General features: G+C 43.1%; 63 protein-coding genes (2 of these 63 cut by a window edge). 45 read left to right on the forward strand and 18 right to left on the reverse strand.

Annotated features, from left to right (window positions below; all coding sequences use genetic code 11):
- The 3 genes from IGI66_RS14985 to IGI66_RS14995 form a co-directional block, all read right to left on the reverse strand.
- Positions 1-317, reverse strand: the 5' portion of a protein-coding gene (locus tag IGI66_RS14985) for an ATP-binding cassette domain-containing protein (RefSeq protein ID WP_438849433.1). 631 nt of this gene lie to the left of the window's left edge; only the first 317 of its 948 coding nucleotides appear in the window; it begins with the start codon at positions 315-317; its stop codon lies beyond the left edge, outside the window.
- A 74-nt stretch (positions 318-391) separates the two neighbouring features.
- The gene (locus IGI66_RS14990; RefSeq protein WP_438849434.1) at positions 392-1,036 is read right to left on the reverse strand and encodes a TetR/AcrR family transcriptional regulator; all 645 of its coding nucleotides are present in this window, start codon (positions 1,034-1,036) and stop codon (positions 392-394) included.
- A gap of 76 nt (positions 1,037-1,112) precedes the next feature.
- Entirely contained in the window at positions 1,113-1,988 is an 876-nt protein-coding gene (locus IGI66_RS14995) for a MurR/RpiR family transcriptional regulator (protein WP_438849435.1), read from the reverse strand.
- A gap of 365 nt (positions 1,989-2,353) precedes the next feature.
- On the opposite strand from IGI66_RS14995, the gene IGI66_RS15000 reads away from it, so the two are divergent.
- Both IGI66_RS15000 and IGI66_RS15005 read left to right on the forward strand, forming a co-directional pair.
- Positions 2,354-3,373, forward strand: coding sequence for a Gfo/Idh/MocA family oxidoreductase (locus tag IGI66_RS15000; RefSeq protein WP_438849436.1), 1,020 nt, complete (start codon positions 2,354-2,356; stop codon positions 3,371-3,373).
- Between the two features lie 18 nt (positions 3,374-3,391).
- A complete protein-coding gene (locus IGI66_RS15005; RefSeq protein ID WP_438849437.1) occupies positions 3,392-4,372 on the forward strand; it encodes a Gfo/Idh/MocA family protein in 981 nt (326 codons plus the stop codon).
- A 42-nt stretch (positions 4,373-4,414) separates the two neighbouring features.
- Here the strand turns inward: IGI66_RS15005 and IGI66_RS15010 are convergent, their stop codons facing one another.
- Positions 4,415-4,558, reverse strand: coding sequence for a hypothetical protein (locus tag IGI66_RS15010; RefSeq protein WP_010779132.1), 144 nt, complete (start codon positions 4,556-4,558; stop codon positions 4,415-4,417).
- A gap of 291 nt (positions 4,559-4,849) precedes the next feature.
- Between IGI66_RS15010 and IGI66_RS15015 the strand changes: the two genes are divergently transcribed.
- From IGI66_RS15015 to IGI66_RS15085, 15 genes are all read left to right on the forward strand, one after another.
- Positions 4,850-5,830, forward strand: a complete 981-nt coding sequence (locus IGI66_RS15015; protein WP_367378735.1) for an aldo/keto reductase — start codon at positions 4,850-4,852, stop codon at positions 5,828-5,830.
- 177 nt (positions 5,831-6,007) lie between these two features.
- Positions 6,008-6,421 carry a MerR family transcriptional regulator gene (locus IGI66_RS15020; protein ID WP_438849438.1) on the forward strand — a complete coding sequence of 138 codons (414 nt, stop codon included), beginning with the start codon at positions 6,008-6,010 and terminating at the stop codon, positions 6,419-6,421.
- A gap of 46 nt (positions 6,422-6,467) precedes the next feature.
- Entirely contained in the window at positions 6,468-7,313 is an 846-nt protein-coding gene (locus tag IGI66_RS15025) for an HAD family hydrolase (protein WP_438849439.1), read from the forward strand.
- Positions 7,314-7,372: 59 nt separating this feature from the next.
- A complete protein-coding gene (locus IGI66_RS15030) occupies positions 7,373-8,254 on the forward strand; it encodes a LysR family transcriptional regulator (protein ID WP_438849440.1) in 882 nt (293 codons plus the stop codon).
- A 98-nt stretch (positions 8,255-8,352) separates the two neighbouring features.
- Positions 8,353-9,336: an aldo/keto reductase gene (locus tag IGI66_RS15035; RefSeq protein WP_438849441.1), complete on the forward strand. Its 984-nt coding sequence runs from the start codon at positions 8,353-8,355 to the stop codon at positions 9,334-9,336.
- A gap of 52 nt (positions 9,337-9,388) precedes the next feature.
- Positions 9,389-9,913 carry a flavodoxin gene (locus IGI66_RS15040; protein ID WP_438849442.1) on the forward strand — a complete coding sequence of 175 codons (525 nt, stop codon included), beginning with the start codon at positions 9,389-9,391 and terminating at the stop codon, positions 9,911-9,913.
- A 17-nt stretch (positions 9,914-9,930) separates the two neighbouring features.
- Positions 9,931-10,341 (forward strand): cupin domain-containing protein, encoded by a 411-nt coding sequence (locus tag IGI66_RS15045; RefSeq protein ID WP_086305050.1) that lies wholly within the window; start codon positions 9,931-9,933, stop codon positions 10,339-10,341.
- A 66-nt stretch (positions 10,342-10,407) separates the two neighbouring features.
- On the forward strand, positions 10,408-10,725 hold the full coding sequence (locus IGI66_RS15050) for a carboxymuconolactone decarboxylase family protein (protein WP_301516443.1): 318 nt from the start codon (positions 10,408-10,410) through the stop codon (positions 10,723-10,725).
- A gap of 8 nt (positions 10,726-10,733) precedes the next feature.
- The gene (locus tag IGI66_RS15055; protein WP_438849443.1) at positions 10,734-11,471 is read left to right on the forward strand and encodes an SDR family oxidoreductase; all 738 of its coding nucleotides are present in this window, start codon (positions 10,734-10,736) and stop codon (positions 11,469-11,471) included.
- A gap of 385 nt (positions 11,472-11,856) precedes the next feature.
- Positions 11,857-13,926 carry a BglG family transcription antiterminator gene (locus IGI66_RS15060; RefSeq protein WP_438849444.1) on the forward strand — a complete coding sequence of 690 codons (2,070 nt, stop codon included), beginning with the start codon at positions 11,857-11,859 and terminating at the stop codon, positions 13,924-13,926.
- Positions 13,927-13,975: 49 nt separating this feature from the next.
- Positions 13,976-14,284, forward strand: a complete 309-nt coding sequence (locus tag IGI66_RS15065) for a PTS sugar transporter subunit IIB (RefSeq protein ID WP_010779142.1) — start codon at positions 13,976-13,978, stop codon at positions 14,282-14,284.
- A gap of 244 nt (positions 14,285-14,528) precedes the next feature.
- On the forward strand, positions 14,529-15,812 hold the full coding sequence (locus IGI66_RS15070; RefSeq protein ID WP_010779143.1) for a PTS sugar transporter subunit IIC: 1,284 nt from the start codon (positions 14,529-14,531) through the stop codon (positions 15,810-15,812).
- A 15-nt stretch (positions 15,813-15,827) separates the two neighbouring features.
- Positions 15,828-16,235: a tetratricopeptide repeat protein gene (locus IGI66_RS15075; protein ID WP_438849445.1), complete on the forward strand. Its 408-nt coding sequence runs from the start codon at positions 15,828-15,830 to the stop codon at positions 16,233-16,235.
- 30 nt (positions 16,236-16,265) lie between these two features.
- On the forward strand, positions 16,266-17,132 hold the full coding sequence (locus IGI66_RS15080) for a class II fructose-bisphosphate aldolase (RefSeq protein ID WP_438849446.1): 867 nt from the start codon (positions 16,266-16,268) through the stop codon (positions 17,130-17,132).
- Positions 17,133-17,762: an AAA family ATPase gene (locus IGI66_RS15085; RefSeq protein WP_438849447.1), complete on the forward strand. Its 630-nt coding sequence runs from the start codon at positions 17,133-17,135 to the stop codon at positions 17,760-17,762.
- A 64-nt stretch (positions 17,763-17,826) separates the two neighbouring features.
- Here IGI66_RS15085 and IGI66_RS15090 read toward each other — a convergent pair whose 3' ends face one another.
- Positions 17,827-17,976 carry a hypothetical protein gene (locus tag IGI66_RS15090; protein WP_167540792.1) on the reverse strand — a complete coding sequence of 50 codons (150 nt, stop codon included), beginning with the start codon at positions 17,974-17,976 and terminating at the stop codon, positions 17,827-17,829.
- 202 nt (positions 17,977-18,178) lie between these two features.
- On the opposite strand from IGI66_RS15090, the gene IGI66_RS15095 reads away from it, so the two are divergent.
- Genes IGI66_RS15095 through IGI66_RS15110 form a run of 4 tightly spaced genes read left to right on the forward strand, consistent with a single transcriptional unit; the run spans position 18,179 to position 24,277 of the window.
- Positions 18,179-19,177 carry a LacI family DNA-binding transcriptional regulator gene (locus IGI66_RS15095; RefSeq protein ID WP_314575240.1) on the forward strand — a complete coding sequence of 333 codons (999 nt, stop codon included), beginning with the start codon at positions 18,179-18,181 and terminating at the stop codon, positions 19,175-19,177.
- Between the two features lie 55 nt (positions 19,178-19,232).
- Positions 19,233-20,948, forward strand: a complete 1,716-nt coding sequence (locus IGI66_RS15100) for an alpha-glucosidase (protein WP_438849448.1) — start codon at positions 19,233-19,235, stop codon at positions 20,946-20,948.
- On the forward strand, positions 20,941-22,806 hold the full coding sequence (locus IGI66_RS15105; protein ID WP_438849449.1) for a glucose PTS transporter subunit IIA: 1,866 nt from the start codon (positions 20,941-20,943) through the stop codon (positions 22,804-22,806). Before IGI66_RS15100 ends, IGI66_RS15105 begins: the two co-directional genes overlap by 8 nt.
- Before the next feature lie 10 nt (positions 22,807-22,816).
- Positions 22,817-24,277 (forward strand): sucrose-6-phosphate hydrolase, encoded by a 1,461-nt coding sequence (locus IGI66_RS15110; protein WP_438849450.1) that lies wholly within the window; start codon positions 22,817-22,819, stop codon positions 24,275-24,277.
- Positions 24,278-24,327: 50 nt separating this feature from the next.
- Here IGI66_RS15110 and IGI66_RS15115 read toward each other — a convergent pair whose 3' ends face one another.
- The 3 genes from IGI66_RS15115 to IGI66_RS15125 all read right to left on the reverse strand — a co-directional run bounded on the left by IGI66_RS15115 (position 24,328) and on the right by IGI66_RS15125 (position 28,074).
- Positions 24,328-26,586 carry an ATP-binding cassette domain-containing protein gene (locus tag IGI66_RS15115; RefSeq protein ID WP_438849451.1) on the reverse strand — a complete coding sequence of 753 codons (2,259 nt, stop codon included), beginning with the start codon at positions 26,584-26,586 and terminating at the stop codon, positions 24,328-24,330.
- Entirely contained in the window at positions 26,583-27,011 is a 429-nt protein-coding gene (locus IGI66_RS15120; protein WP_438849452.1) for a MarR family winged helix-turn-helix transcriptional regulator, read from the reverse strand. Before IGI66_RS15120 ends, IGI66_RS15115 begins: the two co-directional genes overlap by 4 nt.
- A gap of 286 nt (positions 27,012-27,297) precedes the next feature.
- Entirely contained in the window at positions 27,298-28,074 is a 777-nt protein-coding gene (locus IGI66_RS15125; RefSeq protein WP_438849453.1) for a glycyl-radical enzyme activating protein, read from the reverse strand.
- A gap of 156 nt (positions 28,075-28,230) precedes the next feature.
- On the opposite strand from IGI66_RS15125, the gene IGI66_RS15130 reads away from it, so the two are divergent.
- From IGI66_RS15130 to IGI66_RS15145, 4 genes are all read left to right on the forward strand, one after another.
- Positions 28,231-28,974 carry a DeoR/GlpR family DNA-binding transcription regulator gene (locus tag IGI66_RS15130; RefSeq protein WP_438849454.1) on the forward strand — a complete coding sequence of 248 codons (744 nt, stop codon included), beginning with the start codon at positions 28,231-28,233 and terminating at the stop codon, positions 28,972-28,974.
- A gap of 80 nt (positions 28,975-29,054) precedes the next feature.
- Positions 29,055-29,480 (forward strand): GNAT family N-acetyltransferase, encoded by a 426-nt coding sequence (locus IGI66_RS15135; protein ID WP_438849455.1) that lies wholly within the window; start codon positions 29,055-29,057, stop codon positions 29,478-29,480.
- A 167-nt stretch (positions 29,481-29,647) separates the two neighbouring features.
- Entirely contained in the window at positions 29,648-30,007 is a 360-nt protein-coding gene (locus tag IGI66_RS15140) for a VOC family protein (RefSeq protein ID WP_438849456.1), read from the forward strand.
- Positions 30,008-30,265: 258 nt separating this feature from the next.
- A complete protein-coding gene (locus IGI66_RS15145) occupies positions 30,266-32,695 on the forward strand; it encodes a glycyl radical protein (protein WP_438849457.1) in 2,430 nt (809 codons plus the stop codon).
- A 51-nt stretch (positions 32,696-32,746) separates the two neighbouring features.
- Here the strand turns inward: IGI66_RS15145 and IGI66_RS15150 are convergent, their stop codons facing one another.
- Genes IGI66_RS15150 through IGI66_RS15160 form a run of 3 tightly spaced genes read right to left on the reverse strand, consistent with a single transcriptional unit; the run spans position 32,747 to position 34,527 of the window.
- A complete protein-coding gene (locus IGI66_RS15150; protein WP_438849458.1) occupies positions 32,747-33,331 on the reverse strand; it encodes a hypothetical protein in 585 nt (194 codons plus the stop codon).
- Positions 33,312-33,896 carry an RNA polymerase sigma factor gene (locus tag IGI66_RS15155; protein WP_431388998.1) on the reverse strand — a complete coding sequence of 195 codons (585 nt, stop codon included), beginning with the start codon at positions 33,894-33,896 and terminating at the stop codon, positions 33,312-33,314. The genes IGI66_RS15150 and IGI66_RS15155 overlap by 20 nt, the downstream gene beginning before the upstream one ends.
- Positions 33,897-33,906: 10 nt before the next feature.
- Positions 33,907-34,527 (reverse strand): hypothetical protein, encoded by a 621-nt coding sequence (locus IGI66_RS15160; RefSeq protein WP_438849459.1) that lies wholly within the window; start codon positions 34,525-34,527, stop codon positions 33,907-33,909.
- A 312-nt stretch (positions 34,528-34,839) separates the two neighbouring features.
- On the opposite strand from IGI66_RS15160, the gene aguA reads away from it, so the two are divergent.
- On the forward strand, positions 34,840-35,934 hold the full coding sequence (gene aguA, locus IGI66_RS15165) for an agmatine deiminase (protein WP_438849460.1): 1,095 nt from the start codon (positions 34,840-34,842) through the stop codon (positions 35,932-35,934).
- A 54-nt stretch (positions 35,935-35,988) separates the two neighbouring features.
- Here the strand turns inward: aguA and IGI66_RS15170 are convergent, their stop codons facing one another.
- A complete protein-coding gene (locus IGI66_RS15170) occupies positions 35,989-36,768 on the reverse strand; it encodes a MurR/RpiR family transcriptional regulator (RefSeq protein WP_314575185.1) in 780 nt (259 codons plus the stop codon).
- Positions 36,769-36,856: 88 nt separating this feature from the next.
- Between IGI66_RS15170 and argF the strand changes: the two genes are divergently transcribed.
- Both argF and IGI66_RS15180 read left to right on the forward strand, forming a co-directional pair.
- Positions 36,857-37,909, forward strand: coding sequence for an ornithine carbamoyltransferase (argF, locus tag IGI66_RS15175; RefSeq protein ID WP_314575183.1), 1,053 nt, complete (start codon positions 36,857-36,859; stop codon positions 37,907-37,909).
- Positions 37,910-37,927: 18 nt separating this feature from the next.
- The gene (locus tag IGI66_RS15180; RefSeq protein WP_114525576.1) at positions 37,928-39,304 is read left to right on the forward strand and encodes an APC family permease; all 1,377 of its coding nucleotides are present in this window, start codon (positions 37,928-37,930) and stop codon (positions 39,302-39,304) included.
- 45 nt (positions 39,305-39,349) lie between these two features.
- Here the strand turns inward: IGI66_RS15180 and IGI66_RS15185 are convergent, their stop codons facing one another.
- A complete protein-coding gene (locus IGI66_RS15185) occupies positions 39,350-40,198 on the reverse strand; it encodes a hypothetical protein (RefSeq protein ID WP_438849461.1) in 849 nt (282 codons plus the stop codon).
- 147 nt (positions 40,199-40,345) lie between these two features.
- On the opposite strand from IGI66_RS15185, the gene IGI66_RS15190 reads away from it, so the two are divergent.
- On the forward strand, positions 40,346-40,714 hold the full coding sequence (locus tag IGI66_RS15190; protein ID WP_438849462.1) for a MoaF-related domain-containing protein: 369 nt from the start codon (positions 40,346-40,348) through the stop codon (positions 40,712-40,714).
- A 118-nt stretch (positions 40,715-40,832) separates the two neighbouring features.
- Here the strand turns inward: IGI66_RS15190 and IGI66_RS15195 are convergent, their stop codons facing one another.
- Positions 40,833-41,807, reverse strand: a complete 975-nt coding sequence (locus tag IGI66_RS15195; protein WP_431379102.1) for a 1-phosphofructokinase family hexose kinase — start codon at positions 41,805-41,807, stop codon at positions 40,833-40,835.
- Entirely contained in the window at positions 41,804-42,565 is a 762-nt protein-coding gene (locus IGI66_RS15200; RefSeq protein ID WP_438849463.1) for a DeoR/GlpR family DNA-binding transcription regulator, read from the reverse strand. The genes IGI66_RS15195 and IGI66_RS15200 overlap by 4 nt, the downstream gene beginning before the upstream one ends.
- A gap of 291 nt (positions 42,566-42,856) precedes the next feature.
- Between IGI66_RS15200 and IGI66_RS15205 the strand changes: the two genes are divergently transcribed.
- From IGI66_RS15205 to IGI66_RS15235, 7 genes are all read left to right on the forward strand, one after another.
- Positions 42,857-43,315: a PTS sugar transporter subunit IIA gene (locus tag IGI66_RS15205; RefSeq protein WP_114525573.1), complete on the forward strand. Its 459-nt coding sequence runs from the start codon at positions 42,857-42,859 to the stop codon at positions 43,313-43,315.
- A 36-nt stretch (positions 43,316-43,351) separates the two neighbouring features.
- Positions 43,352-43,651, forward strand: coding sequence for a PTS sugar transporter subunit IIB (locus IGI66_RS15210; protein WP_010779177.1), 300 nt, complete (start codon positions 43,352-43,354; stop codon positions 43,649-43,651).
- Positions 43,652-43,687: 36 nt separating this feature from the next.
- Positions 43,688-45,079, forward strand: coding sequence for a PTS galactitol transporter subunit IIC (locus IGI66_RS15215; protein WP_438849464.1), 1,392 nt, complete (start codon positions 43,688-43,690; stop codon positions 45,077-45,079).
- 29 nt (positions 45,080-45,108) lie between these two features.
- Positions 45,109-45,375 carry a hypothetical protein gene (locus tag IGI66_RS15220; protein WP_010779179.1) on the forward strand — a complete coding sequence of 89 codons (267 nt, stop codon included), beginning with the start codon at positions 45,109-45,111 and terminating at the stop codon, positions 45,373-45,375.
- Positions 45,376-45,392: 17 nt separating this feature from the next.
- Positions 45,393-46,145 (forward strand): class II aldolase/adducin family protein, encoded by a 753-nt coding sequence (locus tag IGI66_RS15225; protein ID WP_438849465.1) that lies wholly within the window; start codon positions 45,393-45,395, stop codon positions 46,143-46,145.
- A gap of 436 nt (positions 46,146-46,581) precedes the next feature.
- Positions 46,582-47,334, forward strand: coding sequence for a DeoR/GlpR family DNA-binding transcription regulator (locus IGI66_RS15230; protein WP_010779181.1), 753 nt, complete (start codon positions 46,582-46,584; stop codon positions 47,332-47,334).
- Positions 47,335-47,544: 210 nt separating this feature from the next.
- On the forward strand, positions 47,545-48,552 hold the full coding sequence (locus tag IGI66_RS15235; RefSeq protein WP_438849466.1) for a glycosyltransferase family 1 protein: 1,008 nt from the start codon (positions 47,545-47,547) through the stop codon (positions 48,550-48,552).
- Positions 48,553-48,691: 139 nt separating this feature from the next.
- Here IGI66_RS15235 and IGI66_RS15240 read toward each other — a convergent pair whose 3' ends face one another.
- The 3 genes from IGI66_RS15240 to IGI66_RS15250 form a co-directional block, all read right to left on the reverse strand.
- Positions 48,692-50,152 (reverse strand): PTS galactitol transporter subunit IIC, encoded by a 1,461-nt coding sequence (locus IGI66_RS15240; RefSeq protein ID WP_086304992.1) that lies wholly within the window; start codon positions 50,150-50,152, stop codon positions 48,692-48,694.
- Between the two features lie 118 nt (positions 50,153-50,270).
- Positions 50,271-50,573 (reverse strand): PTS sugar transporter subunit IIB, encoded by a 303-nt coding sequence (locus tag IGI66_RS15245; protein WP_010779184.1) that lies wholly within the window; start codon positions 50,571-50,573, stop codon positions 50,271-50,273.
- Between the two features lie 39 nt (positions 50,574-50,612).
- Positions 50,613-51,104 carry a PTS sugar transporter subunit IIA gene (locus IGI66_RS15250; protein WP_438849467.1) on the reverse strand — a complete coding sequence of 164 codons (492 nt, stop codon included), beginning with the start codon at positions 51,102-51,104 and terminating at the stop codon, positions 50,613-50,615.
- Between the two features lie 156 nt (positions 51,105-51,260).
- On the opposite strand from IGI66_RS15250, the gene IGI66_RS15255 reads away from it, so the two are divergent.
- The 9 genes from IGI66_RS15255 to IGI66_RS15295 form a co-directional block, all read left to right on the forward strand.
- Entirely contained in the window at positions 51,261-52,040 is a 780-nt protein-coding gene (locus tag IGI66_RS15255) for a DeoR/GlpR family DNA-binding transcription regulator (protein ID WP_431378475.1), read from the forward strand.
- 35 nt (positions 52,041-52,075) lie between these two features.
- Positions 52,076-52,504, forward strand: coding sequence for a galactose-6-phosphate isomerase subunit LacA (gene lacA / locus IGI66_RS15260; RefSeq protein WP_086304986.1), 429 nt, complete (start codon positions 52,076-52,078; stop codon positions 52,502-52,504).
- 26 nt (positions 52,505-52,530) lie between these two features.
- Positions 52,531-53,046 carry a galactose-6-phosphate isomerase subunit LacB gene (lacB, locus tag IGI66_RS15265; RefSeq protein ID WP_086304984.1) on the forward strand — a complete coding sequence of 172 codons (516 nt, stop codon included), beginning with the start codon at positions 52,531-52,533 and terminating at the stop codon, positions 53,044-53,046.
- Positions 53,047-53,058: 12 nt separating this feature from the next.
- Positions 53,059-54,033, forward strand: coding sequence for a tagatose-6-phosphate kinase (gene lacC, locus IGI66_RS15270; RefSeq protein ID WP_438849468.1), 975 nt, complete (start codon positions 53,059-53,061; stop codon positions 54,031-54,033).
- The gene (lacD, locus tag IGI66_RS15275) at positions 53,996-54,979 is read left to right on the forward strand and encodes a tagatose-bisphosphate aldolase (RefSeq protein ID WP_438849469.1); all 984 of its coding nucleotides are present in this window, start codon (positions 53,996-53,998) and stop codon (positions 54,977-54,979) included. Before lacC ends, lacD begins: the two co-directional genes overlap by 38 nt.
- A 115-nt stretch (positions 54,980-55,094) precedes the next feature.
- The gene (locus IGI66_RS15280) at positions 55,095-55,766 is read left to right on the forward strand and encodes an SDR family oxidoreductase (RefSeq protein ID WP_438849470.1); all 672 of its coding nucleotides are present in this window, start codon (positions 55,095-55,097) and stop codon (positions 55,764-55,766) included.
- 8 nt (positions 55,767-55,774) lie between these two features.
- Positions 55,775-55,945, forward strand: coding sequence for a hypothetical protein (locus tag IGI66_RS15285; protein ID WP_438849471.1), 171 nt, complete (start codon positions 55,775-55,777; stop codon positions 55,943-55,945).
- Positions 55,946-56,274: 329 nt separating this feature from the next.
- Positions 56,275-56,943, forward strand: a complete 669-nt coding sequence (locus tag IGI66_RS15290) for a response regulator transcription factor (protein WP_314575137.1) — start codon at positions 56,275-56,277, stop codon at positions 56,941-56,943.
- Positions 56,934-57,084 carry the beginning of a sensor histidine kinase gene (locus IGI66_RS15295; protein ID WP_438849472.1) on the forward strand. Its footprint extends 947 nt past the window's final position, so 151 of the gene's 1,098 nt are visible here — the first part of the coding sequence; it begins with the start codon at positions 56,934-56,936; its stop codon lies off the right edge, out of view. The genes IGI66_RS15290 and IGI66_RS15295 overlap by 10 nt, the downstream gene beginning before the upstream one ends.

Here is a 57,084-nt window from a genome sequence, read left to right on the forward strand (position 1 = left end):
TGACCGATCATGACTAGGTTTTCGAAGCCGCTCAAAAATTCATCCACCGAGGCAAACTGACCAGTCAAACTAATAACTTCGTGAACTTTGCTAGGTTCCGATAAGGGATCATAACCATAGATCGAGATTTTTCCGCTGTCCGGCTGGGTGAGGGTGGTCAAAATTCTAATCGTGGTTGTTTTACCGGCACCGTTTGAACCCAACAAAGAGAAGATCGAGCCTTTCTCAATGGTAAAGCTGACATTGGTTAAGACGGGCACACCCTGATAGCTTTTTTTGAGATTTTGAACAGAGAGTGCTGTAGTTTCAGTAATCATTTTAATTCCTCCTTTTATCATACATTGTGTATGTATGCATTTAAATAAAAAATAAAATTGCTAGGCAATTTTATTTATTTTCCGATACGGTCAATCAATTCTATGGTACTTTCCAGCATTTCGTCGTCAATGATAGGGACACCCATTTTTTCAAAGGTATCTTTTGCAAAATAAAGCTTTTCAAGCAGCTCTTCATGGGAACCCGGAGCAATCGAAGGGACTAACCAGATGTCAGTAATTAAAACAAAAAAGCTGGCAAAGGCTTTCGGATATTTTACCCCTGTGATTGATCCATCAGCGATACCTTCACGGATCAATTCTTCAAACAGCGGGGCGATCACTTTTTGATTACTTTCAAAAAATTCAGTGAAGATTTTCGGATTCTCTACTAAAGACAGAGACATCATGTTGATCTCTTGCTTGTCTTGATTTTGATGTTGGAACCTGACGACCTGCCTAATCTTTTCTAAACCATTCAAGCCTTTTTCTTTTTTTACTTTTTCAAACGGATTGTTGTCATAAAACATACGATCGCCAAGAGCATCCAGCACTTCTTCCTTCGATTTGAAGTGGTGGTAGAAGGCCCCGCGCGTCAGTCCGCCTAGGTTATTCACGATATCCAAGACCGTCGTTTCTTCAAAACCCTTTTCCATAAACAACTTCATGGAAACATCTAAAATTTTCTGCACGGTCTCTTCAGGATACTTATTTCTAGCCATGTTCACTCATCCTTTTAACATACATACATCATGTATCTATAATATAATCTTATTTCTCTAATTTGTCAATGCGCTTTCACTCGATTCTAGGATTATCCGATAAAATCCCGTTTTCGATCCATTTGTTTTTCTTCTTAAAATCAGTAAGATTCTCTTGGAAATTCTTCGCATATAATAGCGAAAAGAGTGTGTCTAAAATATATTCAAAAGCAATTTGCGATGAGAAGGTACTGACTTTGAGGAAATCCAACTCTTCCTGCGTGAACACGATGGATTGAGTAGCGAGCGGAATCAAGTTTGATTGATTATTGCCAGTAATTAAGATCGAAGGCACATTTTCATTCAAAAAGTGCTTCAGCATTCGTTCATATTGCGATACACGTGCGCGATAGGTAATAAAGATGGCACAATCTCTGCTGGTGAGACTGGCGGCATTCCAATCCTCGTCCGCATATTCATCGGCAATGATCAAGAATTTATTGATCTTCACCAGCTTATTTTGAAAGCTGCGAGCCCGAATCTGCGAATCCCCTTGCGCAAATAGAAAGATTCGTTCAGCATTTGACAACAAATCTGCCGCTTCATCAAGAATTTGCTCATCCAGTTGAGCGTAGGTGCGCTGTACCGTATTGATCGTCAAATCCGCGATTTTCTTCGCAATCTCTTTGGTGGAATCCTGCGGCAGAAAAGGGAAATTAGCATCAACTGGATTCGAACGATACATATCACTGTGGGCGATCTCAGAAACAGCTACACGAAAATCACGAAAACCCTCGTAGCCCATCTTTTGCGACAAACGAATGACCGAAGAGTGGGAAGTATAGGTATTCTTGGCGAGCTCCGCCACATTAATAGCCGGAATCATCGTTAAATTCTCTAAAATATAGTCTGCGATCCGCTTTTCAGTATTAGTTAAATCTTGCTGCAAGCGCAGTTTGTCGATTAAAAGCATGTAATCAGCTCCTTGTCTGTATTAATGGTTATTCTTAAAGCACCTGTTAAATAAAGTGAAGTAAATACTTTACGAACGGAAAGTTTTTCGTGAAATTTCTTTACATTTTGAAAGTATTAAACGAATCGACTTAACACTCTGTCAAAGTTGAAAGTAATTTCGACATCCTATCTATCATAACTTAATTTCACTATTTTCAGAAGAGATGTTCTTATCTGAGCTCAAGTTCTGGTAGAAATGTTCAGAAATCGAAGCAGTTTTCGCGAATGCGTGAATAAAATGACCTGTTTTGCTGAAAAGGCTTCTCAATAAACGGGTTTCTTCTATAATAAAGGTAACAACAAAAAATTTGGAGGGATCTACACATGCTGACGATTGCCTATATTGGAAACGGAAAAAGTACAAATCGGTATCACTTACCATTTTCTACGAAACTACCAGAAAAAATCACCGTCAAAACAATCTACTCGCCAAGTGGGCGAATCACTTGGGAGAAAAATCCCGGCACGACGTATACATCGGACATCAATGACATCTACAATGACCCAGAGATTCAATTGGTCGTGGTGACAACGCCCAGTCCGCTGCATTTTAAATTAGGCAAAGAAGCGTTGGAGCACGGAAAAAATGTCCTGATTGAAAAACCTTTTACAGAAACCTCTGACGAAGCCAAGGAATTGTACAGATTGGCGGAGGAAAAAGGATTATTTGTCCAATGTTATCAAAATCGCCGGTATGATTCCGACTTTTTAACCGTTCAAAAAGTAATCGAAAGTGGTGTGCTAGGGGATCTTTTAGAAGTCGAGATGCACTACGATTACTTCCGTCCAGAAGTACCAGAGAGTGTTGAAACCTTCTCTATTGGAACGAGCTACCTGTATGGGCATGCGTGCCACACGCTGGATCAAGTGATCTCGTATTTTGGTCGCCCGGATGACGTCCACTATGAGGTTCGCCAGCTTTTAGGCGACGATCGGATGAATGATTACTTTGATTTGGATTTGTTTTATGGTCGTATGAAGGTTTCTGTGAAGTCGAGCTATTTCCGTCTAAAGGAACGTCCTAGTTTTGTTGTCTATGGCAAGAAAGGTGTCTTTGTGAAGGAGACCAAAGACCGCCAAGAGGAGCACTTGAAAATGTTCTATATGCCAGAAAACAAAGATTTTGGGATTGATTTACCGGAGCATTACGGGACATTGACGTACATAGACGAGGAAGGGACCTACCATGAAGAAAAGGTCGTTTCTGAAATTGGCGACTATAGCCGCGTCTACGAGGATATTTATGACACGCTGATCAACGGGAAACCTAAAGTTGTCAAAGATGAGGAGACACTGCTGCAAATCGAGATGCTGGAAAAGGGTATCCAACCACTCACACGATAAAGAAAGCGAGGAAAAAACATGAAATTAGCCATTTTTGGTTCTGGGAAAATCGTGCAAGAATTTTTATCGATCACGAAAGATTTATCGGAGATTCAATTAAAGGCGATTTTAGGAACAAAAAGAAGCCAAGAAAAAACGGAAAAATTAGCTGAGGAATTCGGAATCGATGCCGCCTACACGGACATTGAAGAGTGCTTAAAAAGCGACGCCTTCGACACGGTGTATGTAGCAGTGCCAAACCACCTTCATTACAGTTTTGCAAAAAAGGCCTTGGAGGCAGGAAAGCACGTGATCTGCGAGAAGCCCTTTACTTTGAAGTATGGAGAATTAGTGGAATTGGAAACCCTCGCATCAGAAAAAGAGGTAGTATTAGTAGAGGCGATCACCAACCAATATTTGAAAAACTACCAAGGAATCAAAGAAGCAAGCCAGAAAATCGGCGCATTGAAAATCATCGAATGCAACTACTCGCAATATTCCTCGCGCTATGATGCCTTTAAAGAAGGAACGATTTTGCCAGCCTTCGATCCGAAAAAGGGCGGCGGCGCCTTGATGGATATCAATATCTACAACATTCATTTAGTGGTGGGACTGCTTGGCAAACCAAAAGACGTTCGCTACTTAGCCAACATCGAACGAGACATTGATACGTCTGGCATGCTGCTGCTGGATTATGGCGATGTGAAAGTTGTTTGTATTGGTGCGAAGGATTCACAAGCGACCATTCGCTCAACCATTCAAGGGACAGAGGGATCGGTCGTGGTGAATGGACCGACGAACACGTTAGACAGCTATACGACAGAAAAACTTTCAGGAGAAAAAGAGACCTTTGATTACAAAGATCATCCACACCGCATGTTTGATGAGTTTAAACTCTTTAGCCACGTGATCGATAGAAATGATCAGGCATTTGTAAAAAAACAATTAGAGCATAGCAAAACCGTAATGGCCATCGTTGAAGCCGCGATCAACGATGCTGGAATCGTCTTGGGAGAATAACAAATAAACCGCACAGGATTTTACTCTGTGCGGCTTTATTTATTATTGTCCCCAATAAAATAACCCATAATAGAATAAATAGCCCCATCCAAACATCCCGTGGAAGAAGGCCCAAAAAAGACTGTGCCATTTTCTATAAGAGACGATAAATGCAAGGATATTTCCTAATCCGATCGCTGAATTCATTGGTCACCTCAAATCTTTCTTATTTAAATAACGTATAATGAATAGAGAATAGTACTATATGAAGAATCGTGTCGTATAGTACATGTGTCGTTTGGATAACAAAAAAAGAAGAATCTGGCGCTTAGATTTCACCGTAAAAAGAGCGTTCTAGGAAAAGCAATTTTTTCAAGAATGTTCTCTATGCTAAAAAGGATAAAGACAAATTGAAAAAAAGGCAATCTTTTTAATAAAACGCTTGCCTTAAAGTGGACTTCAACGTGTATGGTATAGAAAAGAAAGGTGTGGAGACGAATGGATTATGTGAAGTTGGGAAATACAGGATTGGATATTTCAAGAATTTGTTTAGGTTCTATGAGTTTTGGCGATCCGAAGAATTGGATTCATAAGTGGGTATTGGAAGAAGAAGAGAGTCGTCCCTTGATCAAGAGAGCGCTGGAGTTAGGGATCAACTTTTTCGACACTGCCAATGTCTATTCATTAGGAAGAAGCGAAGAGATTCTCGGGAAAGCATTGAAGGATTTTGCGACGCGTGAGGAAATTGTTCTGGCGACAAAGGTTCATCAAAAAATGTTTGATGGGCCAAATGGGCAAGGGCTGTCACGAAAACACATCATGGCGCAAATTGATCAAAGTTTGCAACGGCTTCAGACGGACTATGTTGATCTTTATATCATTCATCGTTGGGACGAAAATACGCCGATCGAAGAAACGATGGAGGCGCTGCATGATGTCGTGAAATCGGGCAAGGCTCGTTATATTGGCGCATCCGCGATGTTTGCGTATCAATTTCAACAGGCAAATCATGTGGCTGAAAAAAATGGCTGGACAAAGTTCGTATCGATGCAGAATCATCTGAATTTGATCTATCGGGAAGAAGAGCGGGAGATGATCCCTTATTGCCGTTCAGAAAAAATCGCGTTGACGCCCTACAGTCCGATGGCCTCTGGACGGTTGCTCCGTGACCGCGCTCAAGTGACGAAGCGCAGCACAACAGATACCGCACAAAAAGCAAAATATGACGAAACAGCGGAAAAGGATCAGGTGATCATTGATCGTGTCGCTGAATTAGCAGAAAAATATGAAACGAACCGGGTCAATATCGCACTCGGCTGGGTGCTGCAAAAAAATCCCGTCGCAGCACCAATAATCGGAGCGACTAAAATGAAGCACATCGAGACTGCTGTTGGTGCAGTGGATTTCAAGCTCTCAGAAGAAGATGTCCGTTATTTGGAAGAACCGTATGTTCCTCATCGAGTTGTAGGACATAGCTAAAATCGAAGAAAAGTACTAATTGTTTTACAAATAATCAATAAAAAAGAGCGTATATCAGAAATGCGGATGCGATTATGCAAAGCTCCCTTTATTCCGAGCCGCAAGACTGATAGAATTGAACGAATAGGATGGTTCTTTTAGAGTGAAACGGCAAAACTTAAAAAAGGAGCGGTGACTATGAATATTTCAGAAGTGGCTGCGAAGTTTCATATGACGCCAGCGACGATCCGTTACTATGAGAAGCAAGGGCTGCTTCCGCCGATCACCCGAAACGAGTTGGGTATTCGAGACTTTCAGGAAGAGGATATTAAGTGGGTCGAATTTATTAAGTACATGCGCGATTCTGGCCTATCCATCGAGTCATTGGCGAGGTATTCAACCCTCTATCAACAGGGCGATGCGACGTTATTGGAACGGAAGGAAATCTTGATTCAGGAGCACGAAAAATTGGTTGAGAAGCAGAAGCTGATCCATGCGACGCTTGCTCGCTTAGAACAGAAATTGGATAATTACGATCACATGATTCAAGTCTGTGAACCGCAGTTTTCACGAAATCATAAGATTTTTGGGATAGACCGTGTAACCAGATAGAATCTGAAATTGTACAAAATGTTATTTTAAAATGATGGGGGATAAAATGGGAAAAGTAGTGTTTTTGGATATTGATGGTACCTTGTGCAATGAAAGCGGACGTGTTCCAGAAAGTGCAAAAGAGGCGATCCAGCAAGCCCATGAACAGGGGCATCAATTTTATTTATGTACGGGAAGGTCAAAAGCTGAGATTCCTGACGATGTGCTTGCACTGCCGATCAGCGGCATTATCGGTGCTGGCGGAGGCTATTGCGAAGTGGAAGAAGAAGTTATTTTACACCGTGTATTTGATGCGGCTGAGCTGAACAAACTGATCCAGTTCTTAGAGGCGCACCAGGTAGAATATTACCTTGAATCGAATCAAGGATTATTTGCGAGTGCCAACTTGAGAAAGCTGCTCATTCAGCTTACGTTGGGAGAAACGGCGGAGGATTCACCAGAAGGGCAAGCAAAAATCCAATCGGTCAAATGGTTTTTAGACTTGCTGATTGAAGATCCCAGCAAAATCGACTATGAAGACGTGAACAAAGTGTCCTTTGTGAATCAATCGATTCCTTATGAAGTCATTCATGAGGAATACGACGGTGATTTCCAAATGCTGAGAAGTACCGTTTCGGCATTTGGTCCTGACAGCGGGGAGATCGGGCTGAAAAACATCAATAAACGAACAGCTATCGAAACGCTCCTGCAGCATATTCAACGGGAAAAGGCTGAATGTATCGCCTTTGGAGATGGTGTAAATGATATCGACATGTTTGAAGCCGTGGCCCTGGGAATCGCTATGGGCAATGCCAAAGAGGAACTAAAAGCTGTCGCGGATGAGGTCACGCTGTCTCATGATGAGGGCGGTATCGCCTTTATGCTTGAGAAGCTGGACCTTATCAACGCGTAAGCTTTTTAATCCTCTAGGCTAATCTGCTATAGTGAAAGAAAAGTAAAAAGGCGGAAGTTATGGAAATCAGACTTTTACGATATTTTTGGGCTGTTGCACAGGAAGGAAACATCTCTCGTGCTGCTCGGATCTTAAATATCACCCAACCTACATTGAGTCGTCAAATCAAGGAGCTGGAAGAAACGGTCGGTGCACCGCTTTTTCATCGTGAAAAGAATCGGTTGAGTTTGACAAAAGATGGGTATTTTTTGAAGGAACGAGCCGAGGAAATCTTGGCGTTGGATGAGAAGTTGGAACAAGCCTTTTCTGCTCAACGAAAGGAGCAACTAAGCGGAACGATCGCCATTGGTTGTGTAGAAGCGGACAATTCAGACACCGTGGCTATGCTTTTGGAGGAGCTGGTCAGCGACTATCCTCAGATTCAGTTCAATCTAGTGACTGGAACGAGTGATGATATTTCTGATCGCCTAGAAAAAGGAATTCTAGATCTAGCAGTTTTGCTGGAGCCGATTGATTTGAGGGATGTGGAGACCCTTCTGCTCCCTCGGGAAGAGCGATGGGGAATCCTCGTTTCTAGAGAATTATTTATCGCGAAAAAGGACGTACTGACTCCTGAAGATATCAAAGGGCTGCCGCTGCTATGCTCAAGTCGTCCAGAGGTCCAAAGGCTACTTGCAAAATGGTCGGGGAGTCCGTTTGAGCAACTGAATGTTGTTGGAAATTTCAATTTGATATTCAATGTTTTGCCTTTGGTGGATCATAAAGTCGGGGCAGCGCTAACCGTTGAGGGGGCGATTTCTGATCGGAAATTAGAAGAATCCGTCTTTATCCCGTTGTATCCCACAGTCAAAACAAACTGTGTATTGGTTTGGAAAAAGCGTCTGCAAACGCCGGCTGTACAAGAATTGATCAACCGCTTCAAGTATGCTTTTCAGCTATAGTAGTATGCTGATATAAGCATTAGATAGTAGGAACAATGAGCTGTATTCTGAATGTATTCAGAATATCGCTCATTTTTTTTTATGAAGGAGGCAATTAGATGAAAAAGAGAACACTTGGTCAACAGAAGTTGGAGGTATCAGAATTAGGGTATGGCTGTATGGGGCTGAATCACCATCGTGGACCTGCCAAAGAGCCAAAGGAAATGGCGCGCGTCGTGCAAGAAGCCTTTCACCAAGGCGTCACAATGTTCGATACCGCAGAAGTGTATGGTCCCTACACAAATGAAATTCTCGTGGGAGAAGCTGTCAAAGATTTTCGAAAAGACATCGTCCTCGCTACGAAAGGGGGATTCAAGATCGACGGGCAATCCAATTTTCCCGACAGCAGTAAAAAAACGTTAAGAGCCTCTTTGGAAGGGTCACTTAAGCGGCTGCAGACCGACTATATCGATTTGTACTATATTCACCGAGTGGACCCCCATACTCCTATTGAAGAGGTGGCGGAAACCATCCAGCAATTTAGAAAAGAAGGAAAAATTCGCCATTGGGGGTTGTCTGAGGCAAGCGGAGATACGATTAGAAAAGCCCATGCCATCGAGCCTCTAACAGCAATTCAAAGTGAGTACTCGATCTGGTGGCGCGCGTTAGAAGCGGATATTTTTTTGATTCTGGAAGAATTAGGGATAGGTTTAGTGGCCTATAGCCCATTAGGAAGAGGCTTTTTGACCGGAACAATGACGAAAGAATCTATTGCTAATGAAAACGACAACCGTGCAGAGCTGCCGCGCTTTACTCAAGAGGTAATGGCGGCCAACCAAGGGGTTCTTGACTTGATCTATGAAATCGCCAAAAAGAAAGAAGCCACTTCTGCTCAAATCGCGATTGCTTGGATCTTAGCACAAAGAGAGTGGATCGTTCCGATTCCGGGCACCACCAATAGCAACCGATTAACTGAAAATAACCAGGCGAGTACGATAGCCTTTACGAAAGAAGAATTAAGCCAGATGAATCAAGCCGTGGCTGCGTTGACGATCGTTGGCGATCGCTATCCGCAATCAGAGAAGGAACGGACTGGAAAATAGAAGGTCTATGACTTTAATCAATAGTGAAGGACTATTTGAAGGAGGCTGTGCGATGACTTCAATAATAATTTTTTTCTCTCGAGCAGGAGAAAACTATATCGATGGTAAGAAAAAAATGATTTCGGTCGGAAACACCGAACGATTGGCCAGAATAATCAGTGAGCAAACACAACTAGCCGCGTATTCGATCCGTCCTATTGTTCCTTATCCAGTTAATTATGAGGAAGCCGTGGAGCAGGCAAGACTAGAAAAGTTCCATGCTCAACGAGTGGACTATCAGAAGGACCCGATCGATTTAGAAAAAATTAAGACCGTTTTTCTTGGTTTTCCTAATTGGTGGGGAACCTATCCGCGGATCATTCAGACTTTTTTAGCAGATCATGAGTGGAGGGACAAGGTGATTTATCCCTTTTGTACGCATGAAGGCAGTGCTTTTGGTTCAAGTCTGGAGGAGCTGTCTCTTGTCTGCAGCGGCGCGGAGATCAAAACCGGGTTAGCGATTCGCGGATCAAAGAGTGAACGCGCAGATACTGCGATAAAAAATTGGTTGCTTTCTTATTCGAAACAACAATCATGAAACAGGAGGAAAAAAGAATGGTAAAACATAAAGAAGTTGAAAATGGCGTGATTTTTCCCGTTGGCGAAAAGAACGAAGCGTATGCGGAATTTTTTGTCGGTCAAAGCTATCTCCATCCACTGATCGCTGATCCGACGATTGACGTAGGTGTTGCAAACGTGACCTTTGAACCAGGCTGCCGCAATAACTGGCATATTCATCACGAGGGCTATCAATTATTGTTAGTTACTGGAGGAGAAGGCTGGTACCAAGAAGAAGGCAAAGAAGCACGTCGTCTAAGTGCAGGAGATGTGGTCATCACCCATGATGGGGTCAAGCATTGGCATGGCGCCGCAAAAGACAGTTGGTTTGAGCATATCGCTGTCACCGCGGGCACACCCGAATGGTTAGAGCCTGTATCGGATGACTGGTATGACCAACTAAAATAAGAACTTGAATAAATAAAGTAAACCTAAATTACAAAAAAGTTTACCTTAAAGATAGGAGCTTAGCAAATGGAAAAACAAACAGCAGGAAGAGAAAGATTAGGTGAATTTGCCCCACAGTTTGCAGCGTTGAATGACGATGTATTATTTGGAGAAGTATGGGCTAAGGAAGACGAGCTTTCCGCCCATGACCGCAGTATGATCACCTGTTCAGCCTTGTTGGCGATGGGTGCGCCTCAATTAGAAGCACATCTAAAAATAGCAAAGAAAAATGGCGTGACAAAAAAAGAAATCGTCGCATTGATCACACATCTCGCATTTTATGCGGGGTGGCCAAAGGCGTGGAGTGCGTTCGCGTTAGCAGAAGATATTTTTGAACAGAATTGAGGGATAAAATGAATAAAACTATAGAAGGAAAAGTCGTGGTGATCACAGGGGCCTCCTCTGGAATTGGGGAAGCTACTGCAAGAATGCTGGTTAATGAAGGGGCGAAGGTGGTATTGGGCGCCCGGCGAGAAGAAAAGTTGCAGCAATTAGTAAAAGAATTCGGAGAAACGAGTGTTTACGCCACTACAGATGTGCGTAAATCTGAAGAAGTCGAAGCTCTAGTTGACTTAGCGGTAAAAACGTTTGGAAAAGTGGATGTATTATTTGCGAATGCTGGAATCATGCCGGCTAGCAATATGAGCGAGCTAAAAACAGAAGAATGGAACGACATGATCGATTGCAATATCAAAGGAGTTTTAAATGGTTTAGCCGCGGTGCTTCCTCATTTTACCAAGCAAAAATCTGGGAATGTATTAGCCACAAGCTCAATTGCAGGATTAAAAGTCTTTCCAGGAAACAGTGTTTATACCGGGACTAAATTTGCGGTACGAGCGATCATGGAAGGCTTCCGAATGGAGTCTGCGTTGGAAAAAACGAATATTCGCACTACAACGCTTTATCCAGGAGCCATCTCAACGGAATTATTGTCTACGATTTCTACACAAGAAGTCAAACAAGGGATGGAAGAGTTTTATCAAATCGCCATCACTCCTGAAGCAGTAGCGAAAACCGTTCTGTTTGCTATTCAGCAGCCAGCCGAGGTGGCTATCACAGAAATGACCATTTTGCCAAGTGTGCAGGCGTAGAAAAAAGAAAATGCAGTACCTGAATGTTTAAGCCATTCGGGTACTGTATTTTTTTGTGGGCTCCTCATTTATTGACTTGATACAATCTGTTATTTTATGATTAACGTTCGATTATTTATTGTTGAGATAGCAGAAGAAAAGGCAACGGAAACGGCTCTTTTTTCATGAGCAATCAGGTATCTTAAAGTAGAAAAGAGTAGTTGAATAAAAAATAGACGATGCTGAATGACGCATAAAATAACGGATTTAACTAAGACTCTTTATAAGAAGAAAAACATCTTTTTTAGGTTGCGCTTACATTGTTGCCAAAAAACATTGCAAAAATCTCTACTTATCAAGAAAAATAAAGGGTTATATACTCACCTTAGACGAGAGGAAGATATAAATGAAGGATCGAACAGTTAATATATTACGTATTTTTATAACTTCTGATTATCCTGTCACTTTGGCAAAGCTGGAGGAAGAATTTCATACAAGCACTCGAACCATCCGAAATGAGTTGCGAGAAATCAATCATTTTTTGGTGGAAAAACACTTTCCAGAAATCAAAAATCTGCGAAAAAGAGGGTATCGACTGGTTTTATCTTCAGAGGAAAAGAAGTCCTTATTGTCTCACTTAGGTGCGACAGAGGAGACGCAATACTTGGATCGCGAAAATCGGATGTTTGATTTGATTCTTTCTTTTTCATTGAGCAGGAAGCCCGTCTTCTTGTATCAAAAAGAAGAGGATTATCAAATTTCGAAAAGCACGCTGGATGAAGACATGCGTCGGGTCAGGAACATGCTTGCGGAATATGGGATCGAGGTACTAAGTGTCGCGAAGCAAGGCATCGTATTGAAGGGGGCAGAGCGGTCGATTCGAACGATGATCTATGAGGTCATCAATCGTTCTGTAGGTGTTATTTCTCCGCAGTCTGAGCAAGAATTTTCGGTTAATCGAAGGATTTTGTCCAGTTATCTTTCGGAAGAATTGTTTGAAAAGCTGGATCACTTGTATGCGTCGTCTGTGAATTTGGAAGAAGACGCGATTTATCGGAATCAAATGCTGGTCTTTACCGCCGTTTGGCTGAATCGTTATTTACGAGAAGACCTTATCGCAAGTTCTGCGTGGGAGGCACCGGATACTCCTCAAAGTGAGATTCGGGATTTTGTAACAGCAATCTGCGAGACTTTTCAGCTCTCCCCTCCAGAAGTGGAGATCAAATACATTGTTTTTATGCTAAATACCTTCAATTCGCGGGACATGAACAATTCGATCGAATGGGTTCAAGCGCAATTGTTGTCGATCCAGTTGATGCAGTTTGTTGAGGAAAAAACCAAAATTCCTTTTTCCAGAAAAGAAGAATCTTTACAGGAAGACCTCTACAAGCATTTGGTCGGCATGATCAATCGAGTGAAGAGCAATATCCAGATCGTCAATCCGCTGAAAGAAACGGTCAAAAAAAATTACGGCAATATATATGCAGCGATCCAACAATTTACTCCGGCTATCGAACAAGTAACGAAGAAAACGTTGAGTGAGGACGAGCTTGCCTTTCTCACCATTCATTTTTCGACTTCGGTCAGTTCGATCAACCAAGACCTCCACTACATCTATAAAGCAGTAGTGATCTGCAACCACGGGGTAGCGACTGGCAAGCTGTTGTCTGAAAATTTGAAAGAGTTATTTAATATCGAAGTGTTGGCCGTATTGAGCTCTAGAGAAGTAGCGTTGATTGAAAAATTGGATGTGGATTTGATCTTTAGTACGGTGGCGATTCGTTATTCAGAAAAGCCGGTTTTAGAGTTAGAACCCATTATTAAAGAAGAAAGCAAACGCCAAATTACGGCATTCTTAACAGAAAATCAAAAACTTAAACGTTTGGTCAATCATCAAGATTCGACACATCTATTTTCAGCACTGATCGAGACCGTTGAGAAGAGCGGGGGGAAAGTGACTGAAGGTATTTACAAAGAATTGGAAACGCTTTTTGATCAAAACCATTTAACGATAAACAAGAAGGAGATTCAGCCGATGTTAGAAGATGTTTTAATAGACAGCAACATTTTATTGAATGAGCAGGTGAAGACTTGGGAGGAATCTATCCAGCGAGTGTCTGAACCGTTGATTAATGAGCGGGTGATCGAGCCAAGGTATGTCACGGCGATGATCGACTCAGTAAAGGAGTATGGTCCGTATATCGTAATCGGGAAGTACATCGCATTGGCCCACGCGCGGCCGGAAGACGGGGTCAACCGCTTAGGCGTGACCGTTGCAACGATCAATGAACCGATCGCATTCGGAAATGAAGAGAACGATCCCGTGAAAATCATCTTTTGTCTGGCTGCGGTGGACTCCTACTCTCACTTAAATATCATGAAGAGTCTGATCGCTCTGATCAATGATGAAGAGAAGATAGATCGTTTAAGCAAAGAAACGGATGTCGATCGTTTCAAGGAAATTTTATTTAGTTAACGGAATTATGCATAGTTCAATAGATAAAAAAAGAATGGAGAGAAAGAAAATGGGAAAACAAGTGTCAATTTTATTCGTATGCGGAGCAGGATTAGGAAGCAGCTTTGCGGCTCAAATGGCGGCTGAGGATGTGTTGAATGCACATGGGGTCGATGCAAAACTGGATCACGTGGATATTTCCACAGCAGCTTCTTCACGTTCGGACATCATCATCACTGCACAAAATTTCAAGTCACAATTTGAAAAATTCTCGATCAACGAAGAGCAAACAGCCATTGTCTATTTAAAAAATATTGTGTCCAAACCAGAAATCGAAGAGAAACTACTACCGATCTTAGAAGCAAAAGGCGCGTTATAAAGCCATTCTAAAAGACCATAGGATTTCTTTCGTAGGACAAGTGAGTATCGAATTTTAAACTCATTTTTCGAGTTTTGAAAAATGAATACTATAAAACGAATAAGGATGCCAGTTCCACTGATCAAAGGTTTAAACGGCCAATTATCATTTGAAGACTAGTGGAATGGTATACGGCATGAGGATCAAACTCATTTTTCGATTTTAAGAAAAATGAATACTATAAAACGAATAAGGAGCGAAACAAATGGGAGTTGTTAATTTTATTATTGAAAATATTTTGACACAAGCATCCATCACCATTGCACTGATTGCGATGCTAGGGCTGGTTTTGCAGAAAAAATCTGCGGGGCAAGTCCTATCGGGAACCTTAAAGACACTGCTTGGCTTCCAAGTACTAAGTGCGGGTTCGAGTATTATCGTTGGAAGCCTTACGTATTTTGGTGAAATCTTTACGGCTGGATTTCATATGCAAGGGATCATCCCTTCAATCGAGGCGATCAACGGGCAAGCGATGAACGAATTGGGGTTAGGGCGCGACATAGCATTGACTTTTCTAGGTATTTTTATTGTGAATATTCTGATCGCGCGCTTTACTAAATGGAAATACATCTTCTTAACGGGTCAAGCGATTCTATGGATGGCAACGATGACGACTGTTTTTGGCTACTTTTCTGGCTTGAGAGGGCTAGTTCTGATCGTTGTTGGAAGTATCGTCGGTGCGATTTTTGCAGTCGCGATGCCAGCGATTGCGCAGCCGATCATTCGTAAAATCACAGGATCAAATGATATCGCTCTAGGTCATTTTTGTACGATTGGTTATATGTTTGAGGCTGGAGTCGCTTATATTTTCGGTGAACGAGGCGAGAACAAAAAATCCATCGAAGACATCAATCTACCAAAATCTTTCGAGTTCTTACAGGATACGTATTTGTCTGTAATGGTCGTGATGGTGCCGCTATATATCGTCACTGCCGCTTTCGCCGGACCAGGAGTTGGCGACCACGGCGCGCAGCATTACTTGATGTTTGCCTTCTTGCAAGCGATCCAATTTGTAGTTGGTGTTTATGTCTTGCTATCAGGAGTCCGTTTATTATTGGGTGAGATCGTACCGGCTTTCCGAGGAATTGCGATGAAGCTAGTACCCAACGCGATTCCAGCATTGGACTGCCCAGTATTTTTCCCTTACTCACCAAATGCGGTGATCTTAGGATTTATTACGACGACGATTGGTACGATCATCGCCATGTTTATCTTGCCGACCTTTGGTTTAGCAATGATTCTACCGGGAATGCTGACGAACTTCTTCGCAGGAGGAACAGCGGGGATCTTCGGAAATGCAGTCGGGGGTCGTCGAGGTGCGATCATCGGGGGGATTGCTCATGGCTTTTTCATCACCCTTTTACCAGCACTTTTAGTAACGATCTTTAATCAGATGGGCTTCGTCAATGCCACTGCGACGGATGTAGATACCGTTGCGGCCGCACTGCTGTATGCATGGATTCTTAGCCCGATCTTAAAAATGTTTTAATTAGGAGGTTTCGCGATGTTTGGCTTTTTTAAGAAAAAAGAAAAACCAGCAAAAATAGAAGAAAAGAAGGAACTTTCCTTAGAAGAAAGAGCGCGACTAGAAACAGAAGCGCAGCAATTCATCGGAAAAATCGCCGTATTGGAGCAAGATGCGGCTGTAGAAAAAACGGAAATAGCTGGAGCCTATGAGAAACTCGGCTTGACTTATGCCGCGTTGGACCAAATCGATGCAGCGATCGAAACGTTAGAAAAAAGTTTGGATCATAAGCTGTCGATCGGCGATGGGTACAAGAAATTAATGAGTCTTTACAACGGAAAACGGGCGGAAGCTGCACGTAACGGAGACGATGCAGGCATTGATAAATACATGGGGAAAATGGATGAGATGCGACAAATCGCCAAAAAAGTAACGATCAGTGGCTGATCGATCAAATGAAAAGAAGGTATCGGATAAATGTACAAAACACTAAAAGAAGTAACGCAAACAGCAGAAGAATTAAACATGACGATTGGGGCGTTCAACACGCATAATTTGGAGATGCTGCCGGAAATGATCCGCGCATCAAAAGAGATGGGTTCGCCGATCATTATCCAAACCAGTATCGATACGGCAAAATATATTGGCTATGATGTGATGGTGGCCGTGGTGAAAGAGATCGCCAACACTGAATTGGTGGACGTTGCCTTGCACTTGGACCATGCAAGAGACTTCAATGAGATCAAAGCGGCGATCGATGCCGGCTATTCTAGCGTGATGTATGACGGGTCTCATTTGCCCTTTAAAGAAAATATCGCTAAAACGAAAGCAGTCGTTGAGTATGCGCATGCAAAAGGGGTCTCGGTGGAAGGCGAACTAGGTACGATCGGCGGAACAGAAGAAGGGATCTCTGTGGCTGAGAATGACAAGGTCTACACGAAGCCAGAAGATGCCGTTGCCTTCGTCGCGCAAACGAACATCGATGCGCTGGCAATCGCCATTGGGACGAACCATGGGCAATTTAAATCAAAAACAGAGGTCAATATTCCATTGTTGAAGGAAATTCATCAAGTCGTTGACGTGCCTTTAGTGATTCACGGAGGAACAGGTGTGAAGGAAGAGGATTATCCAGAACTGATCAATAACGGGATTCGCAAATTCAATGTTGGGACAGAGCTGTTAGTCAACTGGACGAAGGTGGCGAAGGAATCCTTTGGGGAAACGGAAGTGAACAAATCTCTTCGTCATAACGTGATCCCAGCGAACTTAGCGGTGAAAGAAATCGTCAAACATAAGATCGGTTTGTTCATGAATGTGAATAGTCCATTGGCGATGCAAAAATAAATGGAAAAGTATCTGATCTTGATCGCCGGCAGTCCAGCAACTGGGAAATCCTATTTGATCAACGAAATGCGCCGGGTACTAGGAGATTTTTTCCTAGTCACACCGGATGAAGGCAAGGAAATCTTCGCTGATACTATCGGTTTTGAAAATTTGGTTGAGAAAAAAGCACTGGAAAAAAAGGTGTGGGCATTCTATTACAGTGCTTTGGATCTGTATATGAAGGCAGGAAAACGCCTCGTAGTCTCTGAATACCCCTTCAGTGATAAGCAAAAAGGGAATTTAGAGGATTTAGCGCAGCGTTACGGCTATGAGGTGGTGACGATTCGCTTAGTCGCCGACTTTGATGAACTTTGGTCCCGAAGAAAAATTCGGGATATTGAGCCAAGTCGTCACTTGAGCCACATCATGACACACTATCATTTTGGCGATGTGTTAGCAGATCGGACACAAGCGGATGACTTGATTACGCGAGAAGCCTTTCAAGAAATCATTGAAGCACGAGGATACAACCATTTCCAATTGGGTACGCTGGTTGAATTTGATGTGACTGATTTTTCAACGGTTGATTATGAGCCGTTTTTACAACAATTCGCGGAGAAACTTGCCAAAAATCGTGAGCAGGAAAATTAAAAACAACAAAAAAGAGTGCACTCTGAAAGCAGCGATTTTCAGAGTGCACTTCTTTTTATAGCGCTTATTTTTTTCTTTTCTTCGAGACAAAGACCCCCGATGCGCCAAAAGCAACACCTAGTCCTAGTCCCAAAGCTAAATTATCGAATAAAAGTCCATACAGCAACCCCAAAGATAAACCGATCGCCAACGAACTACCTTCTTCCTTTTTCAAAGTTACAACCCACTTTCTGCAGCTTTTTTTGGAACGCTATTTCAGTTGCTTCTATTATAAAGGAAAGTAAACGGTTTAGATACATTTTAGGAGTGAAGGAAAAAAGGAAGGATAGGGTGAATTTTTTTCGAGTTTCTAGTTGACAAACGGTTTCAAACATCGTATGATAATTGTGAAATCGATACCACAAGGCGGTGAGACATTGGCAACCATCAAAGATGTAGCGAAGAAAGCAGGCTTATCTGTTTCAACTGTTTCAAGATATTTAAACAATCATCCGTATATTTCTGAAGACAAACGGAAACGGATTCAATCCGCGATGGCGGAGCTGGATTATACACCGAGTTCTGTAGCGACGCAATTGCGCTCAAAGAAGGGGACGATGATCGGGATTTTAGTTTCTCGTATCGTTAATCCATTTTTTTCCCACTTGGTCGATTCGATTGAAAAGAGCGCACGTTCCCATGGCTACAATGTGCTGGTGATGCAGACGTATGACGATAAAAAAGCGGAGACGAACATGCTTGAGATGCTGAAGCAGCAGGTGATCGCTGGTCTGATCATGTGTTCCATCGAAGGCGATCCCAAAATCATTGAAGCGTATCGCGAGTATGGCCCTATCGTTCTCTGCAATGAACAAATCCCGGGATCGGATCTTCCGCAGGTTTACACCGATCAGGAGGCTGCGAGCTTTGAAGCAACGGATTATTTAATAAAAAAAGGGTATCAAAAAATCGCCTACTGTACAGGCGGGACATTGACGCGAGGCGGACACGGAAATTCGCGGACCGAAGGATTTGAACGCGCGTTAAGTACCCATCAGCTTTCAATGAAAATCGACTGGATCTTTAAGCAAGTCCATACGATCGAGGACGGAAAGCAAGTGGCGGACAAGCTATTGTCCTTACCAGAAGATCACCGCCCCGACGCCGTATTTACCAGTAGTGATGAGGTGGCGAGCGGTATTTTGGAACGTTATCTCGAAAAGGGCAAACGAGTGCCGGAAGATTTAGCAATCATGGGCTTTGATAATCAACCCTTCACAGGAATGCTGGCTGTACCGTTGACAACGATCGCGCAGCCTGTAGAAGCATTAGGGAAAGAATCCACGAATTGGCTGATCGCCAAAATGGAAGAAAAAGACTATCAGCTTGATGAAACAGAATTGGCATTAAAATTGATTATACGAAAATCTGCCTAAGCAGATTTTTTTGAAAGAATTGTGGTATCGATACCACAAAAAAGGAGAGAAATTCATGGAAATGATAGTGAAGGATACACCGTTGAAGAAGGAAGCTCAGAATTTCTGGAAGGAAGAAGTCGTTTACCAAATTTATCCGAAAAGCTTTTATGACAGTGATGGAGATGGGATCGGTGACATCAAAGGGATCACACAAAAATTGGACTATTTAGACGCGCTTGGCGTGACCATGTTGTGGATTTGTCCGATTTTTACTTCGCCAATGGTTGATAATGGCTACGATATAGCTGATTATAAAGGTATCCAAAAAGAATTTGGCACGATGGCGGACTTAACGGAACTGATCGAAGCAGCAAAAGCGAGAGGGATCAAGTTGATTCTGGATCTTGTTGTGAACCATTCCTCAGATGAGCACGAATGGTTCCAGCAGGCGTTGGCAGATGCGGAGAGTCCATACCGTGACTACTATATTTTTAAAAAGGGTAAAGACGGCAATCCGCCGAATAATTGGCGGTCGATTTTCGGCGGCAGTGTTTGGGAGCCTGTTCCAAATGAAGAAAATACCTATTACTTCCATACCTTTGATAAAAGACAGCCGGATTTAAATTGGGAAAATCCTGTGTTGAGGCAGGAAATTTATGACATGATCAATTGGTGGCTGTCTAAAGGGATCGCAGGTTTTCGGATTGATTCCATCACCTTTGTAAAAAAAGATCAAGATTACGGCGATGTCCCGGTTGATGGCAGCGATGGGTTAGGCAGCGTGAAGAATAAAACGAGAAATCGTCTGGGAATCGAGAAATTTTTAGCGGAGCTCAATCGTGAAACCTTTCAAAATTATGAATGCGTGAGTGTCGGTGAGGCACCAGGTGTTCCCTATGAGCAGTACGATCAGTACATTGGCAAAGACGGCTATTTCAATATGATTTTTGACTTTCATTATGCCGATATCGATGTAGAAAATGGCAGTGAATGGTTCCGCCGAACGAATTGGCAGCCGCAAGATCTAAAAGAGCTGCTATTCAAAAGTCAGTCGGCGATCCAATCAAGCGGTTGGGGCGCAAACTTTTTAGAAAATCATGATCAGCCGCGTTCCTTATCGAAATACATTACGGATGAAACGTATCAAAACGAGATTGGCGCTAAAGCTTTAGGGACACTGTTCTTCTTTTTACGAGGCACGCCCTTTATCTATCAAGGACAGGAAATCGGTATGAAAAACTTTCAGCGAACAACGATCGATGATTTCAATGATGTCTCAAGCATCGATAATTACTATCGCTCATTATTAGAAGGGTTCTCTGAAAAAGAGGCCTTGACCTTTGTCAATCAGCGTTCAAGAGACAACAACCGGACGCCGTTCCAATGGGATGCTTCGACAAATGCCGGCTTCAATAAATCAGGCAATGCTTGGTTGAAATTGACGGGGGATCAGACGACGGTCAATGCGGCGGATCAAATGAATCATTCAGACTCGATTTTTTCCTATTATCAACAGATGATTCAGTTGAGAAATCACTCAGCTTATCGTAAAACACTGATCTATGGCGCGTTCTCGCCAGTGGAAACGGCGGATGCGGTCATAGGCTATGAACGCATGGGCGAAGAAACGATTCAAGTGTTTGTCAATCTCAGCAATCAGGAGCAGACAATCGTCGCTTCAGGTGATGTGTTGTTGAACAATTACCCCGAGCTACGGAAGTCGGAGGGCGCATATATGCTGCAACCGTATCAGGCGGTTGTCATCAGAAAGGGTGGAAACCATGACTAATACAAACTATCAAGAGATCGCTAAAAAACTTGTCGCAGTCGTAGGAGAAGACAACATTGTCTCTGCTACGCACTGTGCGACCCGTCTGCGTTTGCAGGTGAAGGACCGCAAAGCTATTGATGACAGCCAAGTTGAGCAAGTCGAAGAAGTCAAAGGGGTCTTTTATAATGCTGGGCAATACCAGATCATTTTAGGAACAGGGATCGTCAATAAAGTGTATGATGCGTTGCAATCGATCTACGCATTTGATGAAGTATCCAAAGATCAAATGGCAAAAGACGATTCGTCTCCGTTGCAACGGGCCGTACGAAATATTGCGGATATCTTTGTTCCAATCATCCCGATTCTTGGCGCGACGGGCCTTTTTCTTGGATTAAAGGGTGTTCTATTTAATGAAACCGTTCTTCATGCGATGGGGCTGGCGCCAAACAGTATCCCAGAGTGGTTGAGTGCGTCAGTGACTGTTTTGACAGATACGGCTTTTGGTTTCTTGACGGCGTTTATTTGTTGGTCGGCATTTAAGAAGTTTGGCGGGTTGCCGATCATTGGTTTCTTGATTGGATTGATGCTGGTGTCCCCAGCCTTGCCGAATGCCTATGCGGTCGCAGGTGGAACAGCAGAACCGATCATGGCTTTCGGGGTGATCCCATTAGTCGGGTATCAAGGGTCGATCTTGACCGCCTTGATCACCGGGATGATCGGTGCAACGCTTGAGAAAAAACTCCGGAAGGTCATGCCGAATGCGATGGATCTGATCTTTACGCCGTTTGTCGTGATTTTGGTTTCTGTATTTGTTGCGTTATTCGTCTTAGGTCCGATCGTTCACGCCTTTGAAGGGCAGGCGGTCAAGGTCATTGAACTCTTCTTGCATTTGCCATTTGGCATCGGCGGTTTGATCATCGGTTTCTTGTACCCGATCGCTGTAATGACAGGGATGCATCATATGTTCATCATGATCGAAACGTCTCTGATCGCGACGACAGGCTTCAATCCATTGATCACAGTTTGCGCGATGTATGGTTTTGCGAATGCGGCAGTGTGTTTGGCGATCGCTTTACGAACGAAAAATGCTTCTGTTAAAACAGCAGGGGTCTCAGCGACGATCACGCAAATGCTTGGGGTCAGTGAACCGGCCTTATTCGGTGTCGTGATGCGTACAGGAATGAAAGCGATCTTAGTGATGTTGGGAAGTTCAGCGATCGGCGGAATGGTTCTTTCCTTATTAGGGATTCAAGCCAATAGTTATGGCTTAGCCGTATTACTGTCACCCTTGATGTATATCTACGATCCGTATCAGGTGATCACGTATGTCGTCGTCGGGATCGCGACCTTTGTATTAGCGTTTATCTTGACGAATGTGATTGTGATCAAAAAGAGTGAACCGACTGAAAAAGTCGCAAAAACACAAGGAAACGTGAAAAATGTCAAAGTCTATTCTCCCATTGAAGGAGAAATCATCCCTATTACAGAGGTGAACGATCAAGTATTCGCCAGCAAAATGATGGGGGAAGGCTTCGCGGTTTTACCAAGCAAAGAAACAATCAAGGCGCCTATTTCTGGAACCGTAAAAATGATTGCGCCTACGAAGCACGCCATCGGCTTCGTAACAGAAGACGGCATGGAATTACTGCTTCATTTAGGAATCGATACCGTTGAATTGAAGGGAGCTCCCTTTACACTTACGATCAAAGAAGGCGAACGGGTGGAACAAGGACAAGCGATCGGGTCTATTAATTTGAAGATGATCGCTGAACATGGCAAAGATGCAACTGTCATGGTGATCATCACCGATTCAAAAGAAAAAATCTCCGGATTGGAATACAACCAAGATTATGTATTGCCAATTTTAGGATCGTAGGAGCAGCCAGATGGAATGGACACAAGAAATGCGTTACCGCCCGTACCGAGAGTGGGACGACGATTATATAAAAAAAGTAGAAACCTGCGTCAAGCAATCCACATGGCGCCTGAATTACCATGTTCAACCGGAAACAGGTCTTTTAAATGATCCAAACGGGTTCAGCTTTTTCAATGGGAAATGGCACTTGTTTTATCAGTCCTTTCCCTTTGGCCCTGTGCATGGCTTGAAGTCTTGGCATCATGTCGCTTCGAAGGATCTGATCCATTGGGAATCGGAAGAAGGCACCATTGAGCCATCGAGCTCGTATGATTCTCATGGGGCCTATTCTGGCAGCGGGATACCCGTGGGGGAAGAACTATTTTTGGCCTATACAGGAAATGTACGTGATGAGGCATGGGAGCGCCAGAGCTACCAATTAGGTGCCTGGATGGCTGCGGATGGGAATATCGAGAAAGAATCGAACCCCTTGATCGATCAGTCGCCTGCAGGAATCACCGCTCATTTTCGAGATCCCCAGATCATCCGTTACAAAGAAGGCTATCTCATGATTATCGGTGGTCAGACGACCGCTGAAAAAGGGGAAGTGCTGGTATTCAGCAGTAAGGCGTTGACGGAGTGGGAGTATCAAGGACCAATGAAAATTGACGAAGATCTAGGTTTTATGGTGGAATGTCCTAATCTGCTGTTCCTAGAGGGGAAAACGCTCTTACTGCTGTGTCCGCAGGGACTGGACAAAAAGAGCTTGAATTATCAAAATATTTATCCAAACACGTATATTTTGGCGGAAGACTACTTAGAATCCACCAATGAACTGAAAAATCCGCAAAAGCAGCGGGTGTTAGATGAGGGATTTGACCTCTACGCGACACAAGCGTTTACTGCTCCAGACGGCCGTTGTTTGAGTGTCGGTTGGATCGGTTTGCCGGAAATGCACTACCCGACCTTTGAAGAAGGCTGGGCACATAGCTTGAGTCTGATACAAGAGCTGACGATCCGAGAAGGAAAACTCTATCAATATCCGGTGATCGAAACCACCTATTTGCGGCAATCAGAAGAGGTACTTGATTTGGCGGCAATGGTAAAAAATGTCACAGAAACCACCAATAGCTATGAGCTGCAAGTAGCTATTCCGGCAGACTGTCAAGGAATCATTCGCATCTTTTCGGATTCGATTGGTGAGCAGGCGCTCGTTTTGAGCTACGATACGGCAAAAGGAACACTCCAACTCGATCGCAGCAAAATACAATATCCCCTCAATCCAGAATTTGGAGAGACACGAGAAAGCAGAATCCCTGTGAATGAATCGCTGAAATTGGCTCTTTTCGTTGACCGCTCCACCTGCGAAATCTTTGTGAATGACGGAAAAACGGTGCTCACCGCCAATTATTACCCAACAGAAACACAAACAAATCTTGTTTTACAGAGTACAAAACAAAACAACGCAACGTATTATGTATTAGAAAAATAAACGAAACGAGGGCTGAGATCACTTTAAGTGACGATTCAACCCTCGCTTTTTTATTGGTTCAAATAGTTTTTTAAATGTTTGGCAGTGTAGGAACGATCGCAATTCAACAGGTCAGAAGGGTATCCTTGAAAAAGAACCTGCCCGCCATTCGTCCCGCCCCGTGGACCGAGATCAATGATCCAATCGGCCTGACTGATGATGGAGAGCGTATGTTCTAAAACGATCACAGTATTTCCATTGTGTTTTAGTTTGTTTAAAAGCGTCAGTAAATGAGTGATGTCCTCTTCATGAAGCCCTGTGCTGGGCTCATCAAAAATAAAAATCGAGGAATCCGCTGCCTTCTGCTTCAACAACATCGCAGCGATCTTCAAACGTTGGCGTTCCCCGCCTGACAACGTATCCAAGCTTTGACCTAAAGTCATATACCCCAAATTTGCTTCACTCAGAACCCTCAAGCAAGAGGAAAGCTCGGGGATCGAGAGACGTTGTTCTGCTTCTGAAACAGTCAATTGAAATAGCTCATCGATCGTGTACCCTTGCCAACGGTAGGACAGCGCTTCTTGATTGTATCTTTTTCCATGGCATTTCTCACATTCCTGTCGAACATCTCCCATGTATGCCAGATCGTAAGTGATATAGCCTTTTCCTTTACATTCAGGGCACGCACCAGCGCCGTTAAAGGTAAAAAGGGAAGCAGACCGTCCAGAGATTTTTGCATAAGACTGTCGGATCGTGTCGAATACACCAAGATAGGTCAATACATTCGACCGATTGCTTCCTCTAATAGGCGTTTGATCGAAACTGACAGCTTCAGGATACCTCCTTTTGAAAAGGGTTCGGATTAATGTACTTTTCCCAGACCCTGCCAATCCCGTAACAGCGGTCAACGCTCCTTTCGGAAGTTTAGCCGATTGGTGGTTGATATTGTGGGCACTCACATTCTCTAAAGTAAAAAAGTCAGAATACGTTTGTTTTTTTGTATTCAAGGTATGAGTCTTTTTAAAAACTTTTGCTGTGACCGTGTCGGAATGTAAAAACGTTAAAAAGTCTCCTTGAAACGTGATATTTCCGCCATTTTTTCCGGCTCCAGGACCGAGCTCAACGATAAAATCCGCCAGTTTGATCGTGTCGGGATCGTGGTCTACTATAACGACCGTATTGCCTTTTTTCTTCAAGGATAAAAAGATGTTGTTGATACCGAGAATATCTTCAGGGTGAAGACCGACACTGGGCTCGTCAAAAATATAAAGAACATCAGAAAGAGAACTATTCAAATGCTTCGTCATTTTCAAACGCTGCGATTCACCGCCAGATAACGTTCCAGTCGTTCTCCCTAACGTTAAATAATCCAATCCCACCGAAAGCATAGTCCCCAAACGATTTTTTAAATCCTTCAAAATCGACGCCACTTGATCATTTTCAATCGTATTCAAAAAATTCAATAAATCCTGAATAGGCATCTTCACGCAATCCGCAATCGAAACCCCATTTATCTTGGCTGAGCGCACGCGTTCATTGACGCGAGAGCCCTGACATTCTGGACACTCGGTGGTTGTGGTTACCCGATCAATGTCTTTCTGGTATTGTTTGGCCCCTTTTTCAATAATAGTCTTTTGAATGCGGTCGATCACGCCAGTATAGAGCCCCGTCTTAGGAAATTTTTCTGACGCATGCTCAGGCTTACTGCCTGGATCGTAAAGTAATTTTTCCATCTCAGCAGGGGAAAATTCACTTAATTTTTTCTGATTATCAAAATAGCCTGACTCTGTATAGCGCGTCAACCGCCAGCCACCCGGTTGAAATGTCGGAAATTGAATCGCGCCTTCATTTAACGAGCGATCCAGATCAAGAAGCTGCGTGTGATCAAAGACAAGCTGCTCGCCGGTTCCCTGACAGACAGGGCACATCCCTGATGGATTGTTAAAAGAGTAGATCATGGAGTAGCCAACAAACGGGCGGGCGATTCGAGAATATAGCAGTCGCAGCGACGTGTAGATGTCCGTAGCCGTCCCCACCGTTGAACGAATAGTTCCGCCGATTTTCTTTTGATCAATCACGATGGACACGGGCAAATTCTCTAAGCGATCGACGATGGGCCGTTCATAGTGGGGGAGGAGCTGCTGGATGTAACTAGAGTAAGTTTCATTCAATAAGCGCTGCGACTCCGCAGCCAAAGTATCAAAGACAAGAGAAGATTTCCCTGAGCCGGAAAGTCCTGTAACGACGGTGATTTTTCCTTTTGGAATGGAGACAGAGACATTCTTTAAATTGTTGCTTCTGGCACCATGAATCGTGATGGCTTTTGTCATTCCTTTCGCGTCCTTTCCTGTTCGAGAGCAAAGCTTAGTTTATTCGCTAACTCAGTGAAACACCGCTGTTCTTCGGGAGAAAAATGTTCGACCGCTGTTTCATAGAGGGCGGAATGTCCTGCATCGACCGAGTTAAGAAAAGCCAAGCCAGTGTTGGAAATTTGTGTCCGTAATCCACGGCCATCCTCTTCGCTGATGGTTTGCGTGACATAGTGTTTTTCCTTTAACTCTTTGACCGCTTTGGAAAATTTGGAGGGACGTATCTGCAATTTTTCAGATAATTGGGAAGGAGAGGCCGGTCCTTTTTGCTGCAATAAATGCAAGATATCGTATTGCAGCCAAGAAAGGCCGTTAGGATTGACACGATTCCGCTCCGCGACAAATTCACATTGCAGTTGAATCAATGCTGTTTTTAGATTCGACATGTAAAACACTCCTTAAATAGTTTCTATATGGAAATTATATCCTTTTGATAATTATCTATCAAGTGAAGATAAAGGGAAAAATTTCAGTCATCGTTGAAAATATCTTAAGATATTAGAATTATATCTGAAAGTGCTAATAGTCAAAGGCTGCTTATAAGAATGAAAAATGGACAGTTAAATCTATTAATGATTTGAGTTATGTCGAAAAATAAGTAAACTATTCCCTAAAAATTTTTCTAAAGGAAAACGTGTGACATTTTTTGTCACACGTTCTTTCGTTTGGGTATTAATGTACACGACAATTAATACGATTTTCCTCCAAAATCTCTTTAAAATAGGCCAAGTCTTCGGTATGAAGTTGAGGGATGTCTTGCATTTCATATTCACGATCCAGCGATGCGTATTTTTTCTCACCGAATTGATGGAAAGGTAGGAGTTCAACTTTAGTGATGCTCATTTGATTGAATAGCTTGGCAAATGCTTTCGCGTTGGCTGGTCCATCGTTATAATGAGGAATTACCGGAATCCGCACGACGAGCTTTTGCTTTTGCTCGATCGCGATTGCTAGATTTTTCAAGATAGTATTCAGTGAGACACCGGTACCCGCTTTATGCTGCGCCTCGTCGTGATGTTTTACATCAAAATACAACAGATCGACTTGTTCGATAAACTTATTGAAGGTTTCAGCCTTTGAAAAACCGGTCGTTTCGCTGGCCGTATGAATGCCTTTTGCTTTCAGCTGACGCAAAAGTTCGGTCGCAAATTCTGCTTGATAGAGAACTTCGCCGCCGGACAAGGTGACGCCGCCATCGGATTCTTCATAGAAGGCTTCATCCTTCATCACTTCATGGATGATCTCATCCATTGATTTGTATTCGCCTACCATCGTGTGTTGATTTTTTTGAGTATCCCACATTTGTTCGGGGTTTCCATTTTGCGACTCAGGATTTGAGCACCAGTAGCAACGTAATGGGCATCCTTTGAAAAAAACCACCGTACGAATGCCGGGTCCATCATGGATACTAAATTTTTGAATATTGAAAATGCACGCTTGATCTTTCATCAGAAAGCCTCCTTTGTTCAGATTGAGTGTAGCACATCTTATTATCAACGTAAATAATAATTGTTACGTTCGTAACTTAAAAGTCATGAAAAGTTGTTCCTATCTGGAAAATATGATAGTCTGAAACAAACGACTGAACAGAGATGGAGAACGTGTATGTCAAGAGAAGAAGAGATTCTTGCGATCGTCAGCAAGAAAAAGAAAATTGAAGTCAACGAGCTTTCCGAACGATTGAATGTTTCGAAAGTAACGATAAGGAAAGATTTAGATAAGCTGGAGAGCCGAGGATTGCTGCATCGCCAACATGGCTACGCCTTGCTGAATAACATGGACGATATCAATTACCGATTGGCACAAAATTACGATCTAAAACGTAAGATCGCGTTGGAAGCCAGTAAAATCGTAGCCGATGGGGAAGTGATCATGATCGAATCCGGTTCGACCTGCGCGTTGTTAGCGGAGGAATTGGCATTCAACCGCAATGACATCACGATCATAACGAATTCCTGTTTTATTGCCTCTTATGTTCGTAAGGCCGAAACAGTCAAGGTTATTTTGATCGGCGGCGAATATCAAAAAGATTCCCAAGTCAATGTTGGCCCCTTAGTTAAACAGGTCATCAATGAATTTTATGTTGACAAGCTCTTCGTAGGGATCGATGGCTTCGACAAACGTCGAGGATTCACCGGCAGTGATATCACCCGCTGTGACACCACACGAATGCTGGCGACGGCGGCGGAACAGACGATCGTTCTGACGGACTCCAGCAAGTTTTCACAAAATGGTGTGGTCTCAGAATTTGCCTTTAGCGAGATCAGTCAAGTGTTTACGGATGGAAAGATAGAAAAAGAAGCATTGAATTTTCTCCAAAAAGAGAACATTGACGTTTTTACGGTATAACGAATCAGTTGGGATAATCTGGCTGATTTTTTTGTGCGATCAAATGCTATAGTAGAGGAAACGGAGAGGAGCGGATATGGATGGAAATTCGCCGTGTTCAAGAAAGTGATCACGCATTTTGGGTCTCACTGGATCAGTATTTATCAAAAGACCAATTCATGCAAAAGGTTCGAGATCAAATGGGCTATATTTTGTTGGTAAATGACGAGCCAGTCGGATTGCTGAGGTACAATCTTTTTTGGGACGAGCATCCTTTTTGTACGATGCTCTATGTAAGGGAAGGGAAGCAACGAGCAGGCTATGGCAAGGCAATGATGGGATTCTGGGAAAAGGAGATGCAGCAGCGTGGACACAAAATGCTGCTGACATCGACTCAAGTGGACGAAGAGGCACAGCATTTTTATCGTAAGTTAGGGTATCAGGATGCGGGCAGCTTACTAATCACTATTCCAGAGTATCAGCAGCCAATGGAGTTGTTTCTGCTTAAAAGGATTGCAGTCAAGTAGTGATTTTTCTGAACAAGGGAGCTTCTCTCTTCTTCAACACTATATAGTAGACGATGATCATCTGCTGTAATCTGTTTCACACAATGTAAAGCAGTTGGAATTATAAGTATCCGAATTTATTTGAAACCGCTATAATGGATGAAAAGTGTATACGGAGGGAAGAATGAATGACTTATAAGGGGAGCTTAGTTGCAGTCCAGGATATTGAAAAAGCGAAGGATTTTTATCAGACTGTTTTAGGTTTAGAAGTGATGGTGGATGCGGGTGTTCATGTTCAATTGACTGGCGGGCTATTTCTGCAGACAGTCGATACATGGGCTGAATTTATTCATAAGAAGGAAGACGAGGTCATTCTTGAGAATAATGCCAGCGAGCTGTATTTTGAAGTTGATGACATAGATGACTTCATTAAATTGTTAGAGAATCGGTCCGATATTGAATACCTCCATCCCGTCGTGGAGCATAGCTGGGGGCAACGGGCAGTGCGCTTCTATGATTTGGACAGACATATTATCGAGGTGGCGTAAGCTATTGCGATGGTGGTCAAACGCTTCATTGATTCTGGGCTGACAATTGACGAAACGGCGGACTGAACAGGAGTGGAGCCGCGATACATCAAAAGCACACTGGATCAGCTGTAAAAACTTGAGATATTGCACATCCGTGCAGTATCTTTTTTTACTTTGAAATCGTTTGAATTTCTATTGACTGTATTTCTCTTCACATGCTATGATGGTTGCGAAAGAAGATAAATGTAGTTACGTATGAAAACGGAGGGTGTAATTATGAGTATCCAGACAAAAGAAGCAAATGCACCGTATTTTGGCAAATTAACCAATCGGATGAATCATTTCCGCGAATCTGTTTTGACGAAAAAGCCTTATATTGATGCGGAACGTGCATTATTGGTAACAGAAGCCTATAAGGCGCATTTGAATCAGCCAAGTACTGTGAAGCGGGCATTGATGCTGCAAAATATTTTGGAAAAGATGTCGATTTATATTGAAGAGGATACGTTGATCGTCGGAAATCAGGCGTCTTCAAATCGGGATGCACCGATCTTCCCGGAATATACGATGGAATTTGTGCTAAACGAACTGGATCTTTTTGAGAAACGAGATGGCGATGTTTTCTACATTACGGAAAAAACCAAAGAGGATCTGCGTTCAATTGCGCCATTCTGGGAAAACAACAATTTACGTGCGAAGGGCTGGGCGTTACTGCCAGATGAAGTGAGTGTCTTTATGGAGACTGGCTTTTTCGGGATGGAAGGCAAGCTGAATTCGGGTGATGCCCATTTAGCGGTGGATTATGGTCAGATGCTGCGGGTGGGGCTGAAGGGCTATAAAGAACGGACGCTGAAGGAGAAAGCGGCACTTGATTTGACGATTCCAGAAAGCTTGGATAAGTATCAGTTTTACAAAGCCGTTTTGATCATGATCGATGCGGTGAAAACTTTTGCGGAACGTTTCTCGGCTCTCGCGAAGGAAAAAGCGGAAACCGCAACTCCGCAGCGACGTGCTGAATTGTTGGAAATCAGTCGAATCTGCAGCAAAGTTCCGTATGAGCCGGCGGAGACTTTCCAAGAAGCGATCCAAGCAACATGGTTTATCCAATTATTGTTACAAATCGAATCTAACGGGCATTCATTGTCGTATGGCCGCTTCGATCAATACATGTATCCTTATTTAAAGGCGGATTTAGAAAAGGGTGCCATCACAAAGGACAAAGCGGTGGAGCTTTTGACCAATCTTTGGATCAAGACGTTGACGGTCAATAAGGTTCGCAGTCAGGCGCATACCTTCAGCAGTGCCGGGAGTCCGTTGTATCAAAACGTGACGATCGGCGGTCAAACCCGCGATAAGAAGGATGCAGTGAATGAGTTGTCCTATTTAGTGCTACGGAGTGTCGCGCAGACGAAATTGCCGCAGCCGAATTTGACGGTGCGTTACCATGCTGGGTTGGACAATCGTTTCATGAATGAATGCATCGAAGTGATGAAGCTTGGTTTCGGGATGCCGGCCTTCAATAATGATGAGATCATTATTCCATCCTTCATGAAAGTGGGCGTGACGGAAGAGGATGCCTATGATTACAGCGCGATCGGCTGTGTGGAGACCGCGGTACCTGGAAAATGGGGCTATCGTTGTACGGGGATGAGCTACATGAACTTCCCTAAAATTCTGATGATCGCTATGAATGACGGCATCGATCCAGTATCTGGCAAGCGTTTCGTCAAAGGGTATGGGCATTTCAAAGACATGAAGTCCTATGGCGAGTTACAGGAAGCATGGGATAAAACCGTGCGGGAATTGACTCGCATGAGCGTAATCGTGGAAAATGCCATCGACCTTGGTTTGGAGCGCGATGTTCCCGATATTTTATGTTCGGCACTGACCGAAGATTGCATCGGTCGCGGGAAAACCTTGAAAGAGGGCGGCGCGGTCTATGATTTTATTTCTGGGTTGCAGGTAGGCATCGCCAACACCGCAGACTCCTTAGCAGCGATCAAACAATTGGTTTTTGAACAGGAAAAGGTTTCCACAGACGAATTGTGGGAAGCGTTGATGACGGATTATGCCAGCGAGCGCAGCCAAGAGATCCAGCAAATGATTTTAAATGATGTGCCGAAATACGGGAATGACGATGATTCTGTTGACCAGCTCATCACAGAAGCTTATGACAGTTACATCGACGAGATCGCCAAATATCCGAATACCCGATATGGTCGCGGACCGATCGGCGGGATTCGTTATTCAGGGACGTCTTCGATCTCGGCAAATGTGGGTCAAGGCCGGGCAACGATGGCGACACCAGATGGACGAAATGCGTGGGTACCACTGGCGGAAGGCTGCTCACCGTCGCATAATATGGATAAAAATGGGCCGACAGCAGTATTGAAATCCGTATCAAAATTAAGCACCGAAGATATTTTGGGCGGCGTGTTATTGAATCAAAAGGTCAATCCGCAAACATTAGCCAAAGAAGAGGACAAGCAGAAGCTGATCATGCTGCTGCGGGCATTCTTCAATAAACTGCACGGCTATCATATTCAATACAATGTCGTTTCAAGAGAAACCTTGATCGATGCACAGAAACATCCAGAGAAGCATCGCGATTTGATCGTTCGAGTCGCCGGCTATTCTGCCTTCTTCAATGTGTTATCCAAAGCGACACAAGATGACATTATTGAACGAACCGAACATGTACTATAAGCCAACAAAAAGGGAGAATCTTCGCGATTCTCCCTTTTTTTAATGGTTTATTTAATTGATGCTGCGGGCAAGTCCGAGCCATTCTTCTTCTGATTTTTCCTCCTCCGAGTATAGGAAGTAGTAGATTTCCTTTTCTCGGAAAAGAATGCCTTTGTAGTGTTCTTTTTGTTTGAACAGGGTGAAGCGGCCATTTTTTTCTGTGGTAAGGCCTTGCTCTACACCGCCTAGGACATCGTCTTTTGTTTTTCCGGCACGGTAAGTCAATTGATCCGAATAATGAATTTCCGCGATTTCTCCGCTGATCAGCATGTATTCCTCCGCTTCGCCTGCGTTTGTTGGTGCATTTAGAGGAAAGGGCGTCTCTTTTTTCAGCTCGGCGAAGCTTTGATAATCTTGGACCGGATTCGGCAACGTGACAGGGGGCTGCGGCGTATGAAGCTGAGAGGCACCAAAAACAATCAAAATCAGGGCTGCGAAGCAAAGAGCCAGGACTTTTGGCCGTTGGAAAAAGGCGCGCCACGTAGGCTGTGGTTGTTCCTGCTTCCGCCGTTCTTTTTCCATCGCACGTGCAATTTCCTGTCGCTTCTCTGTTGAAAGAGAGAAATGATCCATTAATTCATGATAGGTTTGTTTCATCAGGTGCCTCTCCTTTCAAGAGTTGTTCCAGTTGGTTTCTTCCGCGATGAAGATGAGAACGAAGGGTGCTTTCCTTCATCTCCAGCAGCTGTGCGATCTCTTTGGTGGAAAAGCCTTCGTAATAAAAGAAGTGCAAAGCTGAGCGTTGGATTTCCGGTAGTTGTGCAACGGCTTCCCATAAGTACCCAAAATCTTCGGGTGTCTCTTGCGTAAGGGTTTCTGGCAACGGTTCGAAGCGTCGTCGCCCATTGGCTTTTAACCGATTCTTCGAAAGATTGATCGTCACACGATATAGCCAAGCTTTCTCGTGTTCCTCGTTCTCGAATTCGGGTGCTTTTCGAATCAGTTGGATCATTGTTTCTTGAACGATGTCCTCTGCATCACTTTGATTATGGACATAAGACATTGCCAAACGAAGCAGGTGATCTCCGTAGCGATCCAAATAATAAAAATCAGTTTCCTTTTCACTTTCTTGTTTTTCTTTCGCTGGATTCAAAAAAGCGAAGAGTTCTTTAAAAAATCCAATAATCGGATGTTCTCTTGATAAAACCTCAGATGCCATCATTGAGCCTCCTTTAGATCCCCGAATTAAATAAGCTGAGTATTTCCTTTGCTGCAGGCGCAGTTATTTTTGACTCAAAATTCAAACAATAATTCACATTCTTCTCACTCCAGCAGAGCAGGCTGCCTGTATCTAACTGGATGAGGGAAGCGGTCAAACGATCAACATGAAGGCTTTTTCTACTTTCCGTCGCTTCGTAATTGCCGCTAAGTGCTTTTCCCTTCAGCGATTTTGAATAACGAAGGACTATCTTTTCGCCATTCTCATTCTCGTAGGTGCGCTCTGCTAAAAGGGGCTTCTTGTCATTATAATAATAATACATTTTTTTTGGCAAGAAGTGTGGCGGGAGTTGATCAGACATTTTTCCTGAGTACCCCATGCGTGCGTCCAATTCTTTTTTTGTTTTCATTTCGATCAGCGGCGCGGGCAGCCCGACTGATTTTTTCTTCGGAATGTCCGAGCGGGGTATTTTTCCTGTTTTTGCAAATTCTTTGAAATAGCGCATGTCATAGTCAAAATAACGAGTGAAGCGGCCTGTAGCGCTCTCTTGTACTTGCGGGGAAGCGAAGATTTCCTTTCCGCTGGAAATGCTTAGTCCTGTTAGACAGATAAATAGAACCATCCATGATTTCATTGTTGTTTTCCTCCTCCATTTACGGGTTCACTCTATATACAATCGAAAGGGGAGAGATGTTGCAGCGAGAAGAAAATTTTTCGTCTAGGTGTTACAAAAACGTTTCATTTTACGAAACACGCTCCAATAAACGTTCCATTGATACATTCACGCGTGAGTGTATAGACGAGGGAAAGGAGGGAATGCTAAGGTAAAACCACAAAATAGAAGCGCTTACATAAATATTGACCCAAAGATTGAGTGCTCGCCTGACGATGAAACAGCAAAAAAGCATCCATTCGTGATGCTAAAAATAAAAGGAGTGTGTTAAAAATGACAAAAAGACTTGCATCGACCCCAAAGAAAGACGGCTTCCGAATGCCGGGGGAATTTGAGCCGCACAAACAAATATGGATGATTTGGCCGGAGCGGCCGGATAATTGGCAGCATGGGGGCACCGATGCGCAAAAAGCCTTTACGGATGTGGCAAAAGCCGTCAGTACGTTTACCCCGGTGACGATGTGTGTATCAGCGAGACAATACGAAAACTGCCGCAATACCTTACCAGAGAATATTCGGGTGGTAGAGGTCGCAAATGACGATGCTTGGATGCGGGATTGCGGACCGACATTTGTGGTCAATGATAAGGGCGATGTTCGCGCAGTGGATTGGGATTTCAATGCGTGGGGCGGCTTGGTGGACGGGCTGTATTTCCCTTGGGCGGAGGATCAGAAACTAGCGCAAAAAGTCTGCGAGATCGAAGGCATCGATACGTATCATACACCTGATTTTGTTTTGGAAGGCGGCTCGATCCATGTGGATGGTGAGGGGACGGTGATGGTCACGGAAATGTGCCTGTTATCGGAGGGGCGAAATCCTCATATGAGTAAAGAGGAAATTGAAGAGATGCTGAAGGATTACTTGAATGTTGAAAAAGTGCTTTGGGTCAAAGACGGTATCGATCCCGAAGAAACCAACGGACACATCGATGACGTGGCCTGTTTTGTACGACCCGGTGAAGCAGCGTGCATTTATACAGAGGATGAAACCCATCCATTTTACACTGTCGCGAAGGAAACTTATAACTATTTAAGCAGTCAAACGGACGCGAAGGGACGTAAGTTAAAGGTCCACAAGCTTTGTACCACGATCGATCCTGTAACGTATGGGGCAGAATACGAAGTCGACACGGTGGCAGGCAGTATTCCGAGACACGCCGATGACATTTGCATTACTTCGTACATGAATTTTTTGATCACGAATGGGGCAATCATCGCACCGCAATACGGAGACAAAAATGATGCGTTGGCACTCGAACAGCTGCAAGAAATGTTCCCAGATCATGAAATCGTCGGCGTGCAGACAAGACAGGTCGTTTATGGCGGCGGCAATATTCACTGTATCACTCAGCAACAGCCGAAGGGATAAAAAAACTGCTGCCAATGCCTTATAACTTGGCACTAACAACAGTGAGCAGACGGGTCATTCAGTTGTAAGAGATTTTTTCAATCTTTTATAGAGGATCAGTTCGACGATCGCGATCATAGAGATGCGTGAGGTCATATCAAGGCTGTCATAAATGATCTCATCTGTAAAAATGTAAAAATCGAGATCACATAGATTCTGCACGACATTGGTGACTGCACGGGTAAAAGAAACCACCGTGGCTTGTGACGCCTGTTTGACTAATTCGATCGTCTCGATGACTGCCGGACTGTCGCCATTGTAGGCAAAAACAAACAGGATATCTTGATCCCGGATGTGATGAAGGGCATGTCGGATCGAGGCCTGATCTGTTAAAAGGACGGAGTTAAAGCCTTGAGCGGTAAAAAGCCAATCGATATAGCGCAAGGCTTGCAAGTCTAATTCTTCTCCCATCAGATAAATGACCGGATCGTTATCGAGTAATTGATTGAAGGTCTCCATTCGTTCCTGGTCTACGACGCGGATGGATTCCATGATATTTTTTAAATATTCTTCTTTGTAATCCTTTTGTTTTACAGAATGGGGGATCGTCTGCGGTGCTTGAGGCGCATGCAGCAAGCTGTCGATGAAATCACTGTACCCCTCAAAACCCAGCTTTTTAGTAAAGCGGAAGATGGTTGCTGAAGAGACGTAACATTTTTTTGCCAACTGACGGATGCTGTAGTGCTTGGCTTCGTCAAAATTTTTCAACACGTAGTTAAAAATCCGCTTCTCTGATTCATTCAACTGTGTGAGGTGCTGATTGGCTGCACTATAAAAGTTTTTCGTTTCTGTCACTAAAACCACCTGCTTTCCTATTTCTTTATTATAACCTAATTTCCGATGAGACATCGATGGAATTTGACGAACTGGAGGTCTAGAAAAAATGAAAGTATCACATGTAAAAAATTATCCGACGAAGCATTTTATTGACAATTATGAGTTATCAAAAGAGGAGATCCAAGACATATTAAGTACGATCGTTCAATTAAAGGAAGCGGCCCATCAAAATGCCATTCCACAATTGTTGAAGGGGGCGACGCTGGCAATGATTTTTGAAGAGCCCTCGACACGGACGCGGGTATCCTTTGAAACGGCCATGGCAGAATTAGGGGGACACGGCCTGTATTTGAAACCCGGAGAGATCCATTTTGGCTCTCATGAAGCCATCAAGGACACAGCAAAAGTTTTGTCCAGTATGTGTGATGGGATCATGCTGCGGACGGAAGAACACGAGCTTGTACTGAATTTAGCAGAACACGCAACGGTGCCCGTCTTCAATGCCATGACCTATTACATTCATCCTACGCAGGGATTGGCGGATGTGTTGACGATGATGGAGCACCTTCCAGAAGGAAAGACTTTAGAGGACAGCCAGATCGTCTTTGTCGGAGATTCTGGGGAAAACGGGATCATGGCAATGGAGCACGCCCATTTGGCTGCATCATTAGGTCTTAAGTATACGATCGCTTCGCCGAAGAAATACACCATCAGTCAAGCAGAGATCGACAAGGTCAATAAGAAAATGGCGCTGACTGGCGGGACGCTAACGGTGACTGAAGAGGTTGAAGAAGCCGTAAAACAGGCGGACTTCATTATCCCTGATGTTTGGTATTATTATGGGTATGAGGACGAAAAAGAAGAACGCACAGCAGCTTTTTATCCGCGTTATCAATTGAATATGGAGATGCTGAATATCGCTCCGGATCACTGCAAAGCGCTGCACTGCTTGCCGGCAAATCGCGAGGTGGAGATCACCAGCGAGGTCTTGGATCATCCCACTCGTTCACTGGTTTTCCAAGAAGCCGAAAATCGTCTCCACGTTCAAAGAGGCTTGCTGGCATGGTACTTGTATCCGCGGTTAAAGCGGGCAAATGATCAGACGAAAAGCTATTATGAAGGAAAGATGCGTGCATTTCTGGACCAAAGATTAAGCTAGAAAGGGGACCGACCTATTATGGAAAATGTAAAAAAGCTTGGCTTTATCGACATTGTGTCACTCTCGTTTGCTGCGGTTTTTTCTCTTGAATTGATCGCTTCGCAAGCGTCGATGGGACCGTCATTGATTTTCTGTTTTATTGTTCTCGGCGTTACGTTCTTCCTTTCCCATGGTCTGATCTGCGCAGAGCTTGGCTCCACGTATCCGGATCAAGGCGGGATCTATGTTTGGATCAAGCGTGCCTACGGAGATCGATGGGCGGCGCGGACGACGTGGTGGTACTGGATCAATGTGGCGGGTTTTATCCCGTCGACCTTAGTAGTCATGGGTTCGATCCTGCAAATGCTGTTCTTCCCGAATTTGTCTGTGTGGGGCATGGTCGTTTTCTGTATCGTGTGCACGTGGTTTATCGTAGCCTTCAACTGTATCGATTTGCAAGATGCCAAGTGGCTAACGATGCTCAGCACGATCTGCAAATTGATCGCTTGTCTTGCGTTGATCGTTGGTGCCGTGATGACGCTCACTTCGAAAGGATCGCAAACAGAGTTTTCACTGAAAGCCATCATTCCCAGCTTTGATTTGAGCTTCTTTTCGTTGGTTCCGGTGTACGTATATGCGCTAACGGGGTACGACTTGATTAGCTGCTCTGCCGGCGAAATGGAAAATCCCAGCAAGAATGTACCCAAAGCGGTATTTTCTAGCGGTATCTGTACGATCATCCTGTATATCATCGCAGCTGTCGCGATGTTGATCATTTTGCCCGTTGATCAAATTGATCCAGACTCCGGGCTGTTCACGGCCTTTGGGGAAGTGTTCGGCACCCAAGTAATGATCGGAGTAGCGATCATTTCTTTCATCGCGTTCCTAGGCTATATTTTCAGTTGGGCATTAGGTGGAAATAAAGCAGCGTTGGAGGCAGGACTCGAAGGAGAGCTGCCAAAAATCTTTGCGAAAACCAATAAGGTACACGCGCCCATCGGTTCAGCGATCCTGCTGGGGCTGTCTTCGACTGGGTTGCTTGTCTTTTACGGCCTGATCGCCTCCAGCAATGCCAACTTATTCTGGACCTTGCTTTCCTTTACTTCGATCATTTTCTTCCTGCCCTATATCATCTTGTCTTTTGCGTTTATTACGCTGCGGAAAAAAGATCCGACAATCGAACGTCCCTTCCGAATTCCTGGCGGCGATGGGGTAGGGAAATTAGTCGCAGGCGTGCAATTTGTCTTCTTTGCCTTTAGCACGATCTTCTTCTTTTTACCGCCAGAAGGAGAAAATCCTGTTTCCTATGTCTTGTTCTTAGTAGTGGGGGTAGGCTTAGCGGTTGCCGTCGGAGAATGGCTGATCGATAAATCTATCAAAGAACGCTCCTTGAGAGAAGCAGAATTAAGTGAATAAATAACCCTATAGAAATCAGCTAAGCACTCTGATTTCTATAGGGTTTTATTTGTAGAGATAGGTCAGCCATTCCGAGTCTTTTCTGCGCGTGTCAAATGGGAGATAACCGTTGTATTTATAGAGATAGTCTATTTTCCAGCCGCCTGTCTGGGTCCTTTTCTCGTTAATCAATTCCAATAAATCCGTTGCACGGGGATCCTTCAGCCGATGACTCTTTTGAAGGATGTAATGCAGATCGGTTAATGACAGCGCATAGTTTTGCGGAAACATACTTTCTGTGATATGAGGACTGATCGGTTGTCCATTTGATAATCTGCGGAATAGCTTGTGTTGAAGCATGTAGTCAATGCCTTTTTGCAGCATTTCATTAACTTTTTTATCAGAAGCATCGACTTTGTCTTGATAGGTCAATAAGGCGCGTAAGGATTTTCCGATGCCGATGTAGCAAGGGACTGTTTTCATACACCCGCCAAATTTGCAGATGCCTTTGTGTAGCCAAGTCGTTTTTTGCTGACGATCAAAGACCTGATAATTCTTGATCCAATTCAATGCGTGCTGCGCTTCCTTTGAGTTTCCTAGATTCAGACGACAATACGCTTCCAGCAGCATCGCGTTATAGCAGGGAACGATTTCTTCCATTTTCCCTGTGTAAGCAAAGCCTTCTGAAGTTGCTAGATGTGAGTTGACAAATCGAATCAACTCTTGAGTGAGGGGTATTTTTTCAGCGAAGGGAATCTCAGCCAAGCCTACTAGCACAAAAATTTTTCCCAACGGAGATAGGTTGGTTAGCTCTGTATATTTTTTGACAATCTCCGACTGTTCTAAATAATCCAACGGTTCGTTAATTGTTTCTCCCCGTTCGACTTTTATTCGCAATTCCAGTGCACGATCCACTCTCGATTCCTCCTTTTACTCTCATTATCGCAAATTGACGAGCAATTAAAAAGGTTTGCTTGAAAACGGTTCATTTTAGCGGTGCAATTTACCGCTGAAACCTGTATGCTTAAAGTAGAAAAGCAAACAAAGAAAGCAGGTGGGTACATGAAAAAACATAAATTAGAGGACAGGATCGCAACAATACATTTCGATTCTGGATTGCAATTTCGAATCGATTTTTTACCAGAAAATCAGTTGCGTTGGACTTCGATTCGCGAAGAAGATGCAGGGGCGACGGCTATCGAAACGATTCACGTTGAAGAATATCCGGGTGGGATTTTTTCAATTGATTGGGTGGAAGAGGACGGGTTATGTGTTTCTTATACTATGGATACGTCGAATCATTACGTGAAAAGCTTCATGACCTTCACGGATGAAGCGTATCGTGGCGGACGAAGACCGTTTGTTCATGAAGGACCTTTTCAGCTAATCTTAGAAAATGGCGAACCCGATCTGGCACCGCTGCAAAACTAAAACTATAATATCAAATCCGATCAGTCATCCAGATGATCGGATTTTTTAGCGGCGGAGTGGCTCGTGGTAAAAAAATACACCGATCCCTGATAGCAAGATAGGTGTATTTAGTCTGGATTTAGCTATTTTTTAGGAGTAATTCTTCGATTTCTACTAGTTTAATTTCTTTGAAGAACTGATTTACTTGCTCAGTGCTAATGGTTCCATTCGTTTCAAATAGTGAATTAGAAATTCCGCATGCCATCGCATACCTGATGGCATCCTCAATCGAATAGCCGTTACTGATGGCAAAAGCCATGCCGCCAACTGTAGAATCGCCACAACCAGTGGTATTGACAATATCGACTTTTGGAATTCTTACATCATAAACTGTTGATTCATGCTTAACGATCGCACCATCACCACCTTGAGAGATCATAATCGTTTCAATGTTATCGAAAAGAGGCTCATGCAAAAGAACCACAATCTCTTCAGGTGTTTGTATTTTTCTGCCTACCAATTCTTCTAATTCATGTGTATTTGGTTTAATAAAAGTCGGACGAACGGATTGTTGTACTAAAACATTTTCCAATTGTTCACCAGAAATATCCATCAAGATTGGGAAGCTTTTTCCAACAATCGAACGAATAAAGTCTAATAAATGGAGATGGAACTTCGCATCGTCTGAATTAACTGAGCCGGAAATGCATATCGTATCTATCTTGTATTTTTTTAAAAGATGAGCAATGTGCTGAAAAAAGAGCGCCTCATTTTCTTTGGAAAGGTAAAGTCCTTTTTCCACCAATTCGGTGTGCGTATTCCCATCGTGCATGATAGTGATCGCATTTCGGGAATTGCCTTCTACAGAAAGAAATTCTAAGTGGTAGCGATTTTCAGCATTCAAGGTATCTAAAATCATTTTTCCAACAGGACCTCCCAGAATACCTGTCAATACCACGCCTTCACCGGACTGAGCAATGACTCTGCCAGCATTGATGCCTTTTCCTCCAATAGAAGTATGAGGATTTTCTACACGGTTCACTTGGTCCAAGATCAATGAAGAAACAAGATAATTGTAATCCATGGACGGATTTAGAGTAATTGTCAAAATCATTCCTGTTCCTCCTTGATGATTTCTGTAAATGAACGGTAGTAGTCAAACGTCGTATCTGACAGCTTATCATCGGTAACTAAATAATCTACGTCAGATAACGAATAGAAGGTATAAACATCAGATCGATTAAATTTTGAACTGTCTGCTACGACACATTTTTTTTGAGAGTGCTTAAAGGCAACCCGCTGAATGGAACCTTCGATGGGATTTGCTGTAGTTACATTGTTATCAAAGACTCCATTTGTCGCAGCAAAGGCAATATCAATGTTTAAATTGTCGAAGCTTTTTTCCGCAATTTCACCATAAAATTCCTCCGTCGTACGAGAAAATTCGCCCCCCGACAATAGCACGCGATAATCCGTGTTATAAATCAAATAATTAAACGCCAGCAAACTATTTGTAATCACAAATAAGTTTGCTTTTTTTATTTCGGGCAATGCATGCAGCATCGTTGTCCCAGCACCGATATAAATCGTGTCATTATCTGAAATGATACTATTCATGACTTTTCCAATAAATTTTTTCTCTGATACATTGGTGTCTATTTTTTCCTGAGTAGAGAGTTCTTGCTCAATTTTTTCTAATTTTTGTGCACCGCCATAAATTTTTACTAATAAAGATTGTTCTGCGAGTTCATTGATATCTCTCCGAATAGTCATGTCGGAGACGTTTAAATTTGAAGATATTTCTGGAATGGACAGGTAGTCATTCATCTGCAACAAATCCAATATTTTTTCTTGCCGTTCCTTTTTTAACATAAAATCACCCCGTATAAGTAAGCTCTTACAATAGACCGTAAGTCTAACGGCCATGTCTATACATTAATTAATAGCATTTAAGCAGAGAAAAAGCAAGGATAAGATGTTCACATATGTTAAACTTTGTTAATAAAAATAATTGTATTTAATGAAAGGCTTTGTTTAACAAAAATAAAAAGAAAAGAAAGCGTTGACAAACGTTTTTTAGCGTTGTATATTTACATTGTAAAACACATCTTAACAAACAATAACAAAATATTTCAACATATGTTGAGAAGGAGTGAAGCGTTCGTGTGTTACAAAGAGATGTTTGATCAACGGCTGATTTCTCTTGAAATAGAGGGAGAGAATGAGGAAAAAGTTTTCGAGAATGTTGCGGCACATTTAGAGAAATTGGGATTTGTGAATGAAGGGTACTTGAATGGAATTACTGCAAGAGAAAGACAATTTCCTACAGGGCTGATTACTCAGCATCTGAACATAGCGTTGCCGCATTCTGATCCGGAGTATGTAGACAAACCGTTTGTTTACATAGCCAGGTTAAAAGATGAGGTAACTGTTAAACAAATGGGAGACAGCCAGAATATGGGGGTAAAAAACTTATTTTTCCTTGGTATCAAAGATCCTAAAGGGCAAGTGGGATTACTTCAAGCGTTTATGGAATTATTTATGAAAGAAGAATTTGTTGCAGCATTCATGCAGGAACAAGAAGAAGAGAAAATTTACCAAATGTTTGTACAAAATATTTAACTAAAAATGAATGGATAGAAGACGGAGGGAATTAGAATGAAAAGAAGATTAATTGTTGCATGTGGAAGCGGCGTGGCCACCAGCCAAACAATCGCTAGTAAGATTGCCGGATTATTGGAAGATGATGGGATTGATTTCCCGGTAGAAGCAGTGGACTACAAATCGATTCAAAATGAGCTGCCCTCTACAGGAATCTATGTTTATGTGGCTCAACCTGATGAGGAAGTGCTGGAGAAGGCAGAAGAACTGGGTGTGAAGGTCTTTCCAGGAATTCCATTTTTAACAGGAATGGGTTCCGATCAGATTTATGAAGATATTAAATCATTAGTTGAATAGGAAATAAAAATACGAATTAAGAAAGAAGTGGAAAACGTGCAAATATTTCAGGACATTATTAATTATATTTTAGGGTTAGGTTCAGCTATCTTTGTTCCATTGATTATTTTGCTTTTAGGGTTAATTGCTGGAATGAAAGTCAAAAAAGCATTTATGTCCGCGATTACTTTAGGTATCGCTTTTACGGGTATGTCAATGGTCATTGGGTTCATGTCCAATGCGGTAAGTCCCGCATCTGAAGCATTAGCGAAAAATACTGGACTCAATTTACCCGCGTTGGATCTAGGCTGGACGGGCGCGGCCAGCATCACGTGGTCTTGGTCCTATGCGTTTGTTTTCTTCGCAGTTGTACTTGGCGTGAATTTTGTCATGTTGATTTTGAATTGGACCAAGACATTGAATGTCGATATGTGGAATGTTTGGGGAAAAGCCTTAACGGCCTACCTGGTTTACTTTATCAGCGGTAGTTTGTTGGCGGGGTTCGCAACAGCGATCGTTCAAGTTATTTTAGAATTAAAAATGGGCGATATGTTCCAACGTCATATCGAAGATTTAACGGGCATTCCTTTGGTAACGGTTACGCACTTGATGAATATTTCCGCAGTATTACTGTTGCCGATCAATGTGGTTATGGACAAGATACCATTCTTCAATAAACGTTCAGATACAAAGGCATTGAAGAAAAAAATCGGTGTTTTCTCAGAGAATTCAGTCATGGGCTTTATCATTGGCTTGGGTCTTGGATTGGCCGCAGCGTATGGGGTATCGGGCTCGTTGAATTTGGCAATTCAAATCGCGACTGCTATGGCATTGTTCCCAATGATCTCGAAAATGTTTATGCAATCTCTTTCTCCATTAGCAGATGCTATGTCTGAAATGATGAAAAAACGTTTCAAAGATCGTGAAGTATACATCGGATTAGACTGGCCGGTTCTTGCAGGTCGTTCTGAAATTTGGGTGACTGCCATTCTTTTAGTTCCTGTCTTCATTGGTTATGCGATTATTTTACCTGGAAACACCGTGTTGCCTTTAGCAGGGATTATCAATTACTCGATCGCCGTTGGAGGATTGCTGTTAACGGGTGGTAATCTTGTCAGAATGCTGATCATGGGTGTTATCTCTATGCCGATCTATCTTTATGCTGCCACTTATTTGACACCAATCCTAACTGGTTTGGCAGATAAAACTGGGGCAGTCGAAGGGATCAAGAAAGGTCAGCAAATTACATGGTCTTCCATTGAAGGGCCAGAGTTTAGAATTCTATTTGCAGAAGCGTTTAAAGGAAACATTTTGGGAATTGTTGGTGCAGTCATTTTTATTGCGATGTTCGTATGGTTGTACAAATACATGAATAAAGCAAAGGTTCCTAGCCAAAGGTACGAGGAATTAGCAGATAAAAAGGTTAAAGGGATGAAAGTCGCCGGATAGCAGGAAGAATGAAAGGGTAGGTAAAGTGAATGACTAACAAAGAAGAAAATAAAGAAAAAACAAAATGGCTACTCATTTTATTTCTTGCGATCATCAGCTTTATCGTAGCCTTCATGACCCAGCAACTGGTGTTCAATATAGTCGCTATCGGGCTATCAATCTGTGTTTATAAATATGGCAATCCAATACTTTTCAAGGAATATGATGCACGCAGAAAGAAAAAATATGAAGAAGCGATGCAAGTAAGGAATGCTGCACAAGAAGCAATTACTAGTAAAAAACTATTTAAAAAATAAAAAAGGTGGTCTCGACTATGTCAGATGGACGAATGATTTTTGAGAGAGAGCGTGAAGATTTGGCGCGTATCGTCAAATTAATTTTTGCGCGAAAGAATACTAACGTTGCTGGGGGAAACTTTTCATTTAAAACAACAGATCGAAATGGAAAAGAATATATAATTATGACTCCAACAATGATGTCAGAAGCTTACTTAGGAGAAGTTTCATCAGCGCAAATTCTAGTCGTAGAACCGCACACGCGAAAAGTTATTGATGGCGTTGGGAATCTAACGAGGGAAATCAATTTGCATGAAGCGGTTTATGACACGAATCCTGAAATCAAAGCGGTACTACACGCTCACGCACCGAACGCAATGTTTTGGGCAACGTCTGGTTTAGATATGCCGAATTTAACAGAAGCTACACAAAAAATCGGATACGTGCCAGTGCTTGACTTCGAACCGAATTGCTCACCGGAGCTTGCCGAATTAGTCTCTAATTATATGAAAAAAGAAGAATTAACGCTTCCTAACATGTTGTTGCTGAACAGTCATGGGGTATTGATCAGCGCACCAGGAGAAACAGGAATAGAAGCAATTCATAAAGCGCTGCAAATTCTTGATACAGTAGAATGGAACGCTGAGATTGCCTATAAACAAACGATTTTCCAATCCTTAGGCCTACTAGATGGATACTATTCAAAAGGCAAACAAGTTGGCACATTAGAAGACTTGAAGGCTCATGCACCTATCTACAATCGTCAAGAGATATTTGCGGGTGGGGATTAACATTAAAATAGAGACTAGAGCTTATCAGCTCTGGTCTTTTTTTAATGATAAATTCCTTGCTAGTTGGCCTTGATAAATTAATATATAAGGTTGAGAGCCATTCTTTTTGCCATGCTTGATATTCTAAAGATTTCTGAAATTGATTCACGAAAAAAGAATCTAAAATTAGTAAGGATATATCAGGTTTTATTCGTTATAATAGTGCATAATAACGTATAAAAGAATCGGTATGATTAAATTCCAACCATTCACCAAAGAACAAACGCGGATTTCGTCTATTTTGTTGTTCTTTCTACCCATTCCAGTCAGTGATGGAGTTGGTTTCATAGCAAGCTTACTGGAAGCGAAAAACCGATTATTTTATTAGGTATCGAGTAGGGTACGAATCGTACATTTTTTTAAATTTGATAAGTTAAGTAGGAAAAGAGGCACTGATATGTTAAAAGAGGATCGATTCCAAGCAATCATGTCATTATTAGAGACGAGCGGAACTGTTCGGGTCAGCGATATTATGGAAAAATTGTCGGTTTCTGATATGACTGTGCGGCGTGATTTAGATGAATTAGAAAAGCAGGGGCTGTTGGAACGGGTTCATGGCGGGGCCAAACTGAAGGATTTTTATCGTCATGTAGAGCTTTCTCATACGGAAAAGCAAATCATGCTGCAAGAGGAAAAGCAGCGGATCGTGAAAAAAGCCAATGAGTTGATCAATGATGGAGATACGATTTTTCTTGGTCCGGGCACAACGATCGAGCTGTTATCGGAAATCATTACGGCGGATTCGTTACGGATCGTTACGAATTGTTTGCCGGTGTTTGAAGAGCTGAATAAGCATAAGGGCAACCGAAAAACGTATTTGTTGGGCGGTGAGATGCGGGAAACGACGCAGTGCTTTGTTGGTGAAATTACGAATAAATCATTGAATGATATGAATTTCCATAAGGCATTCTTTAGCTGCAATGCGTTAAATGAACAAAAAATCATGACCTCTACTTTTGAAGAAGGGCAAACGCAGCAGATTGCTCTTAATAATTCGATCGAGCGTTTCTTATTGATCGATAGTTCAAAGATCGGTAAACGGGATTTTTCTGTTTATTATAGTTTGAACGACGTCACAGCGGTGATCACAGATAAAGATGAACAGAAGCATTATGAGAAGATCGAAAAAGAAGAGAAATACCTTGTCTAAGTTTTTTGAACAATCCTAAGCTGGAGGCTCTGAAAAGAGCTTTCAGTTTTTTTATATCTTCAGAAATAGCGAATTCCACGAACATTTACCCATTTTGAATATTTTCGATAAAAAGATAGAGTTATTTTTAGCGGAATTATGAGGTAAAATAGAGGGGTAGATTTTTTCGTAAATCAAAAATCGTGTGCGAACAAGAAGGAGAGGAAACATATGCCAACCAAGCCAGTGACTCAACGAACCCTTTTTACCATGGGGAAGGACAATCTCGAAAAACGTATTCTAAAATCTTACGAGGATTCGCAAGACGCGGATACCGTTCTTCAGTATCTCGTCGCTGTGCTGATTCGTCATTGCTTGTGTGTCAGTGACTTTTCTGGTATTTGTCGCGATCTTGTTAAAGAGATCCTGCTAGCTTCAGAGCCGACAGAGGTGTTGCGTAAATTGGCACCTCTTTTTCATGATGCCTTCAAAGGCGGCAAGGAGTGGGAGCAAGTGATTCATCGCCTGTATAAAAATAAAAAAGAGTATCACCGATATAACAATCGTTTGAGTGACTGTAAGAAATATTTGTTTGATCAAACAACGCCAGTTGAGGATTTGATGGGGCAACAGTATAAAATTGTTTCGACTTTTGAGGATGCTGTTGGGAAGAGTCACACGTGGAGTTTAAGGGATGTCGATCCGAATTTATCTACGATGAAATTGGATGCGGTAATGGAGCTGTTGTCTTCTTTAACGATTTTTGAAAAAGAGGATATTCGACGGTTTGTGAAGTTGGAAAACGCGGAGATCGCTAATTGTACGCGTCAAATATTGGTGAAAAAAGGAGAGCATGTGTCAGCCTCTGCCCAGATCGCAGTTGTTCCAGCAGAACAGGCGGAAATGACCTTACATGGAATGAGCGAAGAGGAGAGAGTGGCGTTTGTTGCCAGTCTGTTACCAGAAGGGGTCGTTTTGACAGACACCCGCGAGTCTGAGGGGCAGGACACAGAAGTCGTAGACGAAGTAATTTCAGAGGACTCACACCAAGCTGTGGCCTCGGCGGAAAAGGCAGCAGCGCCCGCTGGATCGGTGCAAGCAAAGGAAAGCAGTAATCAATATGTAACCCAAAAGCAATCGACATCTACAGAAAAAGAGACTCTCGGACCGCCGGAAAAGAAAAACGGGACTAAAAAGAAGGGAAAGAAAAAGGACCGTAAACGAAAGCGCAGAAAATAATGTTAAATTGGCTTCCTTGAGATAGGAAAAACATTTCTTTTTCAGGGGTTATTTTGCTTGTCCTAAACGAGAATAATGAAATAGCCGTTGAATTCTTTTTTAGAATTCAACGGCTTCTTTTGCGTGATGCAACCTTTTTCTATTTTGCTTCCGCAGCGTAGGCGACGTTGCCTTTTGCAGCGGCTGGTGCAGCTTTTTGTTCTTTTTCCGCAGCATAAGCGGCATTGCGTTTCTTCATTTGGCGTGCGTACCAGATAAAGATCAATAGATAAGCAGCTAATGCCAATGCAGCATAGATGACAAATTCGATTTGTCCTTGCGAAGCGTTACCAACTAAGTAGCCCAAGAATTTTTCGATGGGACCTTCCATTGTTGTATGAGAGATTAAGGCAGAGTCGCTCAATCCTGCAGGGAAAGCACCAACGGCTTTTGCTGTTTGAGTAACGAATGGAGCGATCAATGTACCTGACCACAAGAACAGCGGCAATTCGATGGCACCGATAACGATCATACGGATCAATTTTCCGCGGGTCACGACCAACAAGGCTGGAGTGACACCCATTGCGATGATCCCGCCTAAAGGCAATAATTTGTTTCCTGGTAAAATGATCGCTTCTAATAACATGATCGGTGCTAATACGTTTGCGGCAGCCCAAATTTCTGCGCGGCCGGCTAAGAAAGGCCAGTCCAAACCAATGTTGATCGTACGACCTTTAAGACGTTTGTTGGCAAAGTCTGTGATTCCTTGAGAGAGTGGTTCGACCGCGGCGATAAACCATGCGCCGATCAGAGAGAACAACTCTAAACAGACGGCAGCAGTAAAGGCCAATGAAAAGATTTGTGTAGGAGTTTGTCCGGCTAACAGCCCAACGAAGATCCCCAAGTAAATCCCGATCGCAAATTTAGATCCCCAGAAGCCGATCTTGCTGTTCAATTTGGCAGCATCGAAATCGTACTTGTCTAACCAAGGGAAGACTTTGTCAAAAATTTTATCAAAGACCATGATGACTGGATTCATCATGTAGTTCATGTGTGTCGTGGTCATCGGGTTGCTGTCTGGTGCATTCAACAGGTCATTGAAGGTTGGTTTCATCAAGTCGGAGTTCCAAATTTTCAACACACCGATGAAGATGACTAAAACAGTCGCAACGAACAAGTTCGCGCCAGAGAAGATAGCGAACAATCCTACGATCGCTAAATGCCAAATATCAAAAATGTCGACATCCAACGTGTTTGTTTTTTTCATCGCCAACATAATGATGTTGACTACGACCATTACTAATAAGAAGTAAAGGGTGTAGGGTGAGCCCCAAGTGATCGTTGCTAATGGCGCCCAGCCGACATCTGTGATGTTTAATGAAATTCCTGTACGTTCAACAAAAGCGGTCATTGCGTCTGAGAAGGCCGTCGTTAAAATACCAATAATAGCTCCGATACCGGTCAAAGCGATCCCTAATTTGATCCCGCCTTCTAGGGCACGGGTAGGTTTTACTTTGAAGAATAAAGCGATAACAGTCAATACGATGGTCATTAATGGTGCCGCCCCTAAGTTGATTAGAGGAGTAAATAGTTGATTGGCGATATCAATAATTGTACTCATTAGCTTTTCCTTTCTTGGTGCTGACTAAATGAATTTTTTTGATTTCTCTGAGTCTGACTTTACGAATGAGCAGCGGCTCTTATAAGAGGCCTCATTCATTCGTAAAGTCTGTCATTTTTTATTTGTTTAAAGATTGGATAGCGCTTTCCATATTTTCGTAAACAGGTTCAGCCATTGCCGGGATACGATAGAGGATGGCACCTGCATCGATGATCGGGATGTTCACATTGAATCCTAAGTCAGTATTGGCGATCTGCGCAAAAATATCGTAGTTAGAAAGCATTTCTTCATTGATGTCTTTGATCATGACCGCGTCACAAGTTACTTGGTAGCCGCGATTGCTCAATTCGGTTTCTAAAGCGCTCTTGATTTGATGACTTGAATTTACCCCTGCGCCACATGCTGCTAAAATTTTGATCATTCGTATTCTCTCCTTAAAAGATTATTTTTTCTCCTGCACTTAGGCAGAAACTTCCATAGTAAAGTGTTTCTCTAAAAACTGATAAATGTCCTCGGTGTCTTCAAGTTCGAAAAACGAACAAAGGTCCTTTTTATCCACTGAATTAATGAAATCCATGATGTCTGCCAGCATTCCTGCTTGGGCTTCGCCACTTTCATTCAAGATCATAAATAGAAAATGAACGGAAATTTGATCACTGGGCGAAATCATATTATGAAACGTAATCGCTTGTTTCAATTTGATCGGAATGATTCGCGTGGTTCGCACATAGTCACTTTCCGTATGGGGAATCGCGATATCTGGCAACAGCTCCGATACAGGGGATAGGTCCAAGCCTGTCGGGTAATTTCGTTCGCGTTCTAATAAACTTCCCAAGAAATCATCAGTAACTAATTGTTTGCTTAATAGATCTAAGTAAACTTCCTCAAAAACTTCTTCTTGTGTGGCCTTTCCCGAAACATAGGTCGTTTCTTTGAAAAAAAGCTTTTTCAAACAGAACAGCTCCTCTCTAAGTTTGTTTGTGTTTGTTTATACGTTGAGTATAATCGCTTACATCGCCTTTGTCAACATAAAACAAAAATAAATAAACATATTTGTGTTGATTAATGTTTGATAATGTTTTATTATAAGTGTGTGGAGGGACAACATATGCTGAAAACGGAGCGTCAACAATCAATCTTGGCTATGTGCGATCGCTATGGGACGATCACCGTGAAGTTTATTCAAGAGGTATTAGCTGTTTCTGATATGACGATTCGACGGGATCTCGAGGAGCTTTCGCAGAAGAAACAACTGCTGCGGATTCACGGTGGGGCACAACGAATCAACAGTCTGGAAGAAGAGCGTCTTTCTTCTATAGAAACAAATGAACTTTCCCATAACGAAAAGAAAAAGCTGCATACCGAGGAGAAGGAATACATCGCCAAGCATGCGGCCGCGTATATCAACAAAGAGGATGACACGATCTTTCTCGGATCGGGAACCACGATTGAGTTGATGACGCAATATATAGAACCGTCTTCATTGCGGATCGTGACGAATAGTTTGCCGGTTTTTAACCTATTAAGTGAAGCAAACAGGTTTGAATTGTATTTGATCGGTGGACTCTATCGAGAAAAGACAGGGGCCTTTGTTGGATCGATCGCGAATGAGGCTGTCCAGAAAATCGGAATCAAAAAGGCGTTTGTCGGGGTCAATGGTCTTAAGGGCACGGAGGTTTCCAATTTCAGTATTGAGGAAGGGACCTTGCAGAAAATAGTTTTAGACAATGCCGCCGTTAAATGTTTGGTTTCCGATGCCAACAAATTTGATCGCAGTGATTTTTACAATTTTTATGACCTGCGAAAGATCGATGCACTATTTACGGATGCTACTCTTTCAGCCGAGCTGAAGAGTTATTATCAACAATACACAGAGATCATTCAATAACAAATGATTGAAACAATCATAAGGAGGAAATAGCAATGCGTGTAGTAATTGGTTCAGACAGTGATGGCATGAGATTGAAGGAAGTGATCAAGAAAGACTTGATCGACAAGGGAATAACCGTAGTAGACAAAAGTGAGACCGCTTCGGAGGATTTCGTTGAATCGACGTTGGCGGTGGCTAACGATTTGAACGAAAACGAAGGAAGTCTGGGGGTAGCGATCGATGGCTACGGTGCCGGCAGCTTTATCACGGCAGTGAAGGTCAAAGGGATGGTGGCCGCGGAAGTTTCTGATGAACGCAGCGCTTATATGACCCGCGAGCACAATAATTCTCGCATGATCACACTTGGTTCAGAGATCGTCGGAGATGAATTGGCCTTAAATATCGTTCGAGAATTTCTTCAAGCGAATTATGATGGCGGCCGTCATCAAGTCCGGGTAGATATGCTGAATAAAATGGCGTAATAAAAAAACGAGAAGGGATGAATAAAATGAAAATCGCAATTGGCTGTGACCACATCGTCACAGATACAAAAATGGCTGTATCAGATTTCTTAAAATCAAAAGGACATGAAGTGTTGGATATGGGGACGTATGATTTCACACGGACGCATTACCCGATCTATGGAAAAAAAGTTGGCGAAGCCGTGACCAGCGGTGAAGCAGACCTCGGTGTTTGTCTATGTGGGACAGGTGTCGGCATCAACAACGCCGTCAACAAAGTACCCGGCGTGCGCAGTGCGTTGGTTCGCGACATGACGACTGCGATTTATTCAAAAGAACAGTTGAACGCTAATGTGATCGGCTTCGGTGCTCGAATCACAGGGGAATTCTTGATCTGTGATATTTTAGAGGCCTTTATTAACGCGGAATATCAAGAAACAGAAGAAAACAAAAAATTGATCGCTAAAATCGATCACGTGGAAAAAGCCAGTGACGGCCAGTCCGATCCGCATTTCTTTGATGAATTCATCGAAAAATGGGATCGCGGCGAGTACCACGATTAAGAGGGCGATGGCATGATTTTAACCATTACGATGAATCCCTCGATCGATATTTCCTATCCGTTGACGACGTTTCAATTGGATACGGTCAACCGCGTGACGAATGTTCGCAAAACTGCCGGCGGAAAAGGGCTGAATGTGACGCGGATCTTAAAGCAATTAGATACTGAGGTGGTTGCTAGCGGGTTGATCGGCGGATTTCTTGGAGAGGAAATCAAAAAAGACTTGGACGAAAACCAGATTCCCCATGACTTTCAACCAATCAGCGGTGAAACACGAAATTGTATCGCGGTGCTGCATGAAGGCAAGCAGACGGAGATCCTAGAGAGCGGTCCGGTAATTTCACCGAAGGAAGCAACGCAATTCTTGCAGCATTTTCAACAACTAGCAGAAAGAGCCGATATACTCTCCATTTCAGGCAGCTTGCCAGCCGGCCTGCCCGTAGACTTTTATAGTCAAATGCTGACGGTTTGTAAAGAGAAGCCAGTCATATTGGATTGCTCGGGAGACGCGCTGAAGGCAGTATTGAAAGGGAAAGTGAAGCCGAAGCTGATCAAACCCAACACAGAAGAACTGGCGGATTTGTTAGGCAGAAAAGTTTCTTCCAATCTTGACGAGCTGATGGCTGCATTGAAGGAACCTCTTTTTGAAGGCATTGAGTGGATCGTGGTCTCAATGGGGGCGCAAGGGGCTTTTGCGAAGCACTTTGACACCTTTTACCGGGTGACGATCCCTAAAATCGAGGTAGTGAATCCAGTCGGGTCAGGCGATGCTACGGTTGCAGGATTGACCGCTGCGATTGAAGCGGGGCTGTCGGATGAGGCTATTTTAACGCAAGGCAATGTCTTAGGAATGCTAAATGCACAGGAAGCGACAACAGGGCGTGTTGCATTGGCGAATTATCAAAAACTAGCAGACAAAATTCAGGTAGAGAAAGTAGGAGGAACTGGAAATGAACGAAAAAAATCACTATATCAAACAACTATGTAATGAAGACGGCGTGATCGGCGCGTTGGCGATTGATCAACGAGGCGCATTGAAGAAAATGATCACTAAATTTAAAGGCAGTGAAGCCGAGGACGCGGAGATCATCGCATTTAAAGAAATCGTCTCTTCACAATTGACGAAGTATGCGTCTTCTATTTTGCTGGACCCTGAATATGGGTTGCCAGCAGCGGATGTTCGGGCAGAAAATGCCGGTCTACTATTGGCTTACGAAAAAACAGGCTACGATGCCTCTACACCGGGTCGGTTACCCGATTTATTGTCCATTTGGTCTGTCAAACGTCTTAAAGAAGCGGGCGCGGATGCTTGCAAATTCCTGCTTTACTACGATGTCGATGAAGCTGAGAAAATCAACAATCAAAAACACGCGTTTATTGAACGGATCGGCTCTGAATGCCAAGCGGAGAATCTGCCCTTCTTCTTGGAATTGGTATCTTATGACGCAACGATCGCTGATGCGACTTCCAAGGAATATGCCATCAAAAAACCGCATAAGGTCATCGAAATGATGAAGGAATTCTCCGATCCTCGCTACGGCGTCGATGTACTGAAGGTAGAAGTCCCCGTGAATATGAACTTTGTCAAAGGCTATGCCAGCGGAGAAGTGATCCATACGAAAGCGGAGGCAGCAAACTTCTTCAAAGAACAATCTGAGGCAACCGACTTGCCTTTCATTTTCTTGAGTGCCGGCGTGAAAGCAGAACTTTTCCAAGAAACGCTGCGCTTTGCAAAAGAGGCAGGCTCTACCTTTAATGGCGTGCTTTGCGGTCGTGCGACTTGGGCAGATGGTGTGGAAAGCTACATCACTGAAGGAAAAGAAGCAGCGATTGCTTGGATGAACACCCAAGGACGTAAAAACATCGAAGAATTGAATGCCGTATTGAAAGAAACTGCGACACCTGTTGCTGAATTGGCAGCGACACTATCGTAAAAAAAGGGAGACTATGGGCTGAAACTGGCTCATAGTCTCTTTTTCGCATAGATATCCGCTAAAAATGATACAATAAAATGTAAGGGCATACAAATTAAGAAAGTGAGGGAATACGATGATTTTAGTCACTTCAGCAGCAGGAAATACTGGGCGCGTGATGGTGAAAAAGCTGGTAGAAGCGGGTCTGGATGTATTGGCGGCAGATATCAATCCAAAAGTAAACGAATTACCGGGAATCAAGAAGGCGATGGTAGGTGATTTGACAGACCTTTCCTATATTGATGCACTGATGGAGGAGGCGACGATGGTGGTGCATATCCCACCGCTCTTCTCAGCACAAGAAGCGTTGATCGGTCAGCGGATGGTAGACAAGGCGATCCAGCACAAGATTCAGCATTTTGTCTTCATTTCAGTGACCCATCCGATCCTCACCAGCTTGCTGCAGCATACGGCAAAACGAGATGTAGAAGAATATTTGATCTACAAAGGCATGGAAAAACAATGTTCGTATACGATCCTACAGCCGATGCATTATATGCACAACTTCAATCCGAAGATGGTAGGGGAGACAGGGGAGTATCAGATCTTTTACGACGTGGACAGTAAAATCAGCTATGTCGCGACGGAGGATGTAGGCGAGGTCGTGGTCAAGGTATTGACCGATCCAGCGAAACACAACAAGGCGACCTATGAATTGGTCGGCACAGAAGCCTATTCACCAAAGGAATTAGTCCAAACCTTCAATCAGATCACTGGGAAAACGCAACAGCCGTTTATATGGAGGTAGATGAATTTTTGGATCAGATCCATGCGACAGATCTTTATTTCAGAGAGGGCTTCAAACAATTGGCGTATTCCTATTCGACTTGGGGCCTCGATGGCAATACCAATGTGCTGGGTTGGCTGTTAGGTCATGAACCAACGAGCTTTACCGATTACGTGAAGAAAAAAATGAATGAAGACTAGTAGAAAGGCTGAGACGAACACGCGTCTCAGCCTTTTTTGCTGCGAAAATCAAGAGGATGCAGCGAAATCAGCTGTTGGTTTTGGTTGATTATCTGCTGACTGTTCCTCGATGAAGGTTGCACAGGATGACGATCCGTCAGGTCGGCGATTTAGTAATAGTCATAAAGAGCAAAGCGTCGTCTTTTTTTATGAATTTTTTACAAAAATATACCCATTAATGACAAAAATCTAAAAATCTTCACAAAAAGGAAATAGACTTTGGTGAAGGGACTGTACTATTCTAAACAGAATAAGAGTCGTTAAGTTCATTAAATGGAGAGTGACGTTAGATGCGTGTATTGGTAGTTGAGGACAATCGTGAATTGGCATTATCGGTGAAAAAGGGCTTAGAGCAGGAAAATATTTCGGTGGATTTGGCTCATGATGGGGAATCTGGTGAGGAAAAGGCACTCGTAAATTCTTATGATGGCATATTGCTGGACTTGAATTTGCCGAAGAAGGATGGCTTGGATGTTTTGCAGAGCCTTCGAAAAGAGGAAATGGAGAGCCCGGTCATCATTATCACCGCACGTGACGAAATAAAAGAGCGGGCGAAGGGGTTGGACTTCGGGGCAGATGATTATTTGATCAAACCCTTTGAGCTGCTGGAATTGAAGGCACGCTTGCGTGCAATCGTTCGTCGGTACCACGGACGCGCACTCCCTCAGATATCAATAGGCGGATTGACAGTAGATCCAGTGTGCCGAAGAGTCAGTTATCAGGAAAAAGAAATTTTGTTAAAACCAAAGGAATTTGATATTTTATTGTGCATTGCGCAGCGTCATCCGGCAGTGGTCTCGTCTGAGGAAATTGCTGAGCACGTGTACGATGAAGATTTCGATCCGTTTTCTTCCGTTTTACGGGTCCATTTGGCCCGGCTGAAAAAGAAGCTCGCTGAAGCGGCAGGCAGGGAAGTCTTAAAAACAATTCGAGCAAAGGGGTACCAAATATGCGACTAAATCTGAAAATGACTTTGACGATGCTGCTGTTCTCCCTGTTGGTGACCGGGGTGATCCTGGTCAGCTTTTTCTTCATGCGTAATAATGTCGAAGGAGTCAGTGTCACCTCTGACTTTGGTGGGGATGTCTATTTCATGGAGG

The organism is Enterococcus sp. AZ048 (genome assembly GCF_051715125.1).
Taxonomy (GTDB): Bacteria; Bacillota; Bacilli; order Lactobacillales; family Enterococcaceae; genus Enterococcus_A; species Enterococcus_A gilvus.

Coding starts and splice junctions, on each gene's coding strand:
- lacA (WP_086304986.1), top strand. CDS start 52,076: ATGCGTGTAGTAATTGGTTCAGACAGTGATGGCATGAGATTGAAGGAA.
- IGI66_RS15200 (WP_438849463.1), bottom strand. CDS start 42,565: ATGTTAAAAAAGGAACGGCAAGAAAAAATATTGGATTTGTTGCAGATG.
- IGI66_RS15065 (WP_010779142.1), top strand. CDS start 13,976: ATGGGAAAACAAGTGTCAATTTTATTCGTATGCGGAGCAGGATTAGGA.
- IGI66_RS15220 (WP_010779179.1), top strand. CDS start 45,109: ATGACTAACAAAGAAGAAAATAAAGAAAAAACAAAATGGCTACTCATT.
- IGI66_RS14990 (WP_438849434.1), bottom strand. CDS start 1,036: ATGGCTAGAAATAAGTATCCTGAAGAGACCGTGCAGAAAATTTTAGAT.
- IGI66_RS15020 (WP_438849438.1), top strand. CDS start 6,008: ATGAATATTTCAGAAGTGGCTGCGAAGTTTCATATGACGCCAGCGACG.
- IGI66_RS15050 (WP_301516443.1), top strand. CDS start 10,408: ATGGAAAAACAAACAGCAGGAAGAGAAAGATTAGGTGAATTTGCCCCA.
- IGI66_RS15055 (WP_438849443.1), top strand. CDS start 10,734: ATGAATAAAACTATAGAAGGAAAAGTCGTGGTGATCACAGGGGCCTCC.
- IGI66_RS15040 (WP_438849442.1), top strand. CDS start 9,389: ATGACTTCAATAATAATTTTTTTCTCTCGAGCAGGAGAAAACTATATC.
- IGI66_RS15045 (WP_086305050.1), top strand. CDS start 9,931: ATGGTAAAACATAAAGAAGTTGAAAATGGCGTGATTTTTCCCGTTGGC.
- IGI66_RS15190 (WP_438849462.1), top strand. CDS start 40,346: ATGAAAAAACATAAATTAGAGGACAGGATCGCAACAATACATTTCGAT.
- IGI66_RS15115 (WP_438849451.1), bottom strand. CDS start 26,586: ATGACAAAAGCCATCACGATTCATGGTGCCAGAAGCAACAATTTAAAG.
- IGI66_RS15195 (WP_431379102.1), bottom strand. CDS start 41,807: ATGATTTTGACAATTACTCTAAATCCGTCCATGGATTACAATTATCTT.
- lacD (WP_438849469.1), top strand. CDS start 53,996: ATGAACGAAAAAAATCACTATATCAAACAACTATGTAATGAAGACGGC.
- IGI66_RS15240 (WP_086304992.1), bottom strand. CDS start 50,152: ATGAGTACAATTATTGATATCGCCAATCAACTATTTACTCCTCTAATC.
- IGI66_RS15105 (WP_438849449.1), top strand. CDS start 20,941: ATGACTAATACAAACTATCAAGAGATCGCTAAAAAACTTGTCGCAGTC.
- IGI66_RS15155 (WP_431388998.1), bottom strand. CDS start 33,896: ATGATGGCATCTGAGGTTTTATCAAGAGAACATCCGATTATTGGATTT.
- IGI66_RS15210 (WP_010779177.1), top strand. CDS start 43,352: ATGAAAAGAAGATTAATTGTTGCATGTGGAAGCGGCGTGGCCACCAGC.
- IGI66_RS15125 (WP_438849453.1), bottom strand. CDS start 28,074: ATGAAAGATCAAGCGTGCATTTTCAATATTCAAAAATTTAGTATCCAT.
- IGI66_RS15035 (WP_438849441.1), top strand. CDS start 8,353: ATGAAAAAGAGAACACTTGGTCAACAGAAGTTGGAGGTATCAGAATTA.
- lacC (WP_438849468.1), top strand. CDS start 53,059: ATGATTTTAACCATTACGATGAATCCCTCGATCGATATTTCCTATCCG.
- IGI66_RS15280 (WP_438849470.1), top strand. CDS start 55,095: ATGATTTTAGTCACTTCAGCAGCAGGAAATACTGGGCGCGTGATGGTG.
- IGI66_RS15075 (WP_438849445.1), top strand. CDS start 15,828: ATGTTTGGCTTTTTTAAGAAAAAAGAAAAACCAGCAAAAATAGAAGAA.
- IGI66_RS15225 (WP_438849465.1), top strand. CDS start 45,393: ATGTCAGATGGACGAATGATTTTTGAGAGAGAGCGTGAAGATTTGGCG.
- IGI66_RS15025 (WP_438849439.1), top strand. CDS start 6,468: ATGGGAAAAGTAGTGTTTTTGGATATTGATGGTACCTTGTGCAATGAA.
- IGI66_RS15005 (WP_438849437.1), top strand. CDS start 3,392: ATGAAATTAGCCATTTTTGGTTCTGGGAAAATCGTGCAAGAATTTTTA.
- IGI66_RS15085 (WP_438849447.1), top strand. CDS start 17,133: ATGGAAAAGTATCTGATCTTGATCGCCGGCAGTCCAGCAACTGGGAAA.
- IGI66_RS15120 (WP_438849452.1), bottom strand. CDS start 27,011: ATGTCGAATCTAAAAACAGCATTGATTCAACTGCAATGTGAATTTGTC.
- IGI66_RS15290 (WP_314575137.1), top strand. CDS start 56,275: ATGCGTGTATTGGTAGTTGAGGACAATCGTGAATTGGCATTATCGGTG.
- IGI66_RS15180 (WP_114525576.1), top strand. CDS start 37,928: ATGGAAAATGTAAAAAAGCTTGGCTTTATCGACATTGTGTCACTCTCG.
- IGI66_RS15245 (WP_010779184.1), bottom strand. CDS start 50,573: ATGATCAAAATTTTAGCAGCATGTGGCGCAGGGGTAAATTCAAGTCAT.
- IGI66_RS15230 (WP_010779181.1), top strand. CDS start 46,582: ATGTTAAAAGAGGATCGATTCCAAGCAATCATGTCATTATTAGAGACG.
- IGI66_RS15010 (WP_010779132.1), bottom strand. CDS start 4,558: ATGAATTCAGCGATCGGATTAGGAAATATCCTTGCATTTATCGTCTCT.
- IGI66_RS15080 (WP_438849446.1), top strand. CDS start 16,266: ATGTACAAAACACTAAAAGAAGTAACGCAAACAGCAGAAGAATTAAAC.
- IGI66_RS15160 (WP_438849459.1), bottom strand. CDS start 34,527: ATGAAATCATGGATGGTTCTATTTATCTGTCTAACAGGACTAAGCATT.
- IGI66_RS15150 (WP_438849458.1), bottom strand. CDS start 33,331: ATGAAACAAACCTATCATGAATTAATGGATCATTTCTCTCTTTCAACA.
- IGI66_RS14995 (WP_438849435.1), bottom strand. CDS start 1,988: ATGCTTTTAATCGACAAACTGCGCTTGCAGCAAGATTTAACTAATACT.
- lacB (WP_086304984.1), top strand. CDS start 52,531: ATGAAAATCGCAATTGGCTGTGACCACATCGTCACAGATACAAAAATG.
- IGI66_RS15235 (WP_438849466.1), top strand. CDS start 47,545: ATGCCAACCAAGCCAGTGACTCAACGAACCCTTTTTACCATGGGGAAG.
- IGI66_RS15100 (WP_438849448.1), top strand. CDS start 19,233: ATGGAAATGATAGTGAAGGATACACCGTTGAAGAAGGAAGCTCAGAAT.
- IGI66_RS15000 (WP_438849436.1), top strand. CDS start 2,354: ATGCTGACGATTGCCTATATTGGAAACGGAAAAAGTACAAATCGGTAT.
- aguA (WP_438849460.1), top strand. CDS start 34,840: ATGACAAAAAGACTTGCATCGACCCCAAAGAAAGACGGCTTCCGAATG.
- IGI66_RS15255 (WP_431378475.1), top strand. CDS start 51,261: ATGCTGAAAACGGAGCGTCAACAATCAATCTTGGCTATGTGCGATCGC.
- IGI66_RS15015 (WP_367378735.1), top strand. CDS start 4,850: ATGGATTATGTGAAGTTGGGAAATACAGGATTGGATATTTCAAGAATT.
- IGI66_RS15145 (WP_438849457.1), top strand. CDS start 30,266: ATGAGTATCCAGACAAAAGAAGCAAATGCACCGTATTTTGGCAAATTA.
- IGI66_RS15130 (WP_438849454.1), top strand. CDS start 28,231: ATGTCAAGAGAAGAAGAGATTCTTGCGATCGTCAGCAAGAAAAAGAAA.
- IGI66_RS15110 (WP_438849450.1), top strand. CDS start 22,817: ATGGAATGGACACAAGAAATGCGTTACCGCCCGTACCGAGAGTGGGAC.
- IGI66_RS15140 (WP_438849456.1), top strand. CDS start 29,648: ATGACTTATAAGGGGAGCTTAGTTGCAGTCCAGGATATTGAAAAAGCG.
- IGI66_RS15135 (WP_438849455.1), top strand. CDS start 29,055: ATGGAAATTCGCCGTGTTCAAGAAAGTGATCACGCATTTTGGGTCTCA.
- IGI66_RS15030 (WP_438849440.1), top strand. CDS start 7,373: ATGGAAATCAGACTTTTACGATATTTTTGGGCTGTTGCACAGGAAGGA.
- IGI66_RS15060 (WP_438849444.1), top strand. CDS start 11,857: ATGAAGGATCGAACAGTTAATATATTACGTATTTTTATAACTTCTGAT.
- argF (WP_314575183.1), top strand. CDS start 36,857: ATGAAAGTATCACATGTAAAAAATTATCCGACGAAGCATTTTATTGAC.
- IGI66_RS15070 (WP_010779143.1), top strand. CDS start 14,529: ATGGGAGTTGTTAATTTTATTATTGAAAATATTTTGACACAAGCATCC.